General features: G+C 61.7%; 37 protein-coding genes (1 of these 37 running past the window's edge). 23 read left to right on the top strand and 14 right to left on the bottom strand.

Annotated elements, in window-relative coordinates; translation table 11 throughout:
* Positions 1-109: 109 nt before the first annotated feature.
* Together dcuC and H6A60_RS08410 are read right to left on the bottom strand one after the other, a co-directional pair.
* Entirely contained in the window at positions 110-1303 is a 1194-nt protein-coding gene (gene dcuC / locus H6A60_RS08405) for a C4-dicarboxylate transporter DcuC (protein ID WP_205103414.1), read from the bottom strand.
* Between the two features lie 478 nt (positions 1304-1781).
* Complete coding sequence (locus tag H6A60_RS08410; RefSeq protein ID WP_205103416.1) at positions 1782-2570, bottom strand: outer membrane protein assembly factor BamD; 789 nt, start codon at positions 2568-2570, stop codon at positions 1782-1784.
* Here H6A60_RS08410 and H6A60_RS08415 point away from each other — a divergent pair.
* The 12 genes from H6A60_RS08415 to purF all read left to right on the top strand — a co-directional run bounded on the left by H6A60_RS08415 (position 2569) and on the right by purF (position 19158).
* The gene (locus tag H6A60_RS08415) at positions 2569-3645 is read left to right on the top strand and encodes an RluA family pseudouridine synthase (protein ID WP_205103418.1); all 1077 of its coding nucleotides are present in this window, start codon (positions 2569-2571) and stop codon (positions 3643-3645) included. The two genes, H6A60_RS08410 and H6A60_RS08415, sit on opposite strands and share 2 nt — an antisense overlap.
* A gap of 69 nt (positions 3646-3714) precedes the next feature.
* A complete protein-coding gene (gene pgeF, locus H6A60_RS08420; RefSeq protein WP_205103420.1) occupies positions 3715-4542 on the top strand; it encodes a peptidoglycan editing factor PgeF in 828 nt (275 codons plus the stop codon).
* Positions 4543-4633: 91 nt separating this feature from the next.
* Complete coding sequence (gene rimO / locus H6A60_RS08425) at positions 4634-5989, top strand: 30S ribosomal protein S12 methylthiotransferase RimO (RefSeq protein WP_205103421.1); 1356 nt, start codon at positions 4634-4636, stop codon at positions 5987-5989.
* Between the two features lie 254 nt (positions 5990-6243).
* Positions 6244-7074, top strand: a complete 831-nt coding sequence (locus H6A60_RS08430; protein WP_205103423.1) for a formate/nitrite transporter family protein — start codon at positions 6244-6246, stop codon at positions 7072-7074.
* A 122-nt stretch (positions 7075-7196) separates the two neighbouring features.
* Positions 7197-8297, top strand: coding sequence for an adenosine deaminase family protein (locus tag H6A60_RS08435; protein ID WP_205103424.1), 1101 nt, complete (start codon positions 7197-7199; stop codon positions 8295-8297).
* 255 nt (positions 8298-8552) lie between these two features.
* On the top strand, positions 8553-11147 hold the full coding sequence (locus tag H6A60_RS08440) for a FimV/HubP-related protein (RefSeq protein WP_205103426.1): 2595 nt from the start codon (positions 8553-8555) through the stop codon (positions 11145-11147).
* A gap of 254 nt (positions 11148-11401) precedes the next feature.
* Positions 11402-12196 carry a tRNA pseudouridine(38-40) synthase TruA gene (gene truA, locus H6A60_RS08445; protein WP_239477673.1) on the top strand — a complete coding sequence of 265 codons (795 nt, stop codon included), beginning with the start codon at positions 11402-11404 and terminating at the stop codon, positions 12194-12196.
* Positions 12197-12457: 261 nt separating this feature from the next.
* A complete protein-coding gene (gene accD, locus H6A60_RS08450) occupies positions 12458-13330 on the top strand; it encodes an acetyl-CoA carboxylase, carboxyltransferase subunit beta (protein ID WP_205103431.1) in 873 nt (290 codons plus the stop codon).
* A gap of 126 nt (positions 13331-13456) precedes the next feature.
* Positions 13457-14875 (top strand): bifunctional folylpolyglutamate synthase/dihydrofolate synthase, encoded by a 1419-nt coding sequence (locus tag H6A60_RS08455; protein WP_205103433.1) that lies wholly within the window; start codon positions 13457-13459, stop codon positions 14873-14875.
* Positions 14876-15078: 203 nt separating this feature from the next.
* Positions 15079-16542: an SPOR domain-containing protein gene (locus H6A60_RS08460; protein WP_205103435.1), complete on the top strand. Its 1464-nt coding sequence runs from the start codon at positions 15079-15081 to the stop codon at positions 16540-16542.
* Positions 16543-16807: 265 nt separating this feature from the next.
* Entirely contained in the window at positions 16808-17311 is a 504-nt protein-coding gene (locus H6A60_RS08465) for a CvpA family protein (protein WP_205103437.1), read from the top strand.
* Positions 17312-17640: 329 nt separating this feature from the next.
* Positions 17641-19158: an amidophosphoribosyltransferase gene (gene purF, locus H6A60_RS08470; protein ID WP_205103438.1), complete on the top strand. Its 1518-nt coding sequence runs from the start codon at positions 17641-17643 to the stop codon at positions 19156-19158.
* A gap of 411 nt (positions 19159-19569) precedes the next feature.
* On the opposite strand, the gene H6A60_RS08475 is transcribed toward purF, so the two are convergent.
* The 4 genes from H6A60_RS08475 to H6A60_RS14045 form a co-directional block, all read right to left on the bottom strand.
* Positions 19570-20055: a hypothetical protein gene (locus H6A60_RS08475; protein WP_205103440.1), complete on the bottom strand. Its 486-nt coding sequence runs from the start codon at positions 20053-20055 to the stop codon at positions 19570-19572.
* Positions 20056-20231: 176 nt separating this feature from the next.
* The gene (gene pbpC / locus H6A60_RS08480) at positions 20232-22757 is read right to left on the bottom strand and encodes a penicillin-binding protein 1C (RefSeq protein WP_205103442.1); all 2526 of its coding nucleotides are present in this window, start codon (positions 22755-22757) and stop codon (positions 20232-20234) included.
* Positions 22758-22959: 202 nt separating this feature from the next.
* Positions 22960-29091, bottom strand: coding sequence for an alpha-2-macroglobulin (locus H6A60_RS08485; RefSeq protein WP_205103444.1), 6132 nt, complete (start codon positions 29089-29091; stop codon positions 22960-22962).
* A gap of 232 nt (positions 29092-29323) precedes the next feature.
* Complete coding sequence (locus H6A60_RS14045) at positions 29324-29527, bottom strand: MerR family DNA-binding transcriptional regulator (RefSeq protein WP_369126656.1); 204 nt, start codon at positions 29525-29527, stop codon at positions 29324-29326.
* Positions 29528-29918: 391 nt separating this feature from the next.
* On the opposite strand from H6A60_RS14045, the gene H6A60_RS08490 reads away from it, so the two are divergent.
* Together H6A60_RS08490 and H6A60_RS08495 are read left to right on the top strand one after the other, a co-directional pair.
* Positions 29919-34109, top strand: coding sequence for an autotransporter domain-containing protein (locus H6A60_RS08490; protein ID WP_205103451.1), 4191 nt, complete (start codon positions 29919-29921; stop codon positions 34107-34109).
* Between the two features lie 247 nt (positions 34110-34356).
* Positions 34357-34863 carry a helix-turn-helix domain-containing protein gene (locus tag H6A60_RS08495; RefSeq protein WP_205103453.1) on the top strand — a complete coding sequence of 169 codons (507 nt, stop codon included), beginning with the start codon at positions 34357-34359 and terminating at the stop codon, positions 34861-34863.
* 181 nt (positions 34864-35044) lie between these two features.
* On the opposite strand, the gene H6A60_RS08500 is transcribed toward H6A60_RS08495, so the two are convergent.
* The gene (locus H6A60_RS08500; protein WP_205103455.1) at positions 35045-35389 is read right to left on the bottom strand and encodes a cytochrome c3 family protein; all 345 of its coding nucleotides are present in this window, start codon (positions 35387-35389) and stop codon (positions 35045-35047) included.
* A gap of 131 nt (positions 35390-35520) precedes the next feature.
* On the bottom strand, positions 35521-37044 hold the full coding sequence (locus H6A60_RS08505) for a flavocytochrome c (protein ID WP_205103458.1): 1524 nt from the start codon (positions 37042-37044) through the stop codon (positions 35521-35523).
* Between the two features lie 539 nt (positions 37045-37583).
* Between H6A60_RS08505 and H6A60_RS08510 the strand changes: the two genes are divergently transcribed.
* From H6A60_RS08510 to H6A60_RS08525, 4 genes are all read left to right on the top strand, one after another.
* Positions 37584-39722, top strand: a complete 2139-nt coding sequence (locus H6A60_RS08510; RefSeq protein WP_205103460.1) for a sensor histidine kinase — start codon at positions 37584-37586, stop codon at positions 39720-39722.
* Complete coding sequence (locus tag H6A60_RS08515) at positions 39719-40369, top strand: response regulator transcription factor (protein WP_205103462.1); 651 nt, start codon at positions 39719-39721, stop codon at positions 40367-40369. Before H6A60_RS08510 ends, H6A60_RS08515 begins: the two co-directional genes overlap by 4 nt.
* The gene (locus H6A60_RS08520; protein WP_205103464.1) at positions 40369-41973 is read left to right on the top strand and encodes an FAD-dependent oxidoreductase; all 1605 of its coding nucleotides are present in this window, start codon (positions 40369-40371) and stop codon (positions 41971-41973) included. The genes H6A60_RS08515 and H6A60_RS08520 overlap by 1 nt, the downstream gene beginning before the upstream one ends.
* A 140-nt stretch (positions 41974-42113) precedes the next feature.
* Positions 42114-43397, top strand: coding sequence for a hypothetical protein (locus H6A60_RS08525; protein WP_205103466.1), 1284 nt, complete (start codon positions 42114-42116; stop codon positions 43395-43397).
* A gap of 76 nt (positions 43398-43473) precedes the next feature.
* Here the strand turns inward: H6A60_RS08525 and H6A60_RS08530 are convergent, their stop codons facing one another.
* The 4 genes from H6A60_RS08530 to H6A60_RS08545 all read right to left on the bottom strand — a co-directional run bounded on the left by H6A60_RS08530 (position 43474) and on the right by H6A60_RS08545 (position 47804).
* Positions 43474-44697 carry an IS630 family transposase gene (locus tag H6A60_RS08530; protein ID WP_338054854.1) on the bottom strand — a complete coding sequence of 408 codons (1224 nt, stop codon included), beginning with the start codon at positions 44695-44697 and terminating at the stop codon, positions 43474-43476.
* A 158-nt stretch (positions 44698-44855) separates the two neighbouring features.
* Positions 44856-46253 carry a hypothetical protein gene (locus H6A60_RS08535; RefSeq protein ID WP_205103470.1) on the bottom strand — a complete coding sequence of 466 codons (1398 nt, stop codon included), beginning with the start codon at positions 46251-46253 and terminating at the stop codon, positions 44856-44858.
* A 12-nt stretch (positions 46254-46265) separates the two neighbouring features.
* Entirely contained in the window at positions 46266-47153 is an 888-nt protein-coding gene (locus tag H6A60_RS08540) for an SAM-dependent methyltransferase (RefSeq protein WP_205103472.1), read from the bottom strand.
* A gap of 51 nt (positions 47154-47204) precedes the next feature.
* On the bottom strand, positions 47205-47804 hold the full coding sequence (locus tag H6A60_RS08545) for a Maf family protein (RefSeq protein ID WP_205103474.1): 600 nt from the start codon (positions 47802-47804) through the stop codon (positions 47205-47207).
* A 167-nt stretch (positions 47805-47971) separates the two neighbouring features.
* On the opposite strand from H6A60_RS08545, the gene H6A60_RS08550 reads away from it, so the two are divergent.
* Positions 47972-48499, top strand: coding sequence for a YceD family protein (locus H6A60_RS08550; RefSeq protein ID WP_239477670.1), 528 nt, complete (start codon positions 47972-47974; stop codon positions 48497-48499).
* A gap of 159 nt (positions 48500-48658) precedes the next feature.
* Here the strand turns inward: H6A60_RS08550 and H6A60_RS08555 are convergent, their stop codons facing one another.
* Entirely contained in the window at positions 48659-49864 is a 1206-nt protein-coding gene (locus H6A60_RS08555; protein WP_205103476.1) for a porin, read from the bottom strand.
* Between the two features lie 369 nt (positions 49865-50233).
* Here H6A60_RS08555 and H6A60_RS08560 point away from each other — a divergent pair, with 369 nt between their 5' ends.
* Together H6A60_RS08560 and H6A60_RS08565 are read left to right on the top strand one after the other, a co-directional pair.
* Complete coding sequence (locus H6A60_RS08560) at positions 50234-51463, top strand: MFS transporter (protein ID WP_205103478.1); 1230 nt, start codon at positions 50234-50236, stop codon at positions 51461-51463.
* A 100-nt stretch (positions 51464-51563) separates the two neighbouring features.
* Positions 51564-52166, top strand: a complete 603-nt coding sequence (locus H6A60_RS08565) for a methylated-DNA--[protein]-cysteine S-methyltransferase (RefSeq protein WP_239477671.1) — start codon at positions 51564-51566, stop codon at positions 52164-52166.
* Positions 52167-52257: 91 nt separating this feature from the next.
* Here the strand turns inward: H6A60_RS08565 and mfd are convergent, their stop codons facing one another.
* The gene (gene mfd / locus H6A60_RS08570) at positions 52258-55761 is read right to left on the bottom strand and encodes a transcription-repair coupling factor (protein WP_205103480.1); all 3504 of its coding nucleotides are present in this window, start codon (positions 55759-55761) and stop codon (positions 52258-52260) included.
* Between the two features lie 298 nt (positions 55762-56059).
* Between mfd and brnQ the strand changes: the two genes are divergently transcribed.
* Together brnQ and H6A60_RS08580 are read left to right on the top strand one after the other, a co-directional pair.
* Positions 56060-57430 (top strand): branched-chain amino acid transport system II carrier protein, encoded by a 1371-nt coding sequence (brnQ, locus tag H6A60_RS08575; RefSeq protein ID WP_205103482.1) that lies wholly within the window; start codon positions 56060-56062, stop codon positions 57428-57430.
* 114 nt (positions 57431-57544) lie between these two features.
* Positions 57545-57671, top strand: partial view of a hypothetical protein gene (locus tag H6A60_RS08580; RefSeq protein ID WP_205103484.1) — the 5' portion only. It continues 314 nt past the right edge of the window; the window shows 127 of its 441 coding nt (coding positions 1-127); its start codon is at positions 57545-57547; the stop codon falls past the right edge of the window.

Consider the following 57671-nt stretch of genomic DNA (forward strand, 5'->3'; position numbering starts at 1 on the left):
TCCGGCTGTGGGATCCGGAAATCACGCGGTACATGGGTTATCGAGAAGTCAAAAAGATTATCGAGGCCCGAACCGCTGAGTACCGTGATGCCATTAGCTCCGGGGGAACTTACTGGCCCTCAAGAGGCTTCAACTGGATGCAGCCGACTTTGGAAAAAGCCGCGCGGACTCTGGTGAAGTGCGGAAAGAAATCCGAAAACACATCGAGTAATTTCGAGTAACTTTTTCGGAACAGCATCACCCAAACGCCCGCGCCTTCCATGGAGGCGGCGGCCGAAATGAGCGTGAAGACGCCGCCGAGCTTATTCACGCCCATGGCGAAGAGTTCCGCACAGCAGATGAGGCTCACGGTCGACGTGAAGACCTTGCCCATGCCTTCGAAGACGGCTTCCGTACGCTTGCAGCAGTCCTTGAAGCCGCGGCGCGTAATGAGGTCGACCAAGAATGCGATGACGATCGAAACGATGATGCCCGTCTGCAGCGAAAGCTTCACGCCCGCGTAAACCATCGGCGAGAAGACAATGAGGAGCACGAGCGGAAGCATCGGCAGGAACGCATAGTGCACGGGACCGGCGCCTTCAAATGCCTTTTCGATGTCCTGCTTTTCGCCGGCGCCTTCGGCAGAGAGCTTCGAAGCGTCGCGGCGGTCGAACCAGCGCTGCACGAAGAATTGACCGATCGCAACGGTCGCGATCACGCAGAGCGCCACCGGAATCTGGTCCTGCACGAAGTACGTGACGACGTCGGTTTTGAGAAGGTCCGCAGCGCGCATGGCGTTCGAAGAGGCCGGACCCAAGTCAAGACAGCAGGTCGAGCCGATCACGGCAGCGGCGGAGGCGCGCGAAACGCCGAGCGCAACGAGAAGCGGATAAACCGAAGCCATCAGAAGGAGTCCGAGAGCCACGGCCGAGTTGATGAAGAGCGCCATGAACTGGCCGACGATGTACGTGACGGCAAGAAGCACGTAGGGCGAGCGAATGGCCTGGAGCGGGCGCACGCAAAGCTTCACAAGCGCACGCGAAGCGCCGATGCGGTCCATGTAGACAGAGAAGCCCGCGATCAGCATGATGTTGAGGCCGAGGCCCGGCAGACGCGAGCGCATGAGCGCCGTGAAGGCTTCGCCCAAGTCAAAGCCGAAGAAGTGCGTGGACTTTTCGGGTGCCATCGGGGGCGTGCCCATGACGGCGGCGCAGATAAGCATCACAAAACCCGCGATCAAGAGAATGATCGGCGGATAGTAGTTTTTGAGAACGCAGTAGGCGACAACGGCCACTACGGCGAGCGTAATAAGAACGCCAAGCATGACAAAGCTCCGGCAAAGCCGCTCAATAGAGCACATCGCGCGATGGGCGACAGAGCTGCCGCAGCGTGCTGGCTCGAAAGGCCCCGAGCGCCTCGAATGCGCCGCTCGGGAGCGCGGCACACACCGAGTCTGAACTTTTCCTGAGAGAGACTTTGCTTTTTCTTGTGGTTGGAAAAGCCTGCGGGAAGACCGGCGCCGTCGGCATCGATTGCGCTCGGGGTGCGTACAAATGAATTTAAGGGAAAAGTCGTTCGCGCCCGCCAATCGGCAGTCGATGCGTGCCGAGAGTCTACAGAAGGTGAACGGGTATTTTGCTTCGGAAAATTTCGAAGGCCTTTTTGTGGGGTTGCAAGCGCCGTCCTGCGTGAAGGCTCGCACGAAAAGGAAATTTCGGGCAGAATGCGGCGCTTTGAAAACGAAAAGCCCCGAAGCGCTTGAAGGCGTTCGGGGCCGATCGTAGTGAATTTTTTAGGTTTCTTTAGCGAGCGGGCTGCGCGCGGGCGCCGTCCTTGTTGAGCTCGATGATGCGGCGCGTGTCGTCGGCAAGTTCCGAGAGCTGCAGCTCGTCGTAGCACTTGGCGATGAGTTCGAGCGCATCGTCGCGCATCGGCGTGTTCTGAAATTCGCGAACGACGCGCTGCGCGCGGTCGATGGCGGCGACGTACGCGTGACGCACGTAGTAGTACTCGGCGGTTTTGAGCTCATGCTCGGCCTGCGCGAGAACGAGTTCGTGCATGCGGCGTCGCGCTTCCGGAGCGAAGCGGCTGTTCGGGTAGCGAAGGACGAGTTCCTTGAAGATGTCGAAGGCTTCACGCGAGGCGTTGGCATCGCGTTCGGCCAAGTCTTCGGCAGAAAGCATGGCAAACCAGCTGTCGTTTTCATTCAAGGTCGCGAGTGCCTTCAGATACATGACGTAGTCGCTGTTCTGATGGTTCGGATACGTGCGAAGGAAGCGGTCCGCGGCCTGCACGGCGCCGGGCGCGTCACCATCCTTCCAGGTGGCGTAAATGAGTTCGATCTGCGCCTGCTGAGCATACTGGCCGAAGGGGTAGCGCGCTTCAAGCTTCTGATAGTAGTCCTTCGCCTGCGTCCAATTGCTATCATCGAGGGCTGTTCGGGCTTCGGTGTAAAGCCTGTCGGCCGGCCAATCGAGCGTAGGGTCCTGATCAAGGCTCTGCAGCCACGAGCAGGAAGCGGTCGCAAGGGACACCGCGATCAGTGCGCCGGTGCGCAGAAGAAGCCGTTTGAAAGGATTAGCAAGGTTCATGACGACAGAAAAAGTCGAATTAGAAAGCGAGCTCGATTATACCGATGACGAGGATATCGACGAGGGCTGCGAGGCCGAAGCGTCGGCGCCGGCCTTCACGGTGACGGGCTTCTGGGGCGAACGCCTCGACAAAGTGATGGCGGCGATGCTGCCCGACGTGTCGCGCGCGCGTCTGCAAAAGCTCATCGAAACGGGTAAGGTCGAGGTGAACGGCGCCGTTGTCGACAAGGTTCGCTTCAAGGTCGCCGAAGGCGACGCCGTGCGGCTTCTCGAGCCGCCCAAGCTCGATGAGGCGCTGCACTTCGAGCCCGAAGAAGGCGTCGAGTTCGAAACGATCTACGAAGACGAAGCCATTATTGTCGTCGAAAAGCCGGCCGGACTTGTCGTGCACCCCGGGGCGGGTAATCACTCGGGTACGCTTCTGAACGGACTTCTCTACCGCTACCCGGAATTGAAGGACGTGCCGCGCGCCGGGATCGTGCACCGACTCGACCGCGATACGACGGGCCTCATGGTTGTCGCGCGCACGCTTGCGGCGCAGACGAACCTCGTGCGCCAGCTTCAAGCGCGCACCGTCAAGCGAGAGTACTGGGCCTTTACGCTCGGGAGCGCCGCGCCCGAATTCACGGTCGACGTGCCGATCGGTCGCGACCCCAAGAGCCGCACGCGCTTTAAGGGCTTCCCCGGGTCGACGGGCGTTCGCGCCAAACCCGCGCGCACGCGCGTTCGTACGGTCGACTGGTCGAGCGTCGAGGGGATCCCGGTCTCCTGGGTGGCGTGCCGCCTCGACACGGGCCGCACGCATCAGATCCGCGTGCACTTGACGGGCGAAGACCTGCCGCTTATCGGCGACCAGGTCTATCGTGGCCGCGCGCCTGGCCTCTGCGTGAAGATCGAAAATGAGCTCGACTTCCACCGTCAGGCGCTTCACGCTTCGCGTCTGGGACTCCTCCATCCCGTGAGCGGCGAATTCATGGAGTGGTTCGTGCCCCCGCCCGAAGACATGATCGAACTGATGGACGCGCTCGGCTTCGGTCCCTGGGACGCGCCCGTGGACGTTTTCGACAGGCAGTGATCAATTTTTGAAGTGCGCCGCGGCGAACCTTTCGCCGCTCGGCGCATGGCATCTTCCGGCAGAAGAAAAATGGCCAAAAATCAATTCAAACCCGAACTCGACCGCATCGTGCCCGAATGGTCGGGCGTCGTGCCCGCAGCGGTCGCCGCTTGCTTCACCTGCCGCTCGGGCGGCGTCTCGAGCGGTCCTTACGGCACGCTCGAAGGCATCATGGGCCTCAACCTCGCCGACCACGTCGGTGACGCAGCGGCGTGCGTGCGCATGAACCGCTCGATTCTCACGCAGTGCCTGCCCGCCGAGCCCAAATGGCTGCGTCAGGTGCACGGCACGACGATTGTCAACGCGGCCGAACTTGCGGCGGGCGTCGTCCCGGAAGCGGATGCGAGCTTCACGACGCGCCCGGGCGTCGTTCTCTGCGTGATGACGGCCGACTGCCTACCGGTGCTCATCGCCGAGAAGCGCGGCCGCGCCGTTGCGGCTGTTCATGCGGGCTGGCGCAGTCTTGCCGCTGGCATCGTTCAGAAAACGGTCGAGCGCCTTCGCGCCGAACTCAACGATCCCGTTGCCGAATTCGCTGTCTGGTTCGGACCGCGCATCGGCGCCGAGGATTTTGCCGTGGGCGACGACGTGCTCGAAGCGATGCGCGAAACGATTCCAGGCGCTGACGCGCACTTTTGCGAAAACACGAAGGGGGCGCATGAAGGGAAGTGGCTTGCCGACCTGGGCGGCCTTGCGCGGGCAGCGCTCGCAGCTGAGGGCGTTGCTGAAGCCGACATCTTCGACTGCGCGCTTTCGACCTATGCGGACGCCGCGCGCTTTTGGAGCTTCCGCCGCGACGGGGAGCGTACGGGCCGCCACGCGGCGCTCATCTGGCTCGACGCGCCCGAAGCGGCCTGATGGACGAGCCGCTTCTCGGCACCTCCCAAGAGAACAATTCCGGTGCGGCGGACGAAATTGACCGCTGCGCCCGTCATCCGAAGGATTTCCAATGACCCGAAAAATTCCCGTCGTCGGCTTTGTTTCGCTCGGCTGCCCGAAGGCGCTCGTCGACACCGAGCGTATTGTGACGGAGTTGCGCGCGCGCGGCTACCGCATCGGCACGACCTATAAGGACGCCGACCTCGTCATCGTCAACACCTGCGGCTTCATCAATGAAGCCGTTGAAGAAAGCCTGCAGGCAATTTCCGAAGCGCTTGAAGAAAACGGCCGCGTCATTGTTTGCGGCTGCCTGGGCGGCAAAGCCGAAGAAGACGGTTCGAACTTCATCGCCAAGCGTATGCCCAAGGTTTTGGGCGTGACGGGGCCCGACAGTGTTGACGAAGTGCTCGCCATGGTCGAAAAGGCGCTGCCGCGCCCGCACGACCCCTGGGACGAACTCGTGCCCAAGTGCGGCGTGCGCCTGACGCCCAAGCACTACGCGTATTTAAAGATCAGCGAAGGGTGCAATCACCACTGCACTTACTGCATCATCCCGAAGCTGCGCGGCGAGCTCGTGAGCCGCCCGATCGGCGACATCGTTCGCGAGGCGGCGAATCTGCGAGAAGCGGGGGTGAAGGAGCTTCTCGTCATCAGCCAGGACACGGCCGCCTACGGCGTCGACAAGAATTACAAGCTCGACTTTGCGGGCGGGCGCCCCGTGCGCACGCGCCTCTACGACCTCTGCCGCGAACTCGGCCGACTCGGCATGTGGACGCGCCTGCACTACGTCTACCCGTATCCGAGCGTCGACGAAGTGGTGCCGCTCATGGCCGAGGGGTTGATCCTGCCCTATCTCGACGTGCCTTTCCAGCACGCTCACCCGCGCATCCTGAAGCTCATGAAGCGCCCGGCCTCGACCGAGCGCAACCTCGAGCGCATCGCCGCGTGGCGTGCCGCGTGTCCGGACATCACGATCCGCTCGACCTTTATTGCCGGGTTCCCGGGCGAAACGGAAGCCGAATTCGAGTATCTCCTCGACTTCCTGCGCGAAGCCGAGCTCGACCGCGTCGGCTGCTTCGCTTATTCGCCCGTTGACGGCGCTGCGGCTAACGATCTGCCGGGACAGCTCCCCGACGAAGTGCGCGAAGAGCGCCGTCGCCGCTTTATGGAAGTGCAGGCGGAGATTTCCGCAAAGAAGCTCGCGCGCAAGATCGGCACGACGCTCGATGTCCTCATTGACGAAGAGCCCGATGAAGACGGCGTTGCCGTCGGCCGCACGAAGGCGGACGCCCCCGATATCGACGGCGTCTGCTATGTGACGACCGAGCGCAAACTCCAGCCCGGCGACTTCGTGAAGGTGCGCATCACCGGCAACGAAGAGCACGACCTCATCGGCCGCGAGGTTGTTGAGGGCGACGGCCAATAAGCCGCATCGGAAGAAACAGTAGGGAAGCGGGCGCCGACGGTCTCAGCCGAGGCGCCTGCTTTTTTCCTGAGCTCGAGAATTTTCCCGCCCGTACCCACGCGAGCGGTCTCGCTCGCGTTTTACAATGCCGCGTGCCGGCGAGCGGCGCAGGCAGAGCTAAAAATTGTCAATAGGTTTTCTCCCCGAATGATTGTTCGGAAAGCGCTTCTTCAGCGTGAAGGAACGTTTTCCAAACGGTTATTACGGAGGCCTCCATGGCAAATTTGAATCCTTCCGACGCGGCTCGCACGGTCGACGCCTATTCCCCCGCCGAAGTCACTGAAAAGGTGCTCGGCCTCGCCGTTTCGAAAACGGCGCTTTCGCCGGGGCGGCAGCTGCCGCTCACCTTTCTCGCGGGCATCTACATCGGGATCGGGTGCATCTTCAGTGCGCTCTTTTTCGGCGAGACGGCGCTACCCTACGCGGTGCAGCGTCTTGCGGGCGGCGCGGTCTTCTCGGTCGGCCTTCTTCTGGTACTCGTTGCGGGTGCGGAACTCTTTACGGGCAACACCATGATCGCTGCGGGCGCGCTCGAAGGGCGCATCGGCTGGTCGGCCGCGCTCGGCAACTGGGTGCGCGTCTGGCTCGGGAATCTTTTGGGGGCGCTCACGCTCGTGGCGCTCGTCTATTTTTCGCACGTGGCCGAAACGAGCAATCTCGCACGCGGGCTTCTCGCGACCGCTGCCGCCAAAACGTCGGCAGGCTGGGGCGCGATTTTTGTGAAGGGCATTCTCTGCAACCTCCTTGTGTGCCTCGGCGTTTGGATGGGCTACGCGGCGCGCTCCGTGGTCGACAAGGCCTTTGCGGTGCTGCTCCCCGTGGCGGCTTTCGTTGCGCTCGGGTTCGAACACTGCGTGGCGAACATGTTCTTTCTGCCGCTCGGCTGGCTTCTCGTTCAGGCGGGCGTCTCGGTCGACGGGATTGCGGTTGAAACCATCAATCTTGCGGGCATTCTCAAAAATCTCTCTGCGGCGACGCTCGGCAACATCGTCGCGGGCGCGTCGCTTGCGCTCGTCTATCGCGCCGCATACGGCAAAAAACGCTGAGCCCTTGGATCGCAATGATGGCGGCGTCAAGCCGTCTTAAAATGGGCCCGCCCGGACTTCGAGCTTTTCGCCAGGAAGTCTCGGGCGGTTTCCTTTTCACTTTTTTCTTCAGGCATCGACACATGCGCAGCACCAATCCGGGTTTTGTGCCCGACAGCCCCCTGCATCGCGAACTTTCCGCGCCCTGGCTCGAATTCTTTGAAAAGTTCCCGCGTGCGGAACTTCACTGCCATCTCCTCGGCACAATCAGCCGCGAGACCTTTATGGATCTTGTGCGCGAGTCCGAAGCGCCCGTGACGGAAGAAGAAGTCAACGAATTCTTTACCCGCGGCGAAAAGCCCGTGGGCGTGCTGCGCATCTTCCGCGCGCTTGAAGAACACATTCTCAAGAAGCCCGAGATGCTGCGCCGCATCACGGTCGAACACATGGCGAGCGCTCGCGAGCACGGCGTGCGCTACATCGAGTTCTTCTGGAACTGGACGGGCCTGAAGCGCCACTTCTCCTACGAAGCGGGCCAGCGCGCCATCATCGAGGGTCTGCGCGAAGGCGAAGCCCGTTACGGCATCGTCGGGCGCCTTATTCCCTCGATCGACCGCGAGGCGAGTCCCGAAGACGCACTTGAACTCGTGAACGAAATGCTCGCGCACCCGGCCGACGAAACGATCGGCCTCGGGATCGACTATCGCGAAACGAATCACGAGCCGGAAAACTTCTGGAAGGCCTTCCTCCTTGCGCGCGCCGCAGGCCTGCACATTACGCTCCATGCGGGCGAATTCGGCGAACACTGGCGCAACGTTGAAACCGCAATGGACCTCTTGGGGGCCGAGCGCATCGATCATGGTTACACGATCACGGACAATCCCGCGCTCATGCGCCATGCCCGCGACGAAAACGTGATTTTTGCGGTTGTGCCGACGAATTCCTATTACCTGCGCACCTTCACGGACGAAGAGTGGGCGATCCGTCACCCGATCCGCGCGATGAAGCGCGCCGGCCTTCGCATTTTCCCGAACTCCGACGACCCGACGATGCACCACGTCAACAACGCCGAAAGCTGGCGCATCATGTTCGAATTCCTTGGGTTCTCGCTCGAAGAAATCCGAGAAATGTTGGTCAACAGCATTGATGCGGCTTGGGTCGACGAAGAGACGAAGATCCGCTGGAGCACCGAGTGGCTCGACGAATTCGACCGTCTGGCGGCCGAACTCCCGAAGCTCGACTGATCGCCGAGCGTTCGGTGCGCGACGCGCCGCCATGAAGGCGGGCGGCGCGCATCATGCGTCGCCCCGAGACGCTGCAAAAGCCCCGAGAAGTCGTTTGAATGCGCGCCTCGGGGCTTTTTTCGTGCATGCGACGCCTCAAAAAGCGCGCCCCAAAAAATCGACCTCTGCGGTCCGGCAATGGTCGTGCGCTATCATTGCCCGAACAATGACTCAACCGAGGCGCGCTTCTTTGGCCGCCCTCTCTGCAAACCGCTTATGTTCGCACGCAAGTCAGCCGCCATTCTCCTCTCTCTCGCATTCGCCGCCGCGGCGGCGTCCGCTTCGGCCGTCTCGCTCGGTACGCTTACCGTCGAGAGTCGCCCGGGCGAGCCGCTCAACGCCGTGCTTGAAATCGACGACGTCGACCTCTCCGTTTCGCCGCTTCTTGTGCGCGTGGCGCCGCCGGCAACGTATAAGCGCGAAGGCGTCGACTGGCCCGACGAGGTGGCGGGTCTTCGCATCGCGAAGGACCCCGGGCGGAACGGCATTCGCGTGCGTGTTCTGGGCAAGGAGAGCGTGGCGGCAGGCTTCCCGCTTTTGATTGAACTTAATGCGGGCGGTGTTGTGACGGTGCGTGAGTACGCGATCGACGTGCGCGACGGCGCCTATGTCGTCGTACCCGCCGCACAGCGCACGCGCATGAGCGCCGAAACTCAGCTGCCGAAGGGCGAGGCGGCCGTGCCGCGCGCCGCGCATTCGGGCTATACGGCCGAACCGGTTGCGCCGGCCACCGAGAAGACTGTCGAAAAGACCGCGCAGTCCGAGAAGACCGCCAAGTCGGAAAAGGTCTCGAAGGCCCCCGCCAAGCGCGTTCGCCGCTCGGCGCCGCAGGTCGTGAAGGAATACGTAGCCTTGAATGGCTTCAGTCCCGAAGAGCCCTTCACCGTGCAGCGCGACATGACGCTCTGGTCGATTGCGAAGCTTTATTGGCCTAGCTACCGCGGCGCGACGCTCGAGCAGCTCAATGCGGCCTTTGCGGCGAGAAACCCGGATGCCTTTGAAAAGGGCGACGTCTCTCGCCTCATCCGGGGTGCCGTGCTGCAGCCGCCTTCGCTCGAAGCGGTTCTCGCCGAAGATCCGGCTGAAGCCTTCCGCGCCGTACACGGCGCGAAGACCGACGTTCCGCTGCCGACGCAAAATCTCATGGATGCGCAGCGCGTTTCGCCCGTCTGTGCCGAAGCCGTCGCGAATGCGCAGGATGCCGCACGCGGCAAGGGCGCGAGCGTTCGCGCAATCGGCGAAGCGGGCGCTGCGGCGCTTGCTGCCTGCGAGAAGCCCGAAGCGACTGAGTCTGCAGAATCTGTAGAAACGACTGCAGCAGCTGAAGCGGCGGCGGCTGCTGAAACGGCCGCACAGACTGCTGCGACGGCAGCACCTGCCGAGGGCAGCGGCGCTTCGGCTGAAGCGAATGCCGTTGCGGCGACCGAGCCCAAGCCCGCGATTGAAATTCCGAGCGAAGACGAACTTCGCCCGAAGATTGCCGTTTCGGCAACGGCCGTGATGCCCGGTGCTGAAGGTGCCACTAACGGTGAAAAGACCGCGTCGGCCGATACGACGGGTGCTTCTGCGAACGAAGCTGCGGCTGATGTGGCCGCTGCCGATGGTGGGGCGCCCGCTCAGAGTGCTGCAGATGCGGCACCCTCTGCCGACACGCAGAAGACGAGCGACGAACAGGGTGCCGAAAATGCGGCGCAAAAGCCGGACCAAGCCAATGCGGTTGATAAAACTGCCGCGGCTGACAAAGCGGCAGCGGCCGAGGCCGAAGCCTTCCCCTGGGCTTGGATTGCGCTCGCGCTGATTGTCGCCGCGATTTTGGGCGGGCTCGCTTGGGCGCGCCGCAGCAAGAACGACGACGGTCACGCAGGTGCCGGCGAAGAGGCGCCCAAGCAGGGCACGATCAATTTCGCTGCGGTTGAGCCCGCTAGCGAAGCGCAGCTGCGCGCCGTGAACGCCACGGTTTCGGAAGCCGTGAAGAACGGCACGACCGCGGGTGCGATGGGTGCGGGCACTGTCGAGTACGTACGCGCACAGATCGAAGCGGCAGAAGCGGAAAAGTCGGCGCAGCCTGCTGATGAGGCTGCAAAAGCGCAAGCGGTCGAAGAGCAGCAGGAGCCCGTCGCGCAGCCGCGCGAAGCGGCGGCCTCGGCCGAAGCGCAGGCGGCGGACGCGACCGTTGAGACGGCTGCATTCAAGGCGCCCGCCGATCAGCCCTGGCTCGATCCGAATGATGACGAGCTGCCGCCGCTCGACGCAGAAAGCGAACCCGCTTCGCAGGCGCAGAGCGCGCCCTTGGATCTTTCCGCCGCCATGGCGGGCGTGAGCCTTGACCTCGAGGATGCGGACGCGGCCGGTAAGTCCGCCGCCGAGTGTGAAGCGCAGGGCGAGACGGCTGAAAAGCCCGCAGACGACGAGGCCGACGCGTTCGAGCCGATCGCTTCGAACCGTTATGTGCCGCCGCTCGAGCCAGAACCCATTCCGGCGCCCGCGCCCCTTGCGGTCGAGCCGATCGGTGCCGACCAAGCACGGTCCGCCAAGCCGACGGAGCGTGTGCCCGAGCCGGTGCTCGAAACGAGCGGCTCGAGCGCAGAGCTTGAAAAGACCGCAGAGAAGCCTGCCGAGCGCCGTCCGAGCGAAAAGGAGCGTGCGCAGTGGAGCGCCTATGACGGCAAATTGAAGCTCGCCAACTCTTTCATCGGCTTGGGGGCGCTCAAGGAAGCGCACGAGCTGCTCGAAGAGGTGCGCCGTCACGGCAGCGACGAGCAGCGCCGTCAGGCGGCCTTCCTTGAAGAGCGCATTGCTTCGCGCCTCTAAGGACCAAGCCTTCGGTAGAATGCGGCCCGCAAGCAAAATGCATTGAGCGCAGCGGGCCGCGTTGAGGAAAACGAAAGCATCAACGCGCGGCGTCGATCGCAAGATCGGCGCCGTTTCCTTGAATGAGAAACGAGCCTAAGACCGTCTCCGACGGAAAGGTTGAGCAGTCAATGACGAAGACGATCGAGAGCACTGAGAGCAACGAGAACGCTGAAAGCGTCGAACACGACACCGAGCGTGCCAAGCGCCGCGTCATGGCGCTCGGCATCGAGTACAAAGGGACGGCCTTCTGCGGCTGGCAGGTGCAGCCCGATCAGCCTTCCGTGCAGGCTGAGCTCGAAGCGGCGCTCGAGCGCTTTCTCTGCGTGAAGACGCCGACGATCTGCGCGGGTCGAACCGACACGGGCGTGCATGCGACGCACCAGGTTGTGAGCTTTGAGACCGAAGCGGATCGCCCCGAGTCGAACTGGGTGCGCGGACTCAACACGTTTCTTTCCGACAACGTCTCGGTGCGCTGGGCGCGTGTTGCGCCCGCGGACTTTCATGCGCGCTTCAGTGCCACGTCGCGCACGTACGAGTACTGGATCCTCAACGACCGTGTTCGTTCGCCGCTCTTTTGGAGTACGACGGGGTGGGTCTTTCGACCGCTTGATGTCGAGCGCATGCGCGCGGGTGCAGCGTGCCTCTTGGGCACGCACGACTTCACGAGTTTTCGTGCGGCCGAGTGCCAGGCGGCTACGCCCGTGCGAACGATCAAGCATCTCGACATCGTGCGCCTCGGGCGCTTTGTCGGCATTCGCATCAGCGCCAACGCCTTCCTGCAGCACATGGTGAGAAACATTGTGGGCACGCTCATTTACGTCGGCACCGGCCGCGAGTCGCCCGAGTGGGTCGAGCGCGTGCTCGCGGCAAAGTGCCGCGCGGCCGCAGCCCCTACCTTCAGTCCCTGCGGTCTTTATCTCACGGGCGTGGGCTACGAGGGCGAGGCGTTTGCTTCGATTCCGCAGGGCGCGTCAGGGCCTTTCGGCAACGTCTTTCCGAAGCACTGAGTGCGGATCGAAGTTCGCGCCCTTACGCTGTTTTTTTCCGCACGCGTCCGCCGAAAGTGCTACCGAAAGACGGCAGTCGGACATGCGCGGCGCGCCAAACGGCGCGCCTATAATGGTCCGATTCAAGATTTCGAGCGTCCTATTGACTCGGCGCGTCGGCGACTGTCGTCCGTTGATGCCGGGACTGCGGGCCGATGCCCTTCTGGGCGCGGCAAGCCGCGGTTTCTTAGGGCGCGTATTTCCATTCTGGACCGAATACTCATGAGCTGGATCAACCACATTCTCCCGAAGATCAAGCGTGAAGAAGATACGCGCAAGGCGAGTCCGATTCCCGAGGGCGTCTGGACGAAGTGCCCGGGGTGCGACCAGGTGCTCTACACCGAAGAGCTCGAACGCAGCCTCAAGGTGTGCCCGAAGTGCGGTCATCACTTCCGACTCGGTGCGCGCACGCGCCTGCTCTCCTTCCTCGATCCGGATACCGCCGTTGAGATCGGTGCGGATGTCCGCCCGAAAGATCCGCTGAAGTTTGTCGACAGCAAGCCCTATCCGAAGCGCGTTGCCGATGCGCAGGCCAAGATCAACGAAACCGATGCGCTCATCGTGATGGCGGGCGAACTGCGCCGCGAACCCGTGGTTGCGGCGGCATTTGAATTCGGCTTCATGGGCGGCTCCATGGGCAGTGTTGTGGGCGAGCGCTTCGTGCGCGGCGTCGACGAAGCCGTGCGCCGTCATGCGCCTTTTGTCGTTTTCTGCGCCTCGGGCGGCGCCCGCATGCAGGAAGGCCTCGTTTCGCTCTATCAGATGGCGAAGACGACCGCCGCCGTTGCACGCCTCTCCGAAGCGGGTCTGCCCTTCGTGTCCGTTCTGACCGACCCGACGATGGGCGGCGTCTCGGCGTCCTTTGCCTTCATGGGCGACATTGTCATTGCCGAACCCAAGGCGCTGATCGGTTTTGCGGGGCCGCGCGTTATTGAGCAGACCGTTCGCGAAAAGCTCCCCGATGGCTTCCAGCGTTCCGAATTCCTGATGAAGACCGGTCAGATCGACCTCATCGTCGACCGCCGCGAAATGCGCGCGAAGATTTCCGTGATCACGCAACTTCTCATGAAGAAGCAGCCTGTGAACGGCATCTGATAGATCGAATACGCGAGAGACTTTCTCATCGCTCGAACCCGCCCGAAGCGGCCGCAAGCTTCCAGCGCATGCGACGTCTTCGGGCGTTTCCTTTTCTGCAGTCTCCGTTTTTTCCTTCCTGCCACCATGCCGCAACTTAAAACGCTCAACGACTGGCTCGCCTACATCGAGTCGATTCACGAACAACCGATGGTGCTCGGTCTCGAGCGCATGCACGAAATGATTCGCCGCCTCGGCATTCGCTTCGACTGCCCCGTGATCACGGTGGCGGGCACGAACGGCAAAGGTTCGACCTGTGCGTTTCTCGAATCGATTTGCCGGGCGGCGGGAATGAAGACGGCACTTCACACGTCGCCGCACTTGCTGCGCTTCAACGAACGGGCGCTTATCGACGGCAGGGAGGCCGACGACGCCACGCTTGTTGCGGCCATGGAAGCCGTCGAGCGTGCGAGAGGGGAACTTAAGCTCACGTACTTCGAGTTCACGGGACTCGCCGTTCTGACGTGCTTCATGCGCGCCGAACCCGACGTCGTGATCCTTGAAATCGGTCTCGGCGGGCGGCTCGACGCCATGAACGCGATCGATGCGGATGCGGCCGTCATTGCGACGATCGGGCTCGATCACACGGCGATTTTGGGCGACACGCGCGAAGCGATCGGCTATGAGAAGGCCTGCGTCTACCGGTCGGGTGCGCCCGCCGTCTGTGCGGATCCCGATGCGCCCGAGAGCGTTCGCGCTTACGCCAAGGCGATTGGCGCGGACTATCTCGAATGCGGCAGGGACTTTGTCGTGCGTCATAGCGAAGGTGCCGAGGACGGGGCCTTCGACTTTGAATGCCGAGGCGAGCGGCTTACGCATCTGCCTGCGCCGGGGCTGCGCGGTGAGAACCAGTACCGAAATGCGGCCGGTGCGCTTGCCGTGCTTTTGAGATTGCGTGAAAAGCTCCTCGCGCGCTGCGATTGGCCCGCACGCGAGAAATGGGTCGCAATCGATCGGCAGGCCGTTGAGACGGGGCTTCGGGCGGCGCGCATTCGTGCACGCTTTGAGACTGTCGCCGACAATCCCGAAATCATTCTCGACGTCGGCCACAATCCGCAGGCGGCGGTTGTGCTCGCGGAAAATCTGCACGCCGGTGCGCGCCCCGGCATGCGCACGCTCGCTGTTTTCGGCATGCTGCGCGACAAGGACCGCCAAAGTGTTGTCGCGCTCGTGAAGGACGAAATCGACGAGTGGTTCGTTTCGGGACTTCCCGGGCCGCGCGGTGCGGATTTGGCCAATCTTACCGAGGCGATGCATGCCGCCGGTGTTGCGCCCGAGTGCATTCGAGCGTTTCCTTCGATCGAAGCGGCGCTCGACGCAGCGGTGCTTGCCTCAAAATCAAATGAAGTCGACGGCAATTTTCTGACACCGAATTCGCCGTCGAAACCCCTGCAAAACGTAGAAGCGCAAGCATCGGGCGCTGATAGAATCATCGTATTCGGTTCTTTTGTCACGGTTACCGAAGCGCTTGAAGCGCTCGAAAAGCGTGCCGCACGCGGGTTTTAGCAGTAAGTACTGCGCGCCGAGGGAAGCGTTTAAGCTTTTCAAGCGGCCGGATCCCGAGTTCGCGCCCAGCCCGGAGCCGAAACACGAAAGAACAGAGCGTAGCGCACCGAATAACACCGAAGAGCCCATGCGGCTCTTTCCGGACGCAAAGTACGGGCGCCTCGTGCGGAATCCTCCAGGCAGCTCGAAAGGAATTTTTGGCGATGTCGTTCTTCAATCCATTCCGAAAAAATCCGCAAAGTCGGGACGAACGGCGCGAACCGAGCGCGAACGGCCTGCGCGACGACGCGTCGGGCGCTGCGCCCGCTTCGTCCGGCGCGCCGACCTCGGCCCCTTGGGGCGAGCCGCCGCGCGCAATGCCCGGCGAACCCGCGCAGACGCCGCAGACCGTTCGCCTCGGTGCGGACGGCGTAAGCCCGTCAAGTGCCGGTGCCCTCTCGAGTGCGCCGCAGTCGACAGGCGGTATTCCGCCCGCTTTTGAAGAAGTCAAGCCCGCACGCGAAGCGTTCGATCCATACGGCATCGCCGCACAGGCGCAGGCCGCAGAAAAGGCGCAGGCGCGCGAACGCGCTGCCGCCGAGACTGCTCCCGCCGCCTTTGAGACCAAGGTCGAGCCCGATCCCGTCGACCTTCGCACGCCCGTTGAAGAACCTGCAAAGGCGGACGGTGACTCCGGCATTGACGCTCTTTCGGGGGCGAGCATTCATCTCGAGGGTGCAGCGCGTTCGCCCGAACCGGCCTCGCCCGTGCTCGACCTTGATATGCCCGCAGCCGCGCAGGCGTTCGAAGAAGATGCGCCCGCAAAGAAGACGGCTTCCCAAACTCGTGCGCGCAAGCGCTTCGAGGCGGTGCAGCCTGAAGAGCCCGAGGAGCCGATCGAAGAACACGTCATCAGCGAACCGCAGGCAGCGCCCGAAAAGCGGCGCAAGGTGCCTCTTGTGCGCGAGCTGACGGAAGATGAAATCATTGCGCGCCGCCGCACCAAGCATCGTCTTGTGGGCGCAGCGGCGCTGCTCTTGGCCGTCGTCGTGGCGGCGCCCTTTATTCTCGACAGCGAATCGAGCTTCGAAACGGCGGCTATCGACACCACGATTCCGAGCGTGAGCGACAACACGGCGACGCTCGAAGTGCCGCCCGTGCCGCCCGATGCGGTCGACGTGCCCGATCCGATCGAGGCAAGCGACTCAGCAGCCGCGTCGGCGCCTTCGGTACCGACGGGCGCTGCCGAAGGGGCTGCGGCCGGTGCTGCCAAGACTGCCGCGCAGGATAAGCCCAAAGCCGACGGGGCGCAGAAGCCCGACGGCAAGGCTGCGAAGCCCGATTCGAAGACCGAGGCGAAATCCAATGCTCAGCCCCAAAAGGCCGAAGGCAAGACAGAAGAAAAGGTCAAGAAGCCCGCTGCGCCTTCTGTCGGCATTGCGCCGCCCACGGGCAAGGGCTTCTACGTCCAGGTGATGGCGACGAGCTCCGAACTCGAAGCCGAGCGCACGGTAAAGAAACTCGCGCTCCTGGGGCTTCCCGCCTATCGAGCGGCTGTCGACCGCAAGGCGACGACGCTCTGGCGCGTGCGCGTCGGTCTCTACAAGACCAAGAAGGAAGCCGAAGGCGTTGTGGGTACGATTGTTTTGAACGGCATTGCCTCGAAGCCCATCGTGGGTCTGCAGTAACGGCCGATTGAACATTCGAAAGATTTTCGCTAAGGATTGGCGGCGCGTGCGTGCTCGGGCGTCCGGCCTGAAACGGCCGCCGCCCAAGCAATGCCGCGCCGCAATCATGTTCCGCTAGAATAGCCCGACCTGTTCGGTGCGGCCCCGCCACAGGCTACTGCGTCCTGTTGCCGGCCGACACCCACAAGCGCATCATCTATTTCCCGACCCGACAGGCACGCCCTACGGACGCCGCCCGCGGTCGACTGCGGCCTTATTCACTGACATGACCGAAATCGACTGGATCATCATTGCTCTTCTTCTTCTCTCGACGGTCGTCGGCATCGTGCGCGGCGTCGTGCGCGAGGTGCTCGCCATTGCGGGCTGGATTGTCGGGATCGTGCTCGCGATGAACTTTGCGGGCGACGTTGCGGAGCACATTCCGCTCGAGAGCATCGGCTACGTGCCGCGCGTCATCATTGCGTCGGTTCTGATCGTCGTGGCGGTGCTCTTTGGCTGCGGTCTCTTGGGGATGCTTCTTCGCAAGCTCCTCGAAGTTGCCGAGATTTCGTTTGAAGACCGCGCGCTCGGCGCCGTCTTCGGGCTCGTGCGCGGCGTCGTGGTCGTCTGTGCCTGTGTCTTTCTCTTCGGCATTCCGCAGTCCATTCACTCGAGCAAGATGTGGCGCCAGTCGATTCTGATCGGGCCCGCGGAAACCGTCATCGAGTGGGCGACGCCGTATCTTCCCGATTGGCTCTCGGAAGTGCGTAAAGGCAGCCGCGGCATTTGACGCGAAGCGTAGCGTCGAAAAACATTTAGAGATTCGCCCGACTCTCGCAGGAGAGCCGGGCGAAATCGTATTGGCGGGACCGCTTGACTGCCGAGCGAAGAGACGCAGCAGCTTCGTTCATCGTTATCCGGGAAAATACGAAAACCGCACAATTCGATCTATAAAGTCTTCACAAAAAGCTTTATTTAAAGCTTTGAAATGCGGGTTTGCCTGCGCATCGAGCCGCGCTTTCGACTACTCTCTCGGTTTGATTCGAAACCCGTCATGCGAAAGGCCTTTCCGACCTGTCGCACGACGCACGCAAGAACTTTTTTCCCGAGGTTCCATCCATGTGCGGCATTGTTGCCCTTCTTTCGAACGAACCCGTCAATCAGCGGCTTTATGACGCGCTCCTGCTGCTGCAGCATCGCGGTCAGGACGCCGCCGGCATCGCGACGCTCGACGGTCTGCATTTCCACATTCACAAGGCCATGGGGCTCGTTACCGATGTCTTCCGCACGCGCAACATGCGCGATCTGACGGGCAATATGGGCATCGGTCACGTGCGCTACCCGACGCAGGGGTGCGCGAGCTCCAACCAGGAGTCGCAGCCCTTCTACGTGAACGCCCCTTACGGCATCATGTTCGCGCACAACGGCAATCTCACCAATGCCGCAGAGCTCACGCAGGAGCTCTACGAGATGGATCATCGTCACATCAACACGACGAGCGACTCCGAAGTGCTTCTGAACGTGCTCGCGAACGAAATTTCGCGCGTCACGGTCAATAAGCGCCTTAATGCCGAATGCGCCTTTGCGGCCGTTCGCGAAGTGCATAAGCGCGTGCAGGGTTCCTACGCCGTCGTTGCACTCTTCGCGGGCAAGGGCCTTCTCGCCTTCCGCGATCCGCACGGCATTCGTCCGATCTGCTTCGGCTCGAACACGACCGAGTCGGGCGCCAAGGAATGGATGGTGAGCTCGGAATCGGTGACGATGATCGGCATGGGCTTCAAGGTCGAGCGCGACCTCGCGCCGGGCGAAGCCCTCTGGATCGACCTTGAAGGGAATGCAACGACCTGCCAGTGCGCTGAGCACCCCGAATCGAATCCCTGCGCTTTCGAGTACGTCTATTTCGCGCGTCCGGATTCGACGATCGACGGCATCAACGTCTACGGCGCTCGCCTGCGTCTTGGCGAATACCTCGCCGAAACCGTGAAGGAAAAGCTCGACCTCTCCGAGATCGACGTTGTGATGCCGATTCCGGATAGTTCCCGCCCGTGCGCGCAGGAGCTCGCCGCTCGCCTCAACCTCTCGTATCGCGAAGGCTTTATCAAGAACCGCTATGTCGGCCGCACCTTCATCATGCCAGGCCAGGCCATCCGCAAGAAGAGCGTTCGTCAGAAGCTCAATGCGATGCCCGTCGAATTCGAAGGCAAGAACGTGCTCCTCGTCGATGACTCGATCGTGCGCGGCACGACAATGACGGAAATCGTACGCATGGCGCGCGAATCGGGTGCGAAGAAGGTCTTCGTCGCCTCGTCCGCGCCGCGCGTGATGTATCCGAACGTCTACGGCATCGACATGCCGACGAAGGCCGAACTCATCTGCGGCGACGGCAAGTCCGCCGAAGAAGTCGCCAAGGTGATCGGCGCCGACGCCGTGGTCTTCCAGACGCTCGACGGCCTCAAGAACGCGCTTCACGACATGAATCCCTCGATCACGCGCTTTGACTGCTCGTGCTTTGACGGCGAATATGTTACGGGCACCGTCACCGAGGAATACCTCGCGCGCATTGGCGGCGCAAATGCCAAGCCCGCGAAGAAGGCCGATGACGAGGACGAAGGCGAGGCCGAGCAGCCCGTGAGCTAAACGGAACTTGATTCGACTTCGATTCGATCGCCGTAAAGAAAGCGCCGCTTGGTTGCGAACCTTGCGGCGCTTTTTCTTGGGTACTTCGTTTGGGACGCTCGGAAAGCTTGGCAGCTTCATGAAAAGTCTTTTCTAGCAAAGCCAAAAGACCTGACGACCGTTTAGCTAATGGGCGATTAGCTAATACAAAATCGACCTGGAGCGCTTGAAGCGAAAGTCCTTCGCTTTCTTTAATCCGAAGTTCAGTGCTTATGGAAGCATCGTATCGGGGCCTTTCTCTTGAAGAACGCGGCGTCGGACGGAAGCTGCCTTATACCGAAAGCTGAAGGAGAGCGAAGCGCACCGCTCTATAAAAACGGCTCGATGACGCAGGGAAAGCGCCGTCGAGCCGCTTGTTGCCGGTGCTGCCCTTCATTGCGGCGGCTGCGGCGGATTGGTTGCGCTCGTTCCCATTACAACCTCCCACTGCACGGGGCAGGTTGCCACCCCCGGATAGAAAGCGCGCGCGGTCGGGCACCAGTACCATGCATACTGCTGCGCGGGTACTGCGGGCGCAGCCTGCGGCACGACGGGTGTCTGCGGTACGGGAACGGGGACAACCTCAACGCGCTCGGGGCGGTTGTAGAGCTCGGCGCCCACGATGATGCCGCCCAAAGCGAGCGGTCCCCAGAAGCCCCAGTCGTTCCAGTAACGCCGATGGTGGCGATGCCGCGGCGGAGGCGGCGGACGGTGGAAGCCGGGTGGCGGCGGGGGCGGACGGTGAAAGCCCGGACCGCCGTGAAAGCCGCCGGGGGGCGGTCCCGGCGGCCGCGCATAAGCGGGCGCCGACCAAGTGAAAGCAAGTGCTGCCGCAGCAGCGAGGCCGGCAAGCGCGCCGAGCAGGCTCTGCGTTTTCATAGTTAGCCTCCAAGTACCGCCTGAGACGACAAGCGGCTTCATTTCCTTGCTTCAACGATAGCGCGGCAGCGACAGCCTACGGTGAAAAGGAAGTTCAAGGAAGGCAAAGAATCGTGAAGACCTGTATCCGGATTCGAGTGCGAGGCTGATCCAAGAACAAGTCTTTTTCTCCAGCGCTACGGCGTACGTACGAGAAGCCGCACCGAAGTGCTTCGTCCGAGGTCGTCGGTCGCGGTGATTCGATGTTCGCCCGGCGAAAAGCTTTTCGATATGGCACGTCCGCCTCGGGCCGCCCCGAGAAAGACGCTGCCGTCAAACCAGTAGACCGTTTTCGCCTGTGCGGCAAGCCCCGCTTCGAGAATAACCGCTGCGCGAGAGCGACCAGCCGTGCCCGTGAAGTAGGCGACGCCCCGCTGCGGCGAGAGGATCACGGGCGGGTCGCCGGCAGCGCCGCCCGGCGTGTTTCCGCTTCTCGCATATGCTTCGCAGCCCGGTTCATACGGGGGCGGCGGACGCTTCACGATCCCCGCAGCCAGGAACATGCGCTGAAAGTGGCTCGGCCAGAACTCCCAGACGCGTCTTTCCGTGCGGCCCGGCGCCTCTCGGCAGGCGCGAAGCCCCGTCGTCTTGTCGATCAGAATTTCGCGAAAGACGCCCGAATCGCGAACAGGCGATTTGCCGGGAATGAACCAGGCGGGCGTTTTGTCGCGGCAGAGTCGGTTGCCGACGTCGCCCGTAGCGCGGCAGACGGATTCTTCAACGACGCGGAGCCCTTCGGGTACCTGCGTACGAGCGCTTCCCGTCGCAGCGGTTTCGGGCCAATCGAGCGACGGGTCGGCAGCCAAGCGCGAAGCCGCTTCTCGCCAGAGGGGCGCGGCAAGCGTTGCGCCGCGGAAGTAGCCGTTCGGTCGTCCGTCGAAATTGCCCGCCCAGACGACGATCACGTAGGGGCCCACCCAGCCCGCGGTCCAAGCGTCGCGAAAGCCGTTGCTCGTGCCCGTTTTGTAGATGAGGGGAAAGCGCTTGCCGCCGACACGAATCGACTCGCCGCGGCTTTCGAGCATCTGCCCGACGATCCAGGCGGCCTCGGGCGAAAGCAGCGGACGGGGCGCAGCGTCGCGCGGCGCATCCGCCGTGAAGCGTACGGGCGACCAGAGGCCCGAAGAGGCGAGCGAAGCATAGAGCGAGGCGAGGTTTTCCATCGTCACTTCGGCGCCGCCCAATGCAATCGAGAGACCGTAGTGCGAGCGCGGCGCCGGCAGGTGTACGTCCGCCCGCTCCAGAAGCGAGTAGAGGTCCGGTCGAATTTTTCCCGCAAGCTCGATCGCAGGCAGGTTCCGGCTTTCGACGAGGGCTGCCGTGGCGTTCACGGGACCGCGAAAGTGCCCGTCGGCGTTTTCGGGCGCATAGCCCGCGAAGTTCGTGGGGCTGTCCGAGAGGATGCTTTTCGAGTGGATGAGCCCCTGGTCGAGCGCCAAGCCGTAGACAAAAGGCTTCAGGGTCGAGCCGGGACTTCTCGGAGCGCGCCAGGCGCTCACTTCGCCCGCGATTTCGTCGCTGAAGAAGTCCGCCGAGCCCACAAGCGCGAGAAGCGACTTGTCGCGCGCGTCAACGACTGCGACGGCCGCATTGCTGATGCCCCAGGGACGCAGGCGCGAAAGCGCCTGCGAGATCACCGATTCCATTCGGTGCTGCACCGAAAGGCGAAGCGTCCCGCGGATGCGTTCGCCTGCCGACGAGTGCATGGATTCGAGTAGCCGCACATAGTGCGGCGACTCAAAAGGGCTTTGGCTGGGGTCTGCTACGGCAATGGGGCCGGCAAGCGCCGGTTCGAGGGAACGCGGGAAGACGCCTTCGCGAACAGCCGCTTTGGCAAGCCGCACGCGCGCGCTGTCGAATTCGGGACCCTCCCAGGGACGGCGCTTCACGGGGTTCTGCGGCACGACTGCGAGACCGAGGGACTCGACAGGCAGCAGCGCACCGGCTTCCTTGTGGAAATAAAGGCGTGCGGCGGCGCTGATCCCCTCGATGTTGCCGCCGTAGGGCGCGAGGTTGAGATAGGCCTCGAGAATCTCGTCCTTCGTGTAGTGCGCTTCGTAGCGCAAGGCCGCTTCGATCTGCGCGAGCTTGCCCTTGATCGAGCGCGTCTCGAGGTTGAGGCGCATGCGCGCGACCTGCATCGTGATCGTTGAGGCGCCGATCGGACGGCTGCCGGTTGCCGTCGCGAAGGCTGCGCGCACGAGCGCCAGGGGATTGACGCCCGGGTGCTTGCGGTAGTAGCGGTCTTCGTAAAAGACCGTTGAAATGACCGCCTCCTTGGCAATGGCAGAAAGCGGCGTCTTCAGGCGATAAATGCCGTCCGAGGCGGGCGCGAGGTGCAAGAGGGCGCCCTCGGCCGAATAAACGGCGTTCGAGAAGGGGACGCCGTCCAAAAGCGGCGGCGCGGGTTCTTCGGCGAGCCTCTCGGTCCACCACCAGAAAAGGAGTCCCAAAGCAATCAGAAAGGCGGTGAGAAGCGCAAAGCACCAGCCGAGCGCACGCAGGAACGGGTGGCGCTTAGCGGGCTTCTGCGGTCCGCCTGCGGGCTTGCGAGCGGCGCCTTGAGGTGTCTGAGGCGCTTGCGGCCGCTGCTTTTCGAGCGTTTGTGTGTTCACACCGGGGGGCGCAGCGCTCGGCTGCGTCCCGGGTTCGCGATCGGTCATGTGCAATCGGCGTCGCGCCTGAAGCTTCGCGTGACGCTCTTGGGCGCAGGCCAAGAAGCCCGAGTGCGCCGCAAAAGCGCGGGAAACAAGCGAAGAAGCGATGGGCTTCGCGTCAAGCGCAGCGCCGCCTCCGGTCAGATGTCGTTATGCGGATGCCCGGCCGCTTCGCAGGCGTGCTGCGAAGCCGCGCATCCTTCTACCGTTACTCTAGAGCATCCTCGATCGTGATGCGGCTCGCGACGCCGGCGCCATTGACGGCAGGGTGCAAGACCGACTGTGCTTCGACGGCGGGCGCCGTGAAGACGCCGGGCGTCACCGCGCGAACGCGATAGACGTAGGTCGCCTCGTCGGCCGTCACCTCGCGGGCGACAAAGCGCATGCGGTCTTCGGCGCGCATGAAGGAGAGCGCGCCTTCGGGACCGACCCCGGGCCCGTCGGCAAGCTCAAAGCCGCCCGGCAGGAGGTCTGTTACCGCCACGTCCGTCAAGCGCGTCGGCCCCTGCGCGGCCGTGCCGCGCAGCGTGATCGAAACGGTCACGAGTTCGCCCGTTTGGAAGCGATCGACCGCTTCGCCCTGCGCATTGAGGTAGCGGCGCGAGACGGAGAGTCCGTTCCTGACAGGTTTCTCGGCGGGATCGACCGCATAGCCCTGGCGGCGCAGCGACCAGAACCAGTCGTCGAGCGCAACACCTTCGGGGCCGCGCACTTCAAAGGCGAGGCACCCCGGGGCCACGAGCTTCACGGCGTCCGTCGTCTTCGTGAAGACGTCGGCCTTGCCGCGGAAGCCCTTGGCGCGCTCTGTGCAGACAAGTTCTGGCATGGCGGGCGCAGCGGCTGCTGCGCTCGTCTGCTCGGTGCTCGCTGCCGTACCGGCGGCGGCTGTCGTCGTTGTCGTCGTTGTCGGCGCGGTCGCCGCGTCTGCAAGCGGGTTCGTGTTGAGTACGACGGCGCGTGCAGCCGCGGCGGCATAAACGGGCGAGAGCGGTCCGCCCGAGAGCGCGGCGCGCAGATCTTCGAGCATCAGCTCCTTCCAGAAGTTTGCTCGCGGATGGATCCGGAAGTCGGGCTGCGCAAAGACGGTGGCGGTCATCGCAGCGGCGAGTTCGGGCGACCAGTCTCCGCCCGCGCGGGCGGTTGAAATGCGCCCGCCCCCCGCTTCAAGAAACGCCATCGCTTCGTCGCGCATGCGCATCGTCATCGCGGCACCCGCGAGGAAGACGGCGGTCGAATCGTTCTTCCACTCGGGGAAGCGCTCTTCAAGAAGCGCCTTCAAGGACGCCATGCGGCCCGTCACGATTGTGCCTTCGCGCGCAAGCACCCAGAGGGCGTATGCGCACGAACGCGCTTCATCAAGCGTCATAGGCTCGCGCTCGACCAGACCGCGCAGACGCCGCGCGACATCGCGTATGAGTTCCGGCGGCACGCCGCCGAGCGCTTCGGCCGTGTCGCCCGAAGCCACGGAAAGGAGATAGTCCGCGGTCCACGCGGTGAGGAAGAGATTTCCCTCGAGCCACGGGAAGACGCGCATGCCGTCGTGTCCGAGCGACTCGCGAATGGCCTTGAGCGCCTTGGCTTGTTTGTCCTGCGCGTCGCGCAGAATCTTTTCCTCAAAGCGCTCAAGCGTGGCGGGGTCCTTGGCTTCGGGGCCCGCGAAGATCGCCGCGTAGGCGGCGCGGTCGCTCGGGTTCGAGGCGAGATACGCAAGCGGAAGCGCCGCGGCAATCGTCTCGTCGGCGAGCGCCCAAGGCGAAGGTTCAAACTGATCGGCAAGGTTGGCGACAAGTGCCGTCGGACGGCGCGACACCGTGAGAGCGGTTTCTTCGTCGAAGGGGTAGAGCGCACCCTTGAGCGAAAGCGTGCGCACGTCGGGCGCGAGCGTTGCAACCGCTTGAGCCGCGGCAGCCGCGGCCTGCGAGGTTGCCGTTTTGTCGGCGGCGGCCTTCGCCGTCGCCTTCGTCTTCGCGGGCGCTTCGCCAAAGCGACCGCCCGAAAGCGTCGTCTTCAAAATGGCGGCGGGCCGCACGGAAAGTTCGATCGTGCGTTCGGCGTGAAGCGCTTCGCCCGGCTTCTCTTCCGTCTTTTGCGTCTCGTTCGACTGCGTGCCCGCGGCAGCATCCGCCCGTGCTTCGGGGTTCACCCGCGCGTCGAACGTGATCGCGGCCGTCATCGGGTATTTCGGTGCCGTGAAGTCGCCCGAAATCCGAGCGCCGCCCTCGTCGAGAAATTCGAGCGGGAATTCCACGCGCGAGAGGCCGAAAGCGGGCGGCGTCGTGATGGCGAGCGTGCCCGTTGCACCCTCGATCGGATCCTTCGGTGTCACGAGCGCCGCCATGCGGAAGCGGTCGCCCGGCGCGACGGCGCGCGGGAGCATCGCGTCGAGCGCGAGCGGCGCGCGTACGACCGTCTCACGCGAGGCGCTCCCGATGCGCGTCTCCGATGCCCCGGCGGCCATTACGCGAACCTTGCCGTTAAAGCCCGAGGGGAGCGTCATCATGACGGTCTTGGGGTCGGGCCCCACGTCAACCAAGCCGCCCCACCAGACGGCGGACGCTTCGGCCGTGCGGCTGAAGGGATTGTTCATCGCCGAGCCGGCGGCGATCTTCGCCGATTCGAAGTCGCCGCCAAAGGGGGGCAGGAGCGTGCCGAGCGCCGAGGCGTCCGGCATTAGCTTGTCGAGCACCTGGCGGGTTTCGACTTCGAGCGCACGATCTTCAAGGATGGCGCGCATCGGATCGGGTGTGCGGAAATTCGTGAGCGAAAGAATCCCGTCGTCAACGGCCCAAAGGAAGACGCGCGCAGGTGTTTCCGACTTGATCGTGACGGGGACGGCCGCGGGCGAGGCGTTCGTTTCGGGCGCTTCGAGCGTCAGGCCGAGCGCATGCGTCTTGCGGTTGAGCGTCACGGGCATCACGGCTTCGGCATAGCCGCCGAGGTAGTTGCCCGCATCTTTTTGGCCACGCACGAGCGAAAGCCGCAGATAGCCCTTTCCGGCGAAGTTTTCGGGAACCTCAAAATCGGCGGCGTTCTGGCCCGCGCGGACCTTGATCCAGTGAGCGCGCTCGACGCCGTCAGCTTCGAGTGTCAAAAGCCCGAACCCCTCGAACGGCGAGAGGATGGAGACGGCGATCTTTTCGCCCGCTTCATAGGCGCTGCGGTCGGTCGAAGCGCGCACTTCGGCGCTCGGCAGCACAGCCGAAAGTCCCGCGCGGGGTTCGTTGCCCGTCGCGTGGTAGGGGATGGCTGCGAGAACGGTGCCCGACGCATCGCGCACCGTGAGAAGCCAGTCGCCCGGGTGTTCGGTTTCGAGCGGCAGCATGAGTCGCCCGTTCGGATCGGTTTCGACCGCCGTTTCGGAGACGGCTTCCGAGACGGGACGATCGCGGTAGACGGGCTTCCCCGAGGCATCCGTCGCGAGTTCGGTGACGTAGCGGCGCTTGGCGAAAGAAACGGAAAGCTGCGCGTTTGCAACGGGCTCGGCGCTGCGGTCGATCAAAAGCATTTCCATCGTCGCCGCCTTGCCTGCGCGTAGCCCTGTGAGCGGCTGCGGCGTGTCGATCAGACGCCAGCCGAGCGCGGTTTCGGCGCGCGAAACGATGAAGGAGAGCGACTCGGTAACGGCGCGTCCGCCTTCGGCTTCAAAGCCTTCTAAAGAGACCTGCGCCTGCGCCCAGCCTTCGATCGGCGTTTCGGCAAGCGGCAGCGTCACGGCAGCCGTCCCCTTGGCATCGGTGCGTGCCGCGTCAAGGTCGCGCGATTCGGGCGAGCCGAGATAGGTTGTTCCCGCAATGAGGCCGGGAGCTTCAAACGTGTAGTCCTTCCAGTCGGGGAAGGTGAGTCCCAAGAGCGGCGTGACAAGGAGGCGCCCTTCGATGCGCCGGCCCGTCGCGCCCGCGCCGTAGAGGCTCGTGAGCTGCGTCTCGAGCGTGATGTCTTCGGGGGCGAGCCACGCGGCGTCGCGCTTATCTTTGGGAAGCTCGGCTTCAAGCGCGAGCGTCTCGGGGGCGAAGTCTTCGAGCACGACGGTCGTGCTCGCAATGACCGTGTCGGACCCCGGGAGCGCCGCGTCGCAGCGGATGCGTCCCGGAAGCTGCGTGCGAGGAATCTGCCAGTCGAGCGACAACAGCCCGTCGGCCGGCGCTTCAACCGTCTTCGTTTCGAGTGTTCGGCCCGCGTCGTCCGAGACGCGCAGCGTCACGGGCATGCCCGTCGAAACAGGCTTGCCGTCGGCGCGCTTCAGAACGGCCGCAAAGTGAACGGTTTCGCCCGAGCGGTAGACGCCTCGATCGGCAAAGACAAGCGCGGCGAGCGCTTCTTCGCCAGCACCGTCCGTGCGGCGACCTGCCGCATCAAAGCGCATGAACGGACTCACGTTGCTCTGGTCGGCGAGCGAGAGCCAGGCGAGATCTTTGAGTTTGGCGGAGAAGGGGGGATTCGAACCCTTTTGACCGTTCGCCGCCTCGGCCGTGCTTTTGACGGCTACCGCAACGGGAAGACGCTCGCGGGTGAGGCCCGCGGTCGGACGGAAGTGTGCTCGGCCGTTCGCGTCCGTCTGAACGGTTTCGATCACGGTGCCGTTCGCGGCCAGAAGTTCTGCGGTGCGGCCTGCGGCTGGTTCGCCCGTTGCGAAGTCCGCGGCAAAAACGTCGATCGACGTGTCGGCCGCGCGCTTCACGATCAGCGCCGTGTTTGTGACAAGCACCTTCTTCATGGCGGTCACGACCGTGCGCTCAACGCCCTTTTCCTTGTCCGTACGAACGCCTTCGAGCGTCACCTGGAAGATCCCCGCGCCCATGTCGGCGAGCGGCTTCTCGAGGTCGATCGTCGTGAAGCGCGCCGTCGCGGCGGTTGCGGGCGAGAGAGCGCCGAGTTCAATCGTACCCGAACCCGCTTCAACGAGGTTGTCTGCGCTCGGGTTCGAGAGAACGCGAAAGCCGGTTGATGCGAGTGCAAGAAAGTCGTCCTTGACGCGCGCAACGCGCCAGCGGATCTTCTCGAGCCCCGTGGCGGCCACCGAGAGCTTGCGCGTGCCCGCCATCGTGAGAACGTTGCCGGGCTGCAGGAAGTTGAGCGTGGCGTTCGCGGCCGGCAGCAGCAGTACCGTGCGCCAGTCTTCGTTCAAGGCAAACGTTTCGCCGGGCCCGAAGCCCTTCGGGAGCTTCCAGTAGAGGAACGTGCCTGCCGGCGCCTTGAGGCGAATCTTGATTTCATTCGTCGGAATCGTGATGGCCGCGTCTGCCGCACGCACGTCAATGCGCTTGGCGCGCGAGAGCACCTCGTCGTCAATGACGGGCGCCTGTCGCCAGTCGGTTTCGCTTGCCTGCGCGTCGGAGAGCTTCGCGGGGAGCGCATAGACTTCAAGCGCTTCGAGAAGCTTCTCGGGTGCGATCGAGAGCGTCGTGCGAAGCACCGCCTCGTATTCGAGGTCGAGCTTTTCGTCTCGAACGCTTGAGACGCGTGCCGATTCGACGCGGAACAGCGTGTCGATGCCCGGCAGACTCAGGTCGAGTCCGGCCGTCTCAAAGCCCTTCGGGACGGTGAAGCGGCCGTTCTTCTCATCGAATTTGGCGGCAACGCCCTTGATCGTTGCCCGCACGGCGCCGGCGGTCTTCGGGAGCGCAAGGACCTTCACCTTGACGAAAACGCCGTCTCCGGCAGCGTTCCAAATGAATTCGGGCTTCTCAAGCCGCAGGCCTTCGCACTTCGACGTGTCGACGGCAAAGTTCTTCTCGATCGTCGCACGGTCGGGCGCCGTCGTGAACTGGTAGTCAAACGAGAGGTAGCGCATGCCGTCAACGGCCGGGTCAAGCCAGAATTCGCTGCGGCTTGCGTTGGCGGTGAGAGGCGGCGTCTCGACGTCAAGCCCCGAGGCGGCGAGCCGCACGCGCAGCGGCATAGCCAGGTTCGCGAGCGAAACATGGAATTTCTTTCCGGCCGGCCATGCTTTTTCAGGGATGAAAGCGAGTGTTGACGGTCCGTACCACTGCCAACGGCCTGCGACAGCAGGCGTGAGCTTAACGCCTGCGGCTTCTGCGCCGTAGCGACCGAGGTTGACGTTGCAGCGAACGGCCCAGTCGTCGCCGTAGAGCTTCCTGCAGGCTTTTTCGTCCGGCGCGAGGTAAATCATGAGGGGCGCTGTCGAAGAGGTCGGTGCCTGCGCTTCCGGAGCGAGTCGGATCGTTCCCGACTCTTGGGCGCGGGATGCCTCTTTCTGCGAACCTGCTGCAACTTCGGCGGCAGGTGCAGCGGAAAGCGCCTGAGAAGCGGTAAGTCCCATGATGCCGAGTGCGGAAAGGGCCGCAGCAAGCGGAAGTCGGTTGAAAAGCGCACGTGCCATTGACGAGCCTCCTTAGTTATGCCATGCGCGCGTGCCTCGCAGGGCATTCGCGGGCGTCACGTCGTTTCCCGAAAGCTTAACCGTTCGGCGCCGAAGAATCATCGGAAGAGACGCCCAAGCCGTGTACGGTTACGTTTGCCAAGCGTTAATGAAAGTTACGGCGCGTCATTTGCGTCATTAGTGCGGAATTGCCGCTCATAAATTGGTATTCGTCTCGATTACCCGTTAAAGATCAAACGCTCCTTGATGTCGGTAAGGTTGTGGAATTTGACGGGAAGCCGCCGGCAAGCGCCGTCGAAACAGTCGGTACCTCGAATCGACGTTGCCCGCCGAATGTACGGCAGGCGACCTTGATCAGGCCGCGTTGGGCCCAGTGCCTGATCGTATTAGGAGAAGCAACATAGTGCTTGGCGATAATGCCGATCGAGCAGAGCATAGAAGTCCCCCGTGATAGTGCTGAAAGACTTTTCTTCGACTAGTTAGCCCTTCAGATTTTTGGCAGAAGAGGTGTAGTAGATCCTCTTGAAATGTCGTTCGATACTTGAAAACAAAAAAAGTTGGTAATTCGCAACGTGGATGTTGAGGGTGTGGGATACAAACTAATTCGCAATGAAGACCGCTATACAACAAGGGTTTGATTTAATCTTTTTAGAGAATTACAATAAACATAAGTAGTAACGCTCCCCTCCCTGTGGCAATCCGAATCTCTAGGCTGGTCGGAGCGTCTTTGCCTGATGGGGCCGGCTGTTCATTTTTTTGTGAAACCAGTCGCTTTTCTTTTGGCGAAGACCGTCTCATACCTCAGAACACAAGTTTGGAGTTTCGGAATGAATCAAAAATTCATTGGCTCGAAGACGATGATTGCCTTGGCCATCGCGTCCATGATGGCAGGTACGGCTTTCGCTCACGAAGATGGACAGCTGTCGGCTAAAACGAATACGGTTGTAGGCGCAGAAGAAGGCAAGACAAATGCCACGATCAACTACGCGAGTCAAGAAGCAGCAAAAGCCGAGTTGGAAAGTTTCGTCAACATCGTCGGCAATGTTGCAACCGTCAAGGATGCAGACGGACAGTTCGGTTCCGCCGGTACGGCCAATTTCACTATCGCCCACGTGACCGACGGCTGGGATAAGGATACGCCGGCCATCGTCGTTTCCAATGGCACGTTGGAGGGCTTCACGGGACCAGACGTCAACACGAAGCATGCCGGTCTTCTTTTCACGATCGACGGCACGTCAGCGCTCAAGCTTTCTGGCATGAACGTAAAGGACAACAAAGCGGCAGAACCGCGCGGCATGGTTCGCGCGGAAAAGGGCGGCAAGCTTGATGTAGCCGATAGCACGTTCACTGGGAACGAAGGCGTGCTCGGTGCGGCTTTGAGCTATTTCGAGGCGGAAGGATCGGTAGTGGACTCGCGCTTTGCCGGCAACAAGTCCGCTAGTCACGGCGGCGCTATGTACGTGACGGGCGGTAAGGTTGCGATCGAAAACGCGATCTTCACCGACAACGAGGCGGCCAAACAGGGCGGTGCGCTTCAGGTCTCTGGCGGCAATTTCGATACGACGCTTACGCTCAAAGACGTTGTGTTCTCCGGCAACAAGTCCACTATTTCGAAAAACGTCAGCACGAATTTGCACGCCGGCGGCGCACTCATGGTGAATGGCGGCGGCAGCTCGCGTACGAAGGTATCGGCCCAGAACATCGAATTCACAAACAACACGGTTGCCAGCGGCAATGGCGGCGCGCTTGCCGTCACCGGCGGCGGCGATTTTGACCTTAAGAGCGGCAGCTTTACGGGCAACCAAGCGAGCGGCGGCGGTGCCGTGGCTGTTTATCACGGCAACGCCTCCTTTACCGATGTTGATTTCCGCGACAACCGTTCGAACGGCTGGGGCGGCGCGGTGATGGTCGACGTTACTGGTTCGACCGTAGAATTTCGTGCCGCGGAAAAAGACGTGGTGGTTGCCGGCAATATGGCAGGGGACGCCGGTTCCTTCACCGGCAAGCTCTATGACGGTTACACGGGCGGCTTCCTGCACCTGAAGGGCGCCACGACAGCCGACTTTGATATTGCCGAAGGTCGCACGATGACGATTGGTCAGGCGGGCAGTGCCGCGACGCGCAACCTCGACTCGATCACGTCGAGCGATTCGTCTGCCGTCATCACCAAGACCGGTGAGGGCAGCCTCGTCATCAACTCCAACACGCAGGCTTTTGCAGGTAAGTTCAACGTCAGTGCCGGTTCCGTCGAAATGGCTACGGGCATTGGCGAATATCAGATTAAGCCGGATGCTCAAGCTGCGTTTACGGTTGCCGATCATGCCTCCGCTAAGATCGGCACGATCACGGGTGGCAAGACGACCTACACGAACAATGGTGAACTTACGATCGACACGTTGCACTTCACGAAGGATCATGCTCTTGCCTTCACGAATAACGATGTACTGACGATTGGTGCCGTCGTTGTTGATGAAGATGCCAAGGCTGCAACCATCACGAACGGTAAAGAGGGCGAAGTGTATACGTCGTGGCGCAACCTCTTCACGGCCGACACTGAGGCCGACAGCGGCTACGTGAAGTCCGACTTCATGAACGCAATCGAAGGCGGCACGATCATCGAAACCGAATACGCGGGCGGTTACGATCTTGACGACCTGAAGAAGCTCAACACCGGTGACCAGAAATTCGCTTTTGAGAACGCGACGCTCAACAACAAGAAAGACGGTTCGCGCTACACCCTCGCTGACGTTGAAGGCCTTCCGTATGTCAAGGCCACAGTTGACAATGCGGATGTTTCGGCGGAGGTAACCAAGACCACGGGCATTTCAGCCCTCAACTTTGCCCTGACGGAGGCAGACAAGAACAAGGGTGTTTCCGTATCTGCTTCGAATGCCGTTCTTTCGATCGATGGCGACGTTTCCGGCAATTTGATTACGGGCGTTGCAGACGACAAGGTGATTACCTTTAAGACGGAAAGCGGCAGCATCCTTCTCGGCGAATCCGACAAGGCGACGAAACTCGTCAACAACGTCGCTTTCGAGGGCGACGTTACCGTGAACGGCAATTTGTCGGCTCAAAAGTCTGTTTCGATCGGTACGAAGGGGAATCTGCTGGTTGCCGAGGGCGCCCGCGTTAGCACCTTGGATGGTGTATCGGTCTCTGACAGCGGCAAACTCAACATTGCCGGCAGCCTTTCGACGAAGTTCATCGAAAGTTTCGCCGACAACACCGATGATGCCGGCATCAATGTTGCCGGCACCCTTGTCGTAACGGGGGTGAAGCCCGGCACAGCTGCCGCTGCACGCGCGACGCCGGAAGAGAATGCGACCTTCGAAAATGCGTTTGACGGTTCCTGGCTGACAGGAGCCTTTGCCAAAACGCAGGGAGCGGTGATTGCTTTTGCCGAAAACGAATCGTCTCTGGCTGATATCCAAGCTTATTTCGGTGACAAAGTCGATGCGCACAAGATCCTTTACGTTGGCGGTCAGGTCAAACTTGCCGATGCGGGTCTCACGATTGCCGACGCGACGGCTGAGAACGAAAACGCAGATACGCTGATGGTGAATCTCGGTGCGGCAGCAACTCGCGCGGGTTTCAATGCAGAAGACGGCATTCTGAGTGGCGACGTTTCGTTCAATGCTGAGGGCGAAGGTTCGATGTCGCTCGTGTTCACGAACCTCACGCAGGCGGCGACCGTGCTCGATGAAAACGGTGTCCGTTATGTGAAGCTTGCTATGGGCATCACCAACAATGCCGGTCAGGCGCTTGACATCGATCTTGGCTCTCAGTACTACGATGTCACGAACGCGATCGACGGTACGAACGGTCGCGTTTACTTCAATGTGGACGATGAGCTTGTCGATCGCAACCTCGGTGACTTTTGGGGTGTCGATACCGTCAAGCAGTCACTCGCCGGTGTGAACACCGATTCGAACAAGCTCGTGAGCCAGCTCGCTCGCGCCGAGTTCGATGGTGACGCGTTCGATCGTGCTTATGCTGAAGCCAATGGTATCGATGATCTCGCGGGGCTTACCGACGAAGCACTCGACGCTTATCAGGATACGAAGGCAGCTGCCGAAAACGGCTTCTATGACCGCCTTGCCAACGAAGCTTCGACGGTTGCCAACATGGCGGCTGCGGGTGGTGTCTACAACGTGATGCTCGACGCGATCGAACAGAATGCCAAGGTGCTCAATCGCCGCATGATGGTTGCCAACAGCATTGTTCGCGCCGAATCGGGCGTCACGCCCTGGGTTGACGTCTTCGGTACGTGGAATACGGCCGATAGCCTTTATGGCAGCTCCGGCTACGAAGCCGATATCTACGGCGCTGCTCTCGGTGCCGACTGGACGGCACCCTGCGGCGCGATCGTTGGCGCTGCCGTGACGGTCGGTACGGGCGACGCCAACAGCGTCGACGCTGCGACCAAGGTTGATAACGATGTCGACTTCTACGGCTTCAGCATCTACAGTGCGCACCAGGTCGGCAACTTCAACGGCAAGATCGATATCGGCTACATGCGTACCGAAAACGATCTGAAGAGCTCGGTGATGGGTACGCGCTACAGCGAAGATCTTGATGCCGACGCCTTTACGGTGGGTTTGGGCGGTGAATACCTCGTCAACGCCGGCGCTTTCAACGTGGTGCCGCACGCGGGGCTGCGCTACACGCACCTCAAGGTGGACGATCTCTCGATCGATGTTTCGAACGAATCGATGAATGTCTTCCAGCTCCCCGTGGGCGTGACCGTTTCCGGCACGTTTGAAACGGCCGGTATGAAGATGGCCCCGATGTTCGACCTCTCGTTCGTTCCGGCATTCGGCGACAAGGATGCCGTGGCGAAATTCGGCAATGCCGAAGAAGTGACGCGTGTTGTCGATACGACGCCTATTCAGGCGACTTTCGGTCTCAATGCGCAGGTCGATGCCTGGACCATCGGTGTCAACTACGAGCTTGGCGTTGGTGGCGACGCTCGCCTCAACAATTCGTTCAACTTGAACGCTCGTTATACCTTCTAAATCTCCATGTGTCGTGCGCTGGCGTGATGCCTGCGCACGACCAGGACCTTAGGTTCGGGGCAAGAGCGGACAGCTGCTTGACTTGTCCGCTCCGAGCGCTTGCGACGGTTCGCTGCCTGTCAAGCGCTTGCCCGCATATATTCAAGCAAAGAGAAGCCCGTTTCCCGCCGAGTTTGGCGGAGTGCGGGCTTCAGCCTATCCAATCTGGCCTCCCCAAAAGGAGACCGCTTTCTTTGAGGGCCGATCCATGGATGACCGCACCGTAAACCCGATTCTGCAGACGCAGAGTACGCTCGCTTTTGACTTCAACCGTGAGGAGGTGCTCAAAATCGATGCCTGCGATGCCGTCTGCTCGACTCGGGCGAGCGCCGTCAACGGATCGACGCTCTCGCTCGAGTCGACGCCCGTGCGCGTCAAGGTGCGGCCTGCCGCTCGTATTCGCCCGAACTTTGCGTCCGAAGGCAAGCGCCGTGCGGCACTCGAACTCTTTGAAGCCGGAAAAGGCTACAAGACCGTAGCCGATGCGCTCGGGCTTTCCGTCAATACCGTGCGCGACTGGTCGCGCGCGTTTAAAAAAGGACGCTTCTCCGTGAAACTCTCAGCCAATCAATACAGATTTCCGACTGAAGTGCACGATCACGTGATCGCCGTTCGAGACCTGGGACTCTCTTGGCGAGAGGTTTCGAAAGCGACGGGCGTCTGCGTCTCGACGTGCCGGGCCTGGGTACTCGCGAGAGATTGCGACAAGCACTGACAATAGGGACGCAAAAAAGAAAAAACTGCCGGCAGCCTTCGCTCGGGAAGGCTGCGCCGGCAGAAAGATCGGCAGGTTCCCCTGGACGCGCCAAAAGAGTTTGCGCGAACGCGTCCGAGGCTGAGGGACGGCTTTTGGGCGCAGGGAGGGTGCACTCAAAAGCCAATACAAGGCGCTTCGATCAAGGCACCTTGAAGCCGAAGGAGTGGCACTGGTCGCAGAAGTCGACGCTCTTTTCATGTCCGACGTGGCAGTTGTAGCAGTCGAGATCCTTGCCGTAATGCGGCGACGTGTGCGGATTTTCTGGTTTGACGTTCTTTGTGGCTTCTACGACCGCGTCCTTCGGATGGCATGCCGTGCAGGTGTCCGTCGTCGGCATTTCATCCTTCGTTTTGTGGCAGGTCGTGCAGTCCATGCCTTTTTGCGCATGGAAGTCCGCAATGTTGTCGGCGGCAAGCGTCGTGCCGCTTGCCAAGAACACCAGCGCTGCGGCGGCTGTTAGGAGGAGAGAAGTCTTAGCAGTCATGATCGGTTTCAGACCGAATCCGCCCGAGCGCGACTGCTGCCCGGGCGATCCGAGTTGGCTCCTTGGGCGATTGAATGCCCGGGCGGCCGGCTTCGGAGGATGAAAGCCGTCCACCCGGGGGTATGCGCGGATTATTCGCTCTTGGCGGCGTTCTGACCCGCGATGCGGCCGTTCACGAGGCAGTCGAGAATGGCGCAGGAGCCAAGGCGCACGGCGCCGTGCACGCCCGAGGTGGCTTCACCGGCGGCGTAGAGGCCGGCAATCGGCTTGCTGTCGACGATGTCGATCACGTGGCACTTCATGTCGGTGACGAGACCGCCCATGCAGTGGTGAACCTTCGGGCTCATTTCGGCGGCGTACCAGGGGCCTTCGGTGAGCGGCACCTGTTCGTTGTTGATGTAGCGGCCGAATTCCGGATCGTTCTTCGAGGTCACTGCCTTGTTGAAGCCCTCGACCGTCTTCTTGAGTTCGTCGGCCGGAATCTTGTAGTCGGCGGCGATTTCGTCGAGCGACTTGTATTCCTTGACGATGCCGTCGGCAACGAGCTTCTTGAGCATGCCCGGACGCGCGACTTCATAGGCCTTGAGGTTCGGGAGCGTGCAGATCGCAACGGCGCGGTGACCGTTCGTCTGTTCGACCATGATCGCGTCGGCGCGAACCTTGCGGTTGGCGAGTTCGTTCACGAAGCGCTTGCCCGTCGTAGAAACCCAGAGGCCGTATTCGGCAGCACCCGACTGCGCGAAGGTCCAGCCGAGGCCCATGCCCTTTTCCTTCGGGTTGTTCCACGGCGTGCACTGGATCCAGTCGTTCTGAACCTGCGCGCAGCCGATGCGGCTCGTTTCGCGCCAGAGTTCGGCCGTAGCACCCGGCTGGTTCGTGCTGTCGAGCTTTTCGGTGAGCTTCGGGTCCTGCATCATGCGGTAGGGCACGTCGCGCGAGAAGCCGCCGTAGCAGAGAACCACGCCCTTCTTCGCGCGGATGAACTTCGTCTTGCCGGAATCGGCCTTCGGGAAGCGATAGCCTTCGCGGACTTCGACGCCGACCACACGGCCTTCGTCGTCGCGGAAGATGTGTTCGACGAGCGTACGGGTGCGGACCTTGACGCCGAGCTTTTCAAGGCGTTCGATTTCCTTCGAGACGATGCCCGAGCCCGAACCGTTCTTCGTGAAGACGTAGCGCGGCACGCTGTGGCCGCCTTCCTGGCCGATCGCGTCAAGGTTGTATTCGACACCGAGTTCGTTCACGGTCCACTCGTAGTTGGAGAGCGCGTTTTCGGCGAGGAGCTTCACCTTTTCGGGCTGGTTCATGTAAAGGCCCGCAACGAGGATGTCCTTGGCGAGGAGTTCGGGCGAGTCTTCGATCTTGTGCTTCTTCTGCTGCGGGCAACCCGTAGCAGTCAGAATGCCGCCGTTGATGACGGAGTTGCCGCCCGCGGTCGGCATCTTTTCAAGAACGATCGTGTCGGCGCCCGCCTTCTTGGCTTCAATGGCGGCAGCGAGGCCCGCAAAGCCCGAGCCGATCACGATGACGTCGACCGTTTCATCCCACTTTTGCGGCAGCTTCACGGCGCCCGCTGCGTGCGCGGAACCGAAGAGGCCGAAGGCGCCCAAGGCGACGGAGCCCTTAAGAAGCGTGCGGCGATTGAGATCTGACATTTTTGCTCTCCTTTGATGAGCGGGCCGCTCCATTCTGCGCTTTGCTCTCGTGGGGACGGGATGCCCAGGGCCGGATGTTCTCAGAGAACTCCGAGCATGGCGTCCCAAGCGAAAGAGCATTCAACGCGCGACGTGAACGAAGCTTCGAGCGCCGCTCGATTTCGACTGTGCCGTAGGGACGACTCCATCGACTTTTCGTCGAAAGGATTTTTGTGCCGCCCGCTGCGCGCAGACTCATTTTCGATCGCTCGACCTCCTAGGAGGTTTGCCCGAAACCAATGAAAACGTTCGACGAAGGCGCTGCCGAATGCTGCCAAAATACACTTCGCCTGACGACATGCAGTTGGGAGATCGCTTCTGCGGCAGGGATTTCAAAGAAGTAGATTCGTGCCTCGCGCAAAGGAACGCCAACGTTGTGCGATTCCCTGCAGGACTAGGCAAAAGGCTTTGGAAGGGGCAAGATTTGTCTGAAAAGAATATCGAGTCGAAGAAAAAGGTGAAAAAGCGGGGAGCGCATGAAGAGGAGAGTCGAGCAATCGATGCAGCAAGCGAAGCGCTGCGGCGTACGGGGGCGCTTGGTTTGTCCGGTCGCCTGCCGCTTGACCCTCGCTGCGTGCATTCTCTTATCGGGTTTGTTGGCCGGTCTTGTCGCCACAACGGCCCGCGCGGAAATCGTAGCCGTCGAAACGGGCCCCGAGCAGCCCAAAGCGGTCGCGCCCGTCACGACGACACCCGCGCCCTTCGTGCTGCCTGTCTTTGAAACGCCTGCGCCGCCGCACCGAGAAAAGGCGCTTGGGGCGGATGCGCCGATGCCCGAGGGTGTCAACCTTGACGAAGGCGAGCGGCTTCGCATACGCGTGGGCGTGCTTGCTTATTCGCCGCCATGGTACGACGGGGCGTTTGTTGACGAATCGCTGCAGTACCTGCGCTGGCAGCTGCCGCGCTACGAATTCGTCGTCCGCTACTATCCGCCCGAAGCGCTTCGCGCGGCAATCCGAAAGCGCGAAGTGGATGTGGCGGCAGCTTCAACGACCTTCTTTCACGCCGAGCGCATGCCGACGCTGCGCGAACTGGCGGCGATCGTTTCGGACACCGCTTCGGACCCGAGCCGTGCGGCGGCAGCGGCCGTCATCGTTCGCAGCGACAGTCCGCTTGAACGCATTGAGGACCTCAAAGGCCGTCGCGTTTCGGTTGTGGCCGACGAAGAAACGCCGGGTCTCTACGAAGTGCTCTACGAAGCGGCCAAGGCCGGGCACGACGCCGACACGTTTTTGGGTAGCCTCGTTCGCCGTCCGCCGCTTGAGATGAAGGGCGTTATTGACGACGTGCTCGATGGTCGGGCGGACGCAGGGATCTTGCGCGCCTGTTTCCTTGAGGACCTCTGGCGTGCGGGGAGCGTGAGCTACCAGAACCAAATTCGCGTGCTCGACCGCCGAAAGGGTGACGGGCTCGTCTGCTATCACTCGACGGACCTGTATCCGGGGTGGACGCTCGTTTCGAGCGAATCGCTGCCGCAGCGCGCGGCCCGCGAAATTACGGCGGAACTCCTCACGAAGCCCCAAAACGCCTGGGGGCAGTACTGGAGCGTTTCGACGGACCACTCTGCCGTGATCGAGATGTACCGCACGTTGAAGCTCGGGTCCTTTGCGTACCTGCGCGACTGGACGCTTGAGCGCATCTGGCGCGAGTACTGGCCCGCGATTGTGATCGGGTTCTTCACGCTTCTCACACTCCTTATTCACGGTGTCGTACTCGAAAAGCTGGTGCGTCGCCGCACGCGGGAGCTCGAGCGCGTACACGCCGAGCAGGCGCAGGCGCAGCGCGAAGCGCGCGAACTCACCGAACGCCTTGACGCGCTTGAGCGCGCGGGTGCCGTTGGTCAGCTTTCGAGCATTGTCGCGCACGAAATGAAGCAGCCCCTTGCCGTCATCCAGAACCTCTCTCGCGGGACGCTTCGCATTCTCGAAGACGAAGCGCCGGATTTGGGCGATGCGGCCGAGGCGGTGGAGAGCATCAACCGCGAAGCCGAACGCGCTGCGGGCGTCATCGATCGCGTGCGCGCCTACGGCAAGGGCCACGCGGATCGCGAACGGCTGTCGCTCGAGCGGGCGGTAAAGCGCTGTGTCGAGCGCTTCATTGCGTCCGGCAAGAGTCGTCTCGTTGAGATTCGTTTTGGCAGGCTCGAAGCGGGCGACGTTTTCGTCAATCCGATCGACCTTGAGCTCATCGTTATCAATCTCCTTTCAAATGCCGTCAATGCCGCTTCGACACGCAACCGTCCGACCGTTGAAGTGAGTGTCGAGAGGGAGCCCGAAGCGAAGGCCAAAAGCGGGAACGTCGAGATGGCGGGCGGCAGTGAAGCGCCCGCCATGATGCGGCTTTCCGTTGCGGACAACGGGCCCGCGCTGACGCAGGCCGCCTTCGATTCGCTCGGGCGCACCGTGCTCAAGTCTTCGAGCAAGGGACTCGGGCTCGGTCTTTTGATCGTGAAGAGTCTTACCGAGAGCTATGTCGGTCGGCTCACCTTCGAGCGCGCAGCGAACGGGGGGACGATTGCGGTCGTTCGGCTCCCCGTTGCGGCGCCCTCGGCGGGCGCTTCCGATGCTGAGACCGCCGCACGATCGGCAAACACCTATTCAACCATTGAGGCCACGCAAGCCAAGGATTCACCGACATGACCGAGCGCCATTTCGAAACCGATAAAACCGCGCAGCCGCTCGTTCGCATCGTGGACGATGACGAGCAGGTGCGCAGTTCACTCGCCTTCATGCTGCGTCAGGAGGGCTACGAGTGCGAGGCTTACGAAAGCGCCCGCGCATTTCTCACGGGCGACAGTCCTTCGCGTCCGGGCTGCCTCGTCCTTGACGTTCGCATGCCCGATATGACGGGGCTCGAACTGCAGGACGAAATGATTCGGCGCGGCATGACGCTGCCGATCGTCTTTCTTTCCGCGCACGGCGACATCGACATGGCGGTCGACACGATGCAAAAGGGCGCGGCCGCTTTTGTGCAGAAGACGGCCGACCGGAGCCGCCTGGTCGATGCAATTCACCGGGCGGTAGCGCGCAGCACGGGTCCCGCAGCGGATCCAGGCGTTGAGGTTGCGCGCTGGCATGCGCTCACGGACCGAGAACGCGAGGTGGCCGAACTCATTGCCGAGGGGCTTTTGAATCGCGAAGTGGGCGAGCGATTGGGCGGCATTTCGGTCAAAACCGTTCAGGTGCATCGCGGGGAAGTCTGCCGAAAGCTCGGCGTTAAAGGGGCCTCGGGCATTTCGCAGGCGGTGCGGCGCATACGCGCGATTCTCGGCGACGAGGAGGCGTAATGAAGCAAAAGAACTTTTCTGCCTATGCAGCAGAACTCGCCAGACGACGCATACTGCGTTCGGGCGCTTGGGCGGGACTCGGGCTCGCTGCGGGCGGTCTTTCGAGGGCATACGCTTCAGCGGATGCGGAAGATGCCGACTTTCTGCAGAGCGAAGGCACGGGACATCCTGTTCGCGTTGACGCCGAGCAGCGCGAGGACTGGGACGTCGTTGTGATCGGTTCGGGAGCGGCGGGGCTCGCCGCCGCGCTTGAAGCGCGCCGCGCGGGGGCGCGCGTCGTCATTCTCGAAAAGATGGGCAGCATCGGCGGCAATTCGGTGATTTCCGAAGGACTGGTGGGCGTGCCGGGTACGCCCATGCAGGCTGCGCTCGGCATTCACGATTCGCCTGAACTCTTTGCGGCGGACCTTTTGGCTGCGGGCTACGTCAACCATCCGGGCAAGGTGCGGGTGCTCGCTCAAAAGGCGCTTGAAACGTTCGAGTGGACGCGCGACGAATTGGGCGTTCGCTGGTGGGAGGACCGCCTCGAGTATGAGCTCGGCCAGAGCGTGCGACGAACGGCCGTTATCCGCGAAGCCAAGGGCGGCGGCCTCGTTTATCCGCTGTACGAACGCGCACGGGCGCTCGGCGTCGTGATCCGGCTGCGTACGAAGGCGCTCCACCTCCTTGAGGCTGAGCGACTCGGTGAGCGGCGCGTTGCGGCCGTACTCGCCGAAGACGCCTCGAGCGGCACGAGAATCGTTTTTCACGCCAGGCGCGGTGTCGTGCTCGCTTCCGGGGGCTTTTCGAGCGACATAGAACTGCGGCAAATGCAGAACTGGCGCTTGTCCGCGCGTGTCGGTACCGCGACGCAGCCGGGCTCCACGGGCGAAATGCTGCGCGAAGCAGCCCGCATCGGCGCGTGGCTGCTGCATCTCGAATACATCCACTGCATTCCGGACGCGAGTCCCGATGAAAAGGGCTGGGGCACAACCTGGAAATTCAGCCGCTACTGTGCGGCCACGCAGGGCATCTGGGCGGTGCGCCAGACGGGACAACGCTTCGTCAATGAAACGGGCGGCAACGTCGACAAGACAAACGCGATCTTCGATTTGCTTAACGCCGGACTGGAGCCCGTAGCCATTTCGGATGCGCGTGCCGTACGGCATCCGCAGTCGGTGATTTTCGGCACGAGCGACGTTGAGGCGCTCGTTGCGCGCGGGTTCGTGAGCCGCTATCCGACGCTCGAAGCGCTTGCCGAAGGACGCCGCATTCCGCTTGCGGCACTTCAAGCAACCGTTGCGCGCTACAACGACGCCTTGCGAAGCGGGCGCGAGCGCGACGAGATGGGCCGGCGCATCTCGCCCATTGCCGAACCCATGGAAGAGGGGCCCTGGTTCGCGAGTCCGATGCTTGCCAAGGTCCTCATGTGCAGCGGCGGCATCGCGGCGGACGACTGTGCGCGGGTGCTCTCCGTCGTGGACGATCGGCCGATTCCGGGGCTCTATGCGGCGGGCGAAGTTACGGGCGGCCTGCACGGGATTGCGTTCGTGGGCTCGGCGGGCCTTTTGGATGCGCTCGTTTTCGGACGCATTGCCGGACAGTGTGCGGCGAAGTCTCTTTAGACGCAGAAAAGCGGCGAAACGATTTTTAGCCACTCTGTCGAGCCCGCGGCGTCACGATTGTTCGAGAATCGGAGAAGCAGTCGACGAATCGTGTGCTTCGTGCGAGCGTCGAGCGCGTTCGCCTTCTCTCGAGTTTATAGATGACTCCTCTACGCTGCGCTTCTTCATTTGACAGTCCGTCCGCCGTGCTCAAGCGCTGGGCGCTCGTTGGGCTCTCGGCGCTTGTTGTGGGCGGGACGCTCTTTCTCATTGATTACGGTGCATTCGGCCGATACGACTATGTGGCCGATGCTGCGCCGGTCGATCCGGTGGTGCGGGCGCGCAGCCTGCTGGATGAGGGGAAGCTTCTTGAAGCGCAGGAATGGATTGAGCTCTATTTGTCGCTGCCGGGCGAAAGCGCCAAGCTTTGGTCAGGCGAAAAGGATGCCAGCGAGAGAGCGTCGGCAGAGAAGGCGGCGCTTCGTACAATGCTCGCCGACGTTAAGGAAAAGCGTGAATCGATCGCTTATCAGGCCGACGAAATCGCCAAAGGCTTTTTCTTCGGCGAAAGCGCCGAACCCTACGGTCAGGGTGCGGAGGTGGTTTCAAACTTCTTCGTCGTAGGGGACATTCGAGATCTGGCTACGTCAGGCATCAAGTGGCTTGAGGGCGAGGACGTCGACTATTTCGTCACAGTGTTGTCGGCTGCGGGGATTGCGCTTACCATCGCTTCCTTCGGGCCGCAGGCGCCCGCTGCTGCGTCGGCCAAGACGGCATTTTCAGCGCTCAAAGTCGCAAAGCGAGCGGGCAAAGTGCCGCCCGCTCTCGAGCGCGAGGTGCTCGAACTTGCCGGTCGCGCTGCCAAAGGAGAAGCTAAGCTTGCCGAAGTCGCCGCTCCTTTAGCCGACTTGGCGTCGTTTGCCAAATCGCACGGAAGCGCGGCGGCCCTTGAAGCGGTCGGGCGCAGCGAGAAGCTGGCTGACCTCCCGCGTGTTGTCAAAGCAGCGGAAGGCTTCGGCGACGAGGCGGCCGCGGCGCTTCGCTTTGGCGGTCGAGACGTGGTTAAGGCAGTCGAAAAGCACGGTGCGACGGAAGTCAAAGCCGTCATGAAGTACGGCGAGGACGCGGTCGGGAAGCTTTCGCGAATGGAAAAAGGAACGGCGAAGACGCTTTTGCGCGATATGCGCCGCTACGCATTCCTTTCGGGAAAGGCTGTCGTTCGCGCTACCCGAACGGTACTTGCAGCCGTTGGGTTATTCGGTTCGGTTCTTGGGGCGCTCCTCTCTGCCGCCGTGCTTCTTAAAGGGGTGCTCGCCGGCGTTTTGCGTTTTTTGTTGTGGCTTTCCCAAAAAAGCGCTCTGAGAAGACGTATGACGGCGAGCCGCGCCGGGAGTGCGGTCGACGAGGTCCGGGACAGAGACGGCCGTGTGGAACCGAAGTTCTGAGTGGTGCAGCAAGAAGACAGCGTGCACTGTTTAAGCGAACCCCAAATTTTTGACTGCCGCTCTAGTACAACGTTCGTTAAATAACGCTATTAATAAGCTCGTGGACCTCGTCCATTTTCCATTTCCATCGAAAAGGAACGGGGTCCTCGTTGCATTCTGCCACCCAGCGTTCGATATGACTCCGAAGTTCGTCCTTTGAGTTAACTCTCAGCCCGCGAAGGCTCACTCGAGCCATCTTGCTGAAGAAGGCTTCAATCAAATTCAGCCAAGAGGCATGCTTGGGTGTAAACACGAACTGGAAGCGCCCTTTGCGGGTGTCGAGATACGCTCGCGTTTCGCGCGAGGTGTGGATGGTGTGATTGTCAAGAACCATGAAGATCACGCAATCTTCGGGGTAAGTCGCATCGATCAACTTCAAAAAGTCGATGAAATCCGCACTCTTGTGTCGCTCGCGAATCAGGCTGTGCACTTTGCCGGTGATCAAATCTATGCCGGCAAGAAGCGACAAGGTTCCGTGCCGTTTGTACTCGTAGTCGCGACGAGTAAATCCGTTGTCGGCGCTCGGCCGCCTGTCCGGGTGAACGTTGCCAATCGCCTGAATCCCGGGCTTCTCGTCATACGAAACGAATACCGCCCCATTCGGTTGCGACGAACTGCTCAAGGTGTCCCTGAAGACGAGTTCCATTTCGACGCGCTTGTATAAGAGCAGAACTTCATGACACTTGGCAGAAAAGTCCGGATCCTTCTTCTCAAGGTAATAGCGACTGCGGTGAGGCTTAATCTCATCGCTATCCAGGATCGACCAAATAGTCGACTTGGATGCCTTCGCGAGCTCGCCGCCGAAAGGTTTTTCACTTGCGTGTTTTCGAACGTATTCGGCAAGCGTATCCATAGACCAAAGCGCCTGAGTCGGGGCGTCAGGCAGGTCTTTGGGCGGCGTACACGCCAGTTCCTTAACCCAAGTCCGCGCTTCGACGCCGATAACCGTCGGCCGGCCGCTGCGCTTCAAGTCGTCGAGCGCCATCATCGGGCCGATCTGCAGAGCTTTGCGAAGCATGCGGGCCACCGCACTGACGGATAGACCGACAGAGGCGGCGATCTCTCGCTGTGGCTGTCCTTCGGCGGCAGCAAGGAAAACTTTGGCTCGCTGCACTCGGCGAAGTTCCTCGCTTCGGGAGCCGGCTATTTGCTTCAGGGTTGTGATTTGCTCGGGAGTGAGTTCGAGTCGATTGCTAACAGGGCGACCGCGCGGCATAGGAGGGTATCCGTTATGGGAAAGTCCCTCCATTGTACCGCACATCTCTTTTAATAGCGTTATTTTGTGAACGTTGTACTAGTTCGACAGTAGGAGGAGTGTTATCAAAACCGAAAAACAACGAAAAAGCGTTTTTCGTTTACGAAATGGACTTGGCCGCAGATTGTTTGGGCGAGTTTGCAAAACGCTGCACAGCGGCCTGATTAGCGCAGGAGCTTCTTGTGCGCAGTCTCGCCGAAGTCATTCATGGCGGAACGCGGCTTCGGGAAGCGCTTCGATATCCCGACCGTCATGAGACCGGCATAGTCAAGCGCGGAAATGCCGGGGCGGTCGAGCCCGTCCATGGAGTTGGCGAGAAAGAGAAGGGCGCTGTCGACGTTCTCGCGCAAGAGTTTCAAGACGGCTTCGCCCGGCCGCAGGAAAAAGACGGCGTTATGCGTACGAAGCACGGGTGCAACGGGGCGCCCCGACTCGGCCGAAAGCACAAGTGCGTTGACTATCGTCTGCAGCAAATCTTTTTCGCGCATTGTTTCCGCCCAGCGGATCGGATCTTCTGGACGGCCGCCCTTCGATTTGTATTCAAGGGCAATGAGGCCGGTCGTGAGTTCGATTACGGCATCGGGCTGCGCTCGAAGGGGCCCGGCGCGAAAGGTTTCGCGGTCGGATTCGCGGAAAAGAATTCGCCCCATGTCGGCGGGCAGAAACGGTACGAGCCGAATGGGATCGTCCTCAATGCGGGCGACAAGTTCCGGGTCGAAAAAGACCGCTTCGATCCCCATGCCGCAGAGTTCGGCGTGTGCGGTCGTGAGGCCCGGGCGACGCTCGAAGGGAAGCGTCAGCAAAACGACCGCGTTCGCGAGCGGCGAAACGGGCGGAGGCGGCGCTGCATGTTCGCGAATCGGCACGGCTTTGCCGCTCGACTCGTAGGTAAAGACGGGCGCGGTCGGCATCGCGGGCGCAGCAGGCTGAACGCTCTGCATCGCCTGTGCGGCGTGTTCGTTCACGGTGTGGGAGGCGGCGGAAACGGCAGCCGCGGCCGCAACGGCTGCAAGCGTCGGTTCATCGCGCACGGGGACCGGCGCAGTGGACTGCAGATGCTGAGCGGGCTCTCCGAACGAAGGCTCCTTCTGCTCGATTGCCTGCGGTTCGGCGAGCCCCGGCTCGCGGCGCTTGGGCGCAACGAAGTCGTCGGCTTCGTCGCGAAGGCGCGCGAGGCCGATCGGCGCCTTCGAGCGCGATTTGGGAGGCGGCACGAAAGAGGCGAGCGGATCGTTCGAGACGGGGGCGTCGTCGGATTCGATGGCGCTCGGTAACTCTCGCTCGGGCGTTGCGTCGGCGTAGGCGGGCTTCGCCGCTTCGAGCGAAGAGTTCGCCTGTGCGGATGAGCCGGGCGCTCCGGGCGCCGCGGCCGCTGCAGACGCAGAGAGGCTGCTCTGTACGGCCTGAACGTTGAGCGTCGCCGCAGCGCGCTTTCTGCGCACGAGCGCGGCGACCGCAAAGAAGATCGCCGTGATGACGAGCGTGAGCGCGATGAAGGCGAAGACGACGAGGATGATGAGCCCCTGCGGGGTCGACGCCGCGTTGAGAATGGCTTCCTTCATGGCGGCCTCACGCTAGTGTTCGCCCTTGCGGCGATCGGGTCGCTTGGCGCCCTTCGGCCGATTAGAGCTCCCGCGATGGGGCTTCGTTCCGTTCGGTCGGCTCGAAACGAATTTCTCGGCTTTCTCGGTTTTCTCGCCCTTGTGCTTGGCGTGTTCGGGCGCGTAGCGCGGCGCGCTCCCTCGGCCGGCTTCGGCCAAAACGGCAAAAACGGTCGGCAGTTTCGGCAGCGTTCTTGCTGCTTGATCGAGCTCCTTCCACTCGCGCACGTGAAGCGTTCGGATCGACTCGCCCGCACCCATGATGTCGGTCGCGACCGTCACGCGCGTTTCGGGCGCGAGCGTCTTGACGAGCGAGGCGAGCATGTGCGTATTGCGGTAGGGTGTTTCGATAAAGAGCTGTGTTTCGCTTGCACGGCTCTGGCGTTCAAGATTCACGATTGCCGCGCGCCTTTCATCCTCGGCGATCGGGAGGTAACCGAGAAAGCGGAATCGCTGACCGTCCAGGCCAGATGCCATGAGCGCAAGCAGAATTGACGACGGACCGACGAGCGGGCGCACGCGGATGCCGAGCGCATGCGCGCGGGCGACAATCTGCGCCCCCGGATCCGCAACGCCGGGGCAACCCGATTCGGAGAGGATCGCTGCGTCTTCGCCCGCAAGGACAGGCGCGAGCCAACCGTCGATCTTCCCGGGGTCGGGATCGTGTCCGATTTCTTCAATCACGAGTTCGCTCACGGGCTTCGGATGCCCCATGGCCTTGATGGCCGCGCGCGCCGTCTTGGCCGCTTCGACGAGAAAGCGGTCTATGCGGCGCATGGCGTCAAGCGTCCCGGCGGGAAGCGCGTCTGCGACTTTACCGTCGCTCACGAGGTTGGGAAGCAGGTAAATAGTGCCCGGCATGAGTGGAACTCGAAAAAACGGAAAAGGGATCGTGCGGCGTGCCCGCTGAGATCAGGCCGATTCGGCGAGCCCGGGGAGTACTTCAACGCCTGCGTTCGCAAGCAGCGTCGTAAGCTTCATGAGCGGGAGCCCGATGAGCGACGTCGGGTCGTCCGACTCCACGGAAGCCATGAGCGCGATGCCGAGCTTTTCGATCTTGGCGGCACCCGCACAGTCGAAGGGCTTTTCGCGGTCGACGTAGGCTTCGATCGTTTCGCGCTTCAGGCTGCGCATGCGAATCGTTGTCGGCGACAGGAGCTTCTCAGCGCGTCCTTCGGCGTCGATCACGCAAAGCGCCGTGTAGAAAACGACGACATTGCCCTGCATGGCCGTGAGCTGCTCGATCGCGCGTTCTCGAGTGTGGGGCTTGCCGAGCTTCGTGCCGTTCAAATCGGCTACCTGGTCGGATCCGATCACGACGCTGCCCGGGTGCTTTTCCCAGATGGCGTGCGCCTTCATTTCCGAGAGGCGCAGCGCCGTGTCCTTGGGCGTTTCGCCGGGGCGCGAGGATTCGTCAATATCTGGGCTCTCGGCGTCGTATTCGAGGCCAAGGCGGTCGAGGAGCTCGCGGCGGTAGCGCGAGCTTGAGGCGAGGATGAGTTTCTTCTGCATAATTCATCCATTCTAGCGGGATGCGCCGAGCGCGTGATTTTGGTCGGACGACCGCCCGATGCGCGGCGCTCGCACAAGTGAGCGCACGCGTCTTTCGCGCTAAACTGCGCGCGCAGTTTGAATCTACGAGCGCGCGGCGCGATAGCGAACCGCAAGCTCAACAATCCATGGAGACTCTTTCGATGGCGCTCATCATCGATATCTTCGATCTCGCACTCAAGGAAAAATCCGTCGAAGGCGAAGTCCCCGTCGGCGACATGCCCGAATTGCGCGCTTTTCTCGCGACCGACGCCGGCAGCGTCAGGTACGCGATCGAGGGCCGCGGCGAGCGGCGCGGGCGTCCCGCAGCCATGCTTTCGATCTGGGGCGAAGTCGAAATGCCCTGCGCGCGCTGCAATAAGCCCGTCGCGGTCGACATTGAATCCGAAGCCGTCTTCCTTTTCACGAAGACCGAGGCCGAAGCCAACGCCATGCCCGTGAGCGAAGACGAAGAGGACGAAGACGTCGTTGTCGGTTCGCGCAAGTTCAACGTTGACGCCTGGGTGCAGGAAGAGGCGATTTTGTCGCTGCCCGCCATGACTGTTCACGAAGACGGCTGCGAAGAGGACATGTGGGAAGACGAAGAACCCGAAGCGGTCGAAGAAAAAAAGCCCAATCCCTTTGCAGCGTTGGCCGGCATGAAATTCCGTAAGTAAGCAGCCGCTCGGCTCCTTTGCTGGCGCGCTCCGACTCAATTCGAAGCAAAAGGACGACATCGAGCCGGATGCCGTCCTTTTCTTATGGAAGCTTCGGATTCGTCGGGTGCCTGAAGTCTGTCTCAACTTCTTCGGGGGACCTCGTTGAGCGGCGAACCGTCAGAACTTGGTGTGAATGCCAAAGCCCGCAAATACGCGCGTGGCTACGTTCTGCGTCGTTGCGGTGTTGTCAAAGAGCCCCGAGCCGTCGCCGTAGCTCGCAATGGCGTAGAGCTGCGTACGCTTGGAAAGCGGATAGCAGTAGCGCGTTGCGTAGACCAAGCGGGTGCCGTCGGTGTCGTATTCATCGGCAACGTCTTCGCCCTGCCATTCGGCATGCGCGACCTTGAAGGAGGCGTGAATGGTGCCCGGTCCCAAGTGCGTAAAGCCGCCGATCGAGAAGGAATCGACGCGGAAGCCCTCATCGCTGCGTTGATTGAGGGTCTTGCCGTCGGCTCCCTTTTCGCTGCCGAAGAAGTCTGCTACCTGCAGAGAATTCGGGCCGCCGAAGACGCGCCGGCCGTTCTCAACGTGCTCGTAGGCAACGAGAACGCGGAAGTCGCCGAAATTTTTACCTGCACCGAGGAAGAAAATATGCGTGGGCTTGGCATCTTCACTTTGCGCTGCCGTCTTGCTGTTGGGCCAAGTCTGCATCTGCCAGATCGCAGAAAGCGAAAAGTCCGCGTGCTTATAGCCCGCAGCGAGCGCATAGATGTGAGAGTCCTTCGAAAAGCTGCCCGATTCTGACGTGACGCCGTTCGAATACATGCCAAGAAGCGTCAGGCCGCCGAGATCGCGGCTCTTGAAGACGATCGCGTTGTCGATGCAGGGCGAGTTGTCGAAGGCACCTAAAAGCGCAGCGTCTGCCGCATTCGATTGCATCGGATTCATGCCCATTGCCGCCCATTGCGCGTACGTGCCCGTTGAGCCCAAGAAGCCGCCCTGTCGGCCGAACGTGATTTCGCCGATTGACTTTGAGCCAATTGTGAGCGCCGATTCTCGGCTGAAGAAGTCGCTCGTGCTGTTGGCGTGGCCGTTGTTGATCTGGCCCGTGCCGTCGTCAAAGCCCGATTCAAGGACCACGCGCACGTACTTGTCTTCGTCGAGCTCTTCGACGACGCGGATGCCCCAGAGGGTTGAGACGTCGACGCCGCTATCCATCGTAAAGGTGGCGGGCGCACCCTTGCCGTCCTTGTAGATCAGACCATAATCCAACTGACCGTAGATCTGGACGTCTGACGCGACGGCACTCTGCGAAGCGAGGCCGCTCAAGGCGAGGAGGCCGGCCGCGAAGCCGAGGCCGAAGCGAGAGAGCTTGTGCTGCATGGTTTCTTCCTTTTTCGTTTGTATGCATGAGACATCTGCTGCGACGAAGAGAATCGGGAAAAGATCGGTTCGTGCAGCAAACGCTCTCAACTTTGAACGCTCCGGCCTCGGAAATAAAGTTTTCCGGTTTTCCGATTGCCGAAAATGGTCTTTGCTTATGGCGGAAAACGACGAGTAACAGCTATAGATAGCGAATGCAAGTACACACTTTCTTATTTCTTTTCGGGATACTCCGAATATGCGTGCGCAACGGTTTTCGAAAGACAAACGTCGGCGTTAGAGTGAAAACGGCGGGCGGTTTACACTTCATGCGTACGGCGTGCCGGTTGGTTTGCGGCGGCCGAGGCGAAACAGAAGAGCGGAACGAGGATGAAAGTCGGTCAGAATGGTGCGACATCGGCAACTGGCGGCATGGCTGTCGGGCTTCTCGCAGCGGTCTGCTTCGGGCATTTCCTCAATGACGGGATCGGTTCCATCATTCCTGCGGCGCTGCCGATTCTGCGCGACGCACACGGTCTTACCTTTGCCGAAGTGGGCCTCATCACGCTCATCGTGCAGATCACGAGTTCGCTCCTGCAGCCCGTTGTGGGTCTCGCGACCGACAGGCATCCGACCCGCTATGCGCTTGCGCTCGGGATGTGCTTCACGTTTGCGGGGCTCATTCTCTTGGGGCGCGCCGCGTCGTTCTCGGCGATTCTTCTCTCGGTCGCACTGATCGGGTGCGGTTCCGCGGTCTTTCATCCCGAGTCGGCGCGCATTGCGCAGTTCGCTTCTGGCGGAAGAAAGGGACTCGCACAGGCGATCTTCCAGGTTGGCGGCAACGCCGGCATGGCCGTGGGGCCTTTGGCCGCCGCCTTTGTCGTTGTCCCCTACGGACAGCCGAGCATAGCGTGGTTTGCGTCCATGGCGGCCTTTGCCGCGTGCCTTTTTGTCTGGGTCGGTCGCGAAGGTGTCGCGCTCGAATTGCGCGAGCGCATCTTCGCCAAGAAAACCGAGGAAAAGAAGGGAGCCGATTCGCCCGGTTTCGGACTCACGAAGCGCGGACTCATCGCGTTCTTTGCGATGCTTCTCATATTGATGTTCTCGAAGCAGGTCTACATCGCGACGCTTCAGAACTTCTTCACGTTCTACCTGATCGACACCTTCGGGCTCGACATAGACCGCGCGCAGTATGCGCTCTTTGGCTTCCTTGTGATGAGCGCGCTCGGAACCGTCGCGGGCGGTCCGCTCACGGACCGCTTCGGTCGGCGGATCGTCATTCTCTGGTCGATTCTCGGGGCCGCGCCTTTTGCGCTGGCGCTCCCCTGGGTCGGTCTCGCGGGTGTCATAGCGCTCGCGCTTACCGTTTCCTTCATCATGAGCTCGGCCTTCACGGCGATTCTAGTCTGGGCGCTCGATGCCGCCCCAGAGCGCGTCGGGATGGTTTCGGGACTCTTCTTCGGATTGAGCTTCGGCATGGGCGGGCTCGCGACTGCTGCCTTCGGTTACGCGGCCGACGTTTTCGGGCTGCACACGATGTTTGCTGCGGCGTCGCTTTTGCCGCTTGCGGGCTTCATCGCGTTTCTGTTGCCCGTGGACGGGACGCGAAAGCGGGCGTAGGAAAAAGAAGCGTTTCCCGCAGGAAAAAACAGCCGGCATTCTCCGGCAGTTTGCTACAGTCGATTTGCCGATCCGAACTTTTTGAGATTAAAAGCGAATCATGCAGAAACAAGCGCATTCCGGCAGTAGAAGCCGTCAAGTCGCTCGATTTGTCGAGTGGATGTCGCCCTGTGGCAAATTCGTTCTGGCGAGTGTCGGCGACGAGCTCCTCATGTGCGACTGGGCAGACGGCTGGCATCACGGAACCATCATGAGCCGTTTCGAGCGGCTTTTGCCCCTTTCGTTCGAAAGCGGAACGTCCCCGGTGATCGAGCGGGCGCTCGCAGAGCTTCGGGCCTATTTTAAAGGCGAGCGTAAAGCCTTCGATCTGCCGCTTCGCTATGTGGGTACCGAATTCCAGAGAGCCGTTTGGTCGGCGCTCGAGCGCGTTCCCTATGGTGAACTCGTGCGCTACGGCGATATTGCCGAGGCGATCGGACGCCCCAAAGCGGCGCGTGCCGTAGGCGCGGCGGTCGGTCAGAATCCTTTTTCAATCATCGTTCCCTGCCACCGCGTGATCGGGCGAGACGGCACGCTCGTCGGTTACGGGGGCGGCTACGATGCAAAGCGCCGGCTCCTTGCGCTTGAAATGGGCGTGCCCGAAAGTGAGCTGCCGTTCGAGAGCGGTGCGCAGCTGCATGCGGCAAGCCGCTTGGCGAAATAGGCAATCTCGAATCGGTCTATTTCGCGAAAAAAGGCCGCGCCGTTGCGCCTGGCGGCGCGGCCGATTTCGTACGGCCCGACAGTAAAAAATGTCAGGCCTGAGCGGCGCTTTCGCGCTTGAGCGGCGTGAAGTTTGACAGAACGCGTTTGACGAGTTCGATGCGCGCTTCGGGGCTCGCGGACGAACCGGCTACTCGAAGTTTTTCGGGGCCGGCCATCGTCGCGTTTTTGCTCGTCTGAAGAAAGCGTATGAGCGACATCGGGTCGATCGCAGGCTTCTTTTCGAACGTGATCACCAGCTGCTGAGGCCCGGCGTCAATGCGGCGGATGCCGAGCATTTCGGCGCGCAGACGAAGCTTATGCACTTCAATGAGACGCTTCGCGGGGTCGGGCAGTTTGCCGTAGCAGTCGACGAGGGCTTCAGTCGTCTTTTCAATCTGATAGCGGTCCTCCGCTGAAGCGAATTCCTTATAAAACGCCAGGCGCTGAGAGACATCGGAGACGTAGGCCGAGGGCAGAAGTGCCGGCGCATGGACGTTGATATCGGCAGTCGTGCCGAGCGGACTCTCGAGATCGGGGGATTCCCCTCGGCGCAGGGCTTTTACAGCCTGCATGAGCATTCGGTTATAAATTTCGTAGCCCACTTCGGCGATCTCGCCGCTCTGGTGCTCGCCGAGCACTTCGCCCGCGCCGCGGATTTCAAGGTCGTGCATGGCGAGATAAAAGCCCGAGCCGAGCTCTTCGAGCGATTGAATGGCATCAAGGCGCTTTTGCGCGTCCTTCGTGAAGGCGCCGTCAGGGGGCGTCAGGAGATACGCATAGGCCTGATGGTGCGAGCGGCCCACGCGGCCGCGCAGCTGGTGGAGCTGCGCGAGCCCGAACTTGTCGGCGCGCTCGATGATGATCGTGTTCGCGCTCGGAATGTCGATGCCCGTTTCGATAATCGTCGTGCAAAGGAGCACGTTGTAGCGCTGCTGGTAGAACTCGCGCATCACATGCTCAAGTTCGCGCTCGTGCATCTGACCGTGGGCGACCGCGATTCTAGCTTCGGGCAGAAGCTTCTCAAGATGCGCGCGGCAGTTTTCAATCGTTTCGACTTCGTTGTGGAGGTAGTAGACCTGCCCGCCGCGCTTCAATTCGCGCAGCACCGCTTCGCGGATCGTGCCGTCCTGCGCCGCCTGCACGAAAGTTTTGACGGAAAGGCGTCGCTCGGGCGCCGTCGCGATGACGGAAAAGTCGCGGATGCCTTCGAGGCTCATGGAGAGCGTTCTCGGAATGGGAGTCGCCGTGAGCGTGAGTACGTCGACTTCGGCACGGATTTTTCGCAGCGTCTCCTTTTGGCGAACCCCGAAGCGGTGCTCTTCGTCGATGATGACGAGGCCGAGGTTTTTGAAAGTGACCTTGTCGGACAAGAGCTTGTGCGTGCCGATCACGATGTCGACGCCGCCCGCGGCGAGGTTTTCGATTGTTTTCTTGGTCTCCTTTGTCGTGCGGAAGCGCGAAAGTTCGGAGACGGTAACGGGCCAGTCGGCGAAACGGTCCTTGAAGGTTGCGGCGTGCTGTTCGGCCAAAAGGGTCGTGGGGCAAAGGACCGCGACCTGCTTGCCGCTCATCACGGCGATGAAGGCCGCACGAAGCGCGACTTCCGTTTTGCCGAATCCGACGTCGCCGCAGACGAGGCGGTCCATGGCTTTGCCTGATGTCATGTCGGCGATGACGGCCTCGATCGCCGCACGCTGGTCCGGCGTTTCCTCAAAGGCGAAGCCCTCTCGGAAGCGCTCGTAGTCGGCGGCGTCAATCTTGAAGTGGATCCCCTCGCGCGTCTTGCGAAGCGCATAGAGGTTGAGAAGTTCCGCTGCCGTATCGCGCACTTCTTCGGCCGCCTTGCGCTTGGCTTTTTCCCAGTCGCCTCGCCCGAGTGCGTGCAAGGGCGCGTGTTCGGGGTCCGAGCCCGCGTAGCGGCTGATCAACTGCAGATTCGTGATCGGTACGAAGAGCTTGGCGTTGTTTTTGTATTCAATCTCAAGGAACTCGACTTCGCCTTCCGGCGTATCCATGTGCACGAGCCCGCGGTAGCGGCCGATGCCGTGATCCATGTGCACGACCGCGTCGCCGACCTTCAGTTCGGCGACGTCTCGCACCATCATTTCGAGCGTGCTCGCGTGACGCACGCGGCGGATGCGCTGTCGACGCGGACTCGCCGCATAGAGTTCCGTTTCCGTGAGGATGACGACTTTGGGTTCTTCAAAGACGGCGCCCGCGTAGAGCGGCCCCGCGGTCATGCCGATGCGGGCGTCGACTTCCGGTGCGTCTTCGTCGGCCAAGAATTGCGCCCAGTTTTCATAAGCGCGGAACTTCAGGCCCCCCGCCTTGAAGAGCTCGGACATCGTTTCCATGCGCCCGGGCGACGAAGCAACGATGAGAACGCGCGTCTTCAGTGCGCGTGCTTTGTCGGCGTATTCGAGAAGCTTCGCGATCGGGTTCTTGTTTTTGCGGTCGACCGCGACGTCCGTGAGCATCGCGGCACCGGCTTCGTCGGACGTGCGAAGGACGGAAAAACGCGCGAACTTGTTGAGGCTCACGAAGAAGTCTTCGGGGGTAAGCCAAAGCTCTTCGGGCTTGAGCGGCGGGCGTACAGGGTCGGTCGCGAGCACCTTTTCTCGCGAAGCCATGTCCTTCATGAAGGCGTGAAGCGCTTTCTCGACGTCGCCCACGAGCACCACCTTGGCCGATTCGGGGAGGTAGTCGGCGAGCGTCGCCGTTTCGTCAAAGAAAAGCGGCAGGTAGTACTCGATTCCGGGGCTCAGAATGCCTTGTTCGGCATCTTTGTAGACGAGGCTCTTTTTCGGGTCCGAGGGAAAGCGCGTGCGCCAGCGCTGCCGAAAAACGAGCATCGATTCGGGGTCGACGGGGAATTCGTGACCGGGCAGCAGGCGAATTTCTTCAACCGACTCCATCGAGCGCTGCGTTTCGACGTCAAACCAGCGGATCTCGTCGATTTCGTCGTCAAAGAGGTCGAGTCGGAAGGGCTTTTCCGAGCCCATCGGAAAAACGTCGACGATGCTGCCGCGCACGGCGAATTCGCCGGCGGCGAGCACCTGCTTCACGGCGGCGTAGCCCGCCTGCACGAGGTTTTCACGGAGCTTCTCGATCGAAATGCGCTCGCCCTTTTTGAAGAAGAACGTGTTTGCGCCGATGTAGGCAACGGGCGCGAGGCGCTGCGAGGCGGTGACGGCGGAGGCAAGAAGTACGTCCGCGCCGCCCGAGGGCGTTGTGAGGCGGTAGAGCGTTTCGAGACGCTCGCTCACGAGCTCCTCCTGGGGCGAGAGCACGTCGTAGGGGAGCGTTTCCCAGTCGGGCATCGGCCGCACGTCGAGACTCGGCTCGAACCAGGGCATTTCCTGCGCAAGCCGGTGCACGTCCGCGGGATCGGCACAGATGACGACAAAGCGCTCGCCGCGCGAATGGGCGGCAACGGCTGCCTGGGCAAGGGCCGCTGCGTCGGCGCGCGACGCAGGAAGCGGCACGCGCAGGCGTTCGCCAGGACGGGATTTCGAAAAATCGATACTGAAAAGGCGCTTGAGGTCGCTGGCCATCTCTGATTACTCGGTTCGGTCTCGGAAAAAGTCGGCCTCATTCTGCCACACCGCCCGCCCGGGGCGCGGCGATCGCGTCCGCAAGCGGGCTGCGGATTCGGCGACGTCGGGGACCGTGATCGTTGGAAGCACGTACCGAGTAGTCCGAAAACCGAATTCGCGAATACTCTGATAGTCTTACTCGTTTCTACGAACTTAATTCAAGGCGCTCGATCGGTATTTTTGAACTGTTTCGGCGTCCGACCGAGCGCTTTGAAGCTTTTTGCATGCCTACCGGCGTACGAATAACAACAACCCAATGAACGCGCTATCCGCTCTGAGTTTTTCGCAGCGGCTGCTTGTCGGCCTCACGCTGTTTTCCATGTTTTTCGGTGCAGGGAATCTGATTTTCCCGCCGTTTCTCGGCGCGCAGGCGGGCACCGACATGCCTGCCGCGCTTGCGGGCTTTCTTGTGACGGCCGTGGGCTTCCCGATTCTCGGCGTCATGGCCGTCGCGGAGTCGGGCGGCCTCACGTCGCTTGCGTCGCGCGTGAACGCGCGCTTTGCGTTTCTCTTTACGCTCCTCATCTACCTTTCGATCGGGCCGTGTCTCGCGATTCCGCGTACGGCAAGTACGTCCTTTGAAATGGTGATGCGCCCCGCGCTCGAGAGCGCGGGGCTGCTCGAAGCGTCCTTCGGCGGGTTCGGCGCGCTCGTGATTGCGCAGTTCGTCTACTCGGTGCTCTTCTTCCTTGTGGCGTACTTCGTGGCGCTCAATCCCGAGAAGCTCACGCAGCGCTTGGGAAAGTACCTTTGTCCCGCGCTGATCGTTCTCATCTTCGTGCTCTTCTTGGGGATCCTCTTTCATCCGTTGGGTGAGGCGGCGGCGCCCGGCAGCGCCTACGTGCACGGCGCCTTTGCGACGGGCTTTATCGAGGGCTACCAGACGATGGATACGATCGCGGCCCTCAACTTCGGGCTCGTGATCGCGATGAACATTCGCGCTTTTGGCATCAAGAGCGAAGGCGCGGTTGTGAAGGAAACGGTCCTCGCGGGTGCGATTGCCGCCTGCGTTTTCTTTGCGGTCTACGGCGCGCTCGCTTATATCGGCGCGCAGGCGGGGGGCGCCTATTCGGGCATGGAAAACGGCGCGCAGACCCTCACGCTCGTCGCCGCCGACCTTTTCGGGCCGGTGGGCACCGTGCTTATGGGCCTTATTTTCTTCATCGCTTGTCTTAACACCTGTGTCGGCCTCATCTCCTGCTGCTCGAACTACTTCAGCGAAACCTTCCCCGTGCTCGACTATCGCGGCTGGGCCAAGGTCTTTGCTTTTGCGAGCATGGTGATTGCAAACGCCGGCCTCACGCTCATTTTGAAGTTCTCGGTGCCGCTCCTCGTTGCGATCTATCCGGTCGCAATCGTGCTGATTGTCTTGGGGCTCCTTTCGCTCGCTTCGAGGCGCCTCCTCACGCTCCGAGCGTTCTATCCCGCGACGATCGTCATGACGGGGATTTTCTCCGTGCTGGCCGGCATTGAAGCCTTCGGCATTCGTGTGCCCGTCCTTTCGGACTTTGCCGATACGCTCCCCTTTACCGAAAACGGTCTCGAATGGATGCTCCCCGCGCTGATCGGGGCGATTCTCGGCGCCGCGCTCTCTGCGGTTCTTCCCAAGAAGTCATACGAAAATTAATCAAAAGCGTTCAACACACCCCGATTTCGGTTGAACGCTCTCGCATTTTTGGCAAATTCGCGCGCATGGCGTAGGATGAAGTGAAGACCACCCCGCATTCAGACGGAGGCCGTCATGCTTCGAGACTACCGCTGTGCGCGCTACGCCGTTCGACTCAAAGAACTGGCGCATTTCGTCCGACTTCCGCGATGTCTGGACGACAGGGTAGTGTCGTCGCTCGCAAGCGACTATGCCGACCGAA

The organism is Sutterella massiliensis (assembly GCF_016899755.1).
GTDB classification, from domain to species: Bacteria; Pseudomonadota; Gammaproteobacteria; order Burkholderiales; family Burkholderiaceae_F; genus Sutterella; species Sutterella massiliensis.

Coding starts and splice junctions, on each gene's coding strand:
- purF (WP_205103438.1), top strand. CDS start 17,641: ATGTGCGGCATTGTTGCCCTTCTTTCGAACGAACCCGTCAATCAGCGG.
- H6A60_RS08510 (WP_205103460.1), top strand. CDS start 37,584: ATGCAGCAAGCGAAGCGCTGCGGCGTACGGGGGCGCTTGGTTTGTCCG.
- H6A60_RS08455 (WP_205103433.1), top strand. CDS start 13,457: ATGCCGCAACTTAAAACGCTCAACGACTGGCTCGCCTACATCGAGTCG.
- rimO (WP_205103421.1), top strand. CDS start 4,634: ATGACCCGAAAAATTCCCGTCGTCGGCTTTGTTTCGCTCGGCTGCCCG.
- H6A60_RS08515 (WP_205103462.1), top strand. CDS start 39,719: ATGACCGAGCGCCATTTCGAAACCGATAAAACCGCGCAGCCGCTCGTT.
- H6A60_RS08560 (WP_205103478.1), top strand. CDS start 50,234: ATGAAAGTCGGTCAGAATGGTGCGACATCGGCAACTGGCGGCATGGCT.
- accD (WP_205103431.1), top strand. CDS start 12,458: ATGAGCTGGATCAACCACATTCTCCCGAAGATCAAGCGTGAAGAAGAT.
- H6A60_RS08460 (WP_205103435.1), top strand. CDS start 15,079: ATGTCGTTCTTCAATCCATTCCGAAAAAATCCGCAAAGTCGGGACGAA.
- H6A60_RS08525 (WP_205103466.1), top strand. CDS start 42,114: ATGACTCCTCTACGCTGCGCTTCTTCATTTGACAGTCCGTCCGCCGTG.
- H6A60_RS08485 (WP_205103444.1), bottom strand. CDS start 29,091: ATGGCACGTGCGCTTTTCAACCGACTTCCGCTTGCTGCGGCCCTTTCC.
- H6A60_RS08465 (WP_205103437.1), top strand. CDS start 16,808: ATGACCGAAATCGACTGGATCATCATTGCTCTTCTTCTTCTCTCGACG.
- H6A60_RS08555 (WP_205103476.1), bottom strand. CDS start 49,864: ATGCAGCACAAGCTCTCTCGCTTCGGCCTCGGCTTCGCGGCCGGCCTC.
- brnQ (WP_205103482.1), top strand. CDS start 56,060: ATGAACGCGCTATCCGCTCTGAGTTTTTCGCAGCGGCTGCTTGTCGGC.
- mfd (WP_205103480.1), bottom strand. CDS start 55,761: ATGGCCAGCGACCTCAAGCGCCTTTTCAGTATCGATTTTTCGAAATCC.
- H6A60_RS08565 (WP_239477671.1), top strand. CDS start 51,564: ATGCAGAAACAAGCGCATTCCGGCAGTAGAAGCCGTCAAGTCGCTCGA.
- H6A60_RS08435 (WP_205103424.1), top strand. CDS start 7,197: ATGCGCAGCACCAATCCGGGTTTTGTGCCCGACAGCCCCCTGCATCGC.
- H6A60_RS08430 (WP_205103423.1), top strand. CDS start 6,244: ATGGCAAATTTGAATCCTTCCGACGCGGCTCGCACGGTCGACGCCTAT.
- H6A60_RS08535 (WP_205103470.1), bottom strand. CDS start 46,253: ATGAAGGAAGCCATTCTCAACGCGGCGTCGACCCCGCAGGGGCTCATC.
- H6A60_RS08495 (WP_205103453.1), top strand. CDS start 34,357: ATGGATGACCGCACCGTAAACCCGATTCTGCAGACGCAGAGTACGCTC.
- H6A60_RS08415 (WP_205103418.1), top strand. CDS start 2,569: ATGACGACAGAAAAAGTCGAATTAGAAAGCGAGCTCGATTATACCGAT.
- H6A60_RS08490 (WP_205103451.1), top strand. CDS start 29,919: ATGAATCAAAAATTCATTGGCTCGAAGACGATGATTGCCTTGGCCATC.
- truA (WP_239477673.1), top strand. CDS start 11,402: ATGGCGCTCGGCATCGAGTACAAAGGGACGGCCTTCTGCGGCTGGCAG.
- H6A60_RS08540 (WP_205103472.1), bottom strand. CDS start 47,153: ATGCCGGGCACTATTTACCTGCTTCCCAACCTCGTGAGCGACGGTAAA.
- H6A60_RS08505 (WP_205103458.1), bottom strand. CDS start 37,044: ATGTCAGATCTCAATCGCCGCACGCTTCTTAAGGGCTCCGTCGCCTTG.
- H6A60_RS08520 (WP_205103464.1), top strand. CDS start 40,369: ATGAAGCAAAAGAACTTTTCTGCCTATGCAGCAGAACTCGCCAGACGA.
- H6A60_RS08545 (WP_205103474.1), bottom strand. CDS start 47,804: ATGCAGAAGAAACTCATCCTCGCCTCAAGCTCGCGCTACCGCCGCGAG.
- H6A60_RS08410 (WP_205103416.1), bottom strand. CDS start 2,570: ATGAACCTTGCTAATCCTTTCAAACGGCTTCTTCTGCGCACCGGCGCA.
- H6A60_RS08500 (WP_205103455.1), bottom strand. CDS start 35,389: ATGACTGCTAAGACTTCTCTCCTCCTAACAGCCGCCGCAGCGCTGGTG.
- H6A60_RS08440 (WP_205103426.1), top strand. CDS start 8,553: ATGTTCGCACGCAAGTCAGCCGCCATTCTCCTCTCTCTCGCATTCGCC.
- H6A60_RS08530 (WP_338054854.1), bottom strand. CDS start 44,697: ATGTGCGGTACAATGGAGGGACTTTCCCATAACGGATACCCTCCTATG.
- pbpC (WP_205103442.1), bottom strand. CDS start 22,757: ATGACCGATCGCGAACCCGGGACGCAGCCGAGCGCTGCGCCCCCCGGT.
- H6A60_RS08475 (WP_205103440.1), bottom strand. CDS start 20,055: ATGAAAACGCAGAGCCTGCTCGGCGCGCTTGCCGGCCTCGCTGCTGCG.
- dcuC (WP_205103414.1), bottom strand. CDS start 1,303: ATGCTTGGCGTTCTTATTACGCTCGCCGTAGTGGCCGTTGTCGCCTAC.
- H6A60_RS14045 (WP_369126656.1), bottom strand. CDS start 29,527: ATGCTCTGCTCGATCGGCATTATCGCCAAGCACTATGTTGCTTCTCCT.
- pgeF (WP_205103420.1), top strand. CDS start 3,715: ATGGCCAAAAATCAATTCAAACCCGAACTCGACCGCATCGTGCCCGAA.
- H6A60_RS08550 (WP_239477670.1), top strand. CDS start 47,972: ATGGAGACTCTTTCGATGGCGCTCATCATCGATATCTTCGATCTCGCA.